The organism is Candidatus Competibacteraceae bacterium (assembly GCA_016713505.1).
GTDB lineage: Bacteria > Pseudomonadota > Gammaproteobacteria > Competibacterales > Competibacteraceae > Competibacter_A.
This window is the reverse complement of sequence record JADJPA010000001.1, coordinates 2566878-2622872: the sequence shown is the minus strand read 5'-3', so window position 1 is coordinate 2622872 and position 55995 is coordinate 2566878. Positions and strand designations below refer to the sequence as shown.

The 55995-nt window shown below is 63.7% G+C and carries 58 protein-coding genes (2 of these 58 running past the window's edge); 26 read left to right on the top strand and 32 right to left on the bottom strand.

Features of this window, described 5'->3' with window-relative positions:
• From thiL to IPK09_11945, 9 genes are all read left to right on the top strand, one after another.
• A protein-coding gene (gene thiL, locus IPK09_11985) for a thiamine-phosphate kinase (protein MBK7984333.1) crosses the window boundary here: on the top strand, positions 1-256 show its 3' end. It extends 719 nt beyond the left edge of the window; 256 of the gene's 975 nt are visible here — the last part of the coding sequence; its start codon lies off the left edge, out of view; the stop codon is at positions 254-256.
• 55 nt (positions 257-311) lie between these two features.
• Positions 312-1586, top strand: coding sequence for a bifunctional O-acetylhomoserine aminocarboxypropyltransferase/cysteine synthase (locus tag IPK09_11980; protein MBK7984332.1), 1275 nt, complete (start codon positions 312-314; stop codon positions 1584-1586).
• 40 nt (positions 1587-1626) lie between these two features.
• Positions 1627-2736, top strand: a complete 1110-nt coding sequence (locus IPK09_11975) for an S-(hydroxymethyl)glutathione dehydrogenase/class III alcohol dehydrogenase (protein ID MBK7984331.1) — start codon at positions 1627-1629, stop codon at positions 2734-2736.
• Between the two features lie 13 nt (positions 2737-2749).
• Positions 2750-3622, top strand: coding sequence for an S-formylglutathione hydrolase (gene fghA, locus IPK09_11970; protein ID MBK7984330.1), 873 nt, complete (start codon positions 2750-2752; stop codon positions 3620-3622).
• Positions 3576-4169 (top strand): thermonuclease family protein, encoded by a 594-nt coding sequence (locus IPK09_11965; protein MBK7984329.1) that lies wholly within the window; start codon positions 3576-3578, stop codon positions 4167-4169. The genes fghA and IPK09_11965 overlap by 47 nt, the downstream gene beginning before the upstream one ends.
• A gap of 24 nt (positions 4170-4193) precedes the next feature.
• A complete protein-coding gene (locus IPK09_11960) occupies positions 4194-5330 on the top strand; it encodes an MlaE family lipid ABC transporter permease subunit (protein MBK7984328.1) in 1137 nt (378 codons plus the stop codon).
• Positions 5327-6118: an ATP-binding cassette domain-containing protein gene (locus IPK09_11955; GenBank protein ID MBK7984327.1), complete on the top strand. Its 792-nt coding sequence runs from the start codon at positions 5327-5329 to the stop codon at positions 6116-6118. The genes IPK09_11960 and IPK09_11955 overlap by 4 nt, the downstream gene beginning before the upstream one ends.
• Complete coding sequence (locus tag IPK09_11950) at positions 6108-7097, top strand: MCE family protein (GenBank protein ID MBK7984326.1); 990 nt, start codon at positions 6108-6110, stop codon at positions 7095-7097. The genes IPK09_11955 and IPK09_11950 overlap by 11 nt, the downstream gene beginning before the upstream one ends.
• A 91-nt stretch (positions 7098-7188) precedes the next feature.
• Positions 7189-7821: a membrane integrity-associated transporter subunit PqiC gene (locus IPK09_11945; protein ID MBK7984325.1), complete on the top strand. Its 633-nt coding sequence runs from the start codon at positions 7189-7191 to the stop codon at positions 7819-7821.
• Between the two features lie 55 nt (positions 7822-7876).
• Here the strand turns inward: IPK09_11945 and IPK09_11940 are convergent, their stop codons facing one another.
• The gene (locus tag IPK09_11940; protein MBK7984324.1) at positions 7877-8023 is read right to left on the bottom strand and encodes a hypothetical protein; all 147 of its coding nucleotides are present in this window, start codon (positions 8021-8023) and stop codon (positions 7877-7879) included.
• Between the two features lie 1122 nt (positions 8024-9145).
• On the opposite strand from IPK09_11940, the gene IPK09_11935 reads away from it, so the two are divergent.
• Positions 9146-10807: a hypothetical protein gene (locus IPK09_11935; protein ID MBK7984323.1), complete on the top strand. Its 1662-nt coding sequence runs from the start codon at positions 9146-9148 to the stop codon at positions 10805-10807.
• Between the two features lie 68 nt (positions 10808-10875).
• On the opposite strand, the gene IPK09_11930 is transcribed toward IPK09_11935, so the two are convergent.
• The 16 genes from IPK09_11930 to IPK09_11855 form a co-directional block, all read right to left on the bottom strand.
• Entirely contained in the window at positions 10876-12120 is a 1245-nt protein-coding gene (locus tag IPK09_11930; protein MBK7984322.1) for a lytic transglycosylase domain-containing protein, read from the bottom strand.
• Between the two features lie 98 nt (positions 12121-12218).
• Positions 12219-12983, bottom strand: coding sequence for a type II secretion system protein N (locus IPK09_11925; GenBank protein ID MBK7984321.1), 765 nt, complete (start codon positions 12981-12983; stop codon positions 12219-12221).
• The gene (locus IPK09_11920; protein ID MBK7984320.1) at positions 12980-13462 is read right to left on the bottom strand and encodes a type II secretion system protein M; all 483 of its coding nucleotides are present in this window, start codon (positions 13460-13462) and stop codon (positions 12980-12982) included. Before IPK09_11920 ends, IPK09_11925 begins: the two co-directional genes overlap by 4 nt.
• Positions 13459-14658, bottom strand: a complete 1200-nt coding sequence (gspL, locus tag IPK09_11915; GenBank protein ID MBK7984319.1) for a type II secretion system protein GspL — start codon at positions 14656-14658, stop codon at positions 13459-13461. The genes IPK09_11920 and gspL overlap by 4 nt, the downstream gene beginning before the upstream one ends.
• Before the next feature lie 6 nt (positions 14659-14664).
• The gene (gspK, locus tag IPK09_11910; GenBank protein ID MBK7984318.1) at positions 14665-15894 is read right to left on the bottom strand and encodes a type II secretion system minor pseudopilin GspK; all 1230 of its coding nucleotides are present in this window, start codon (positions 15892-15894) and stop codon (positions 14665-14667) included.
• Positions 15860-16510, bottom strand: coding sequence for a type II secretion system minor pseudopilin GspJ (gene gspJ, locus IPK09_11905; GenBank protein MBK7984317.1), 651 nt, complete (start codon positions 16508-16510; stop codon positions 15860-15862). The genes gspK and gspJ overlap by 35 nt, the downstream gene beginning before the upstream one ends.
• A gap of 7 nt (positions 16511-16517) precedes the next feature.
• Complete coding sequence (gene gspI, locus IPK09_11900; GenBank protein ID MBK7984316.1) at positions 16518-16988, bottom strand: type II secretion system minor pseudopilin GspI; 471 nt, start codon at positions 16986-16988, stop codon at positions 16518-16520.
• A complete protein-coding gene (gene gspH / locus IPK09_11895; protein ID MBK7984315.1) occupies positions 16985-17500 on the bottom strand; it encodes a type II secretion system minor pseudopilin GspH in 516 nt (171 codons plus the stop codon). The genes gspI and gspH overlap by 4 nt, the downstream gene beginning before the upstream one ends.
• 26 nt (positions 17501-17526) lie before the next feature.
• Positions 17527-17988: a type II secretion system major pseudopilin GspG gene (gspG, locus tag IPK09_11890; GenBank protein ID MBK7984314.1), complete on the bottom strand. Its 462-nt coding sequence runs from the start codon at positions 17986-17988 to the stop codon at positions 17527-17529.
• Between the two features lie 53 nt (positions 17989-18041).
• Entirely contained in the window at positions 18042-18635 is a 594-nt protein-coding gene (gene metW / locus IPK09_11885; protein ID MBK7984313.1) for a methionine biosynthesis protein MetW, read from the bottom strand.
• Positions 18625-19791, bottom strand: coding sequence for a homoserine O-acetyltransferase (locus tag IPK09_11880; GenBank protein ID MBK7984312.1), 1167 nt, complete (start codon positions 19789-19791; stop codon positions 18625-18627). Before IPK09_11880 ends, metW begins: the two co-directional genes overlap by 11 nt.
• 152 nt (positions 19792-19943) lie before the next feature.
• Entirely contained in the window at positions 19944-20243 is a 300-nt protein-coding gene (locus IPK09_11875) for a YggU family protein (protein ID MBK7984311.1), read from the bottom strand.
• 4 nt (positions 20244-20247) lie between these two features.
• Positions 20248-20802: a YggT family protein gene (locus IPK09_11870; protein ID MBK7984310.1), complete on the bottom strand. Its 555-nt coding sequence runs from the start codon at positions 20800-20802 to the stop codon at positions 20248-20250.
• The gene (locus IPK09_11865; protein MBK7984309.1) at positions 20799-21632 is read right to left on the bottom strand and encodes a pyrroline-5-carboxylate reductase; all 834 of its coding nucleotides are present in this window, start codon (positions 21630-21632) and stop codon (positions 20799-20801) included. Before IPK09_11865 ends, IPK09_11870 begins: the two co-directional genes overlap by 4 nt.
• A 72-nt stretch (positions 21633-21704) precedes the next feature.
• Positions 21705-22136, bottom strand: a complete 432-nt coding sequence (locus tag IPK09_11860; GenBank protein MBK7984308.1) for a hypothetical protein — start codon at positions 22134-22136, stop codon at positions 21705-21707.
• Positions 22137-22228: 92 nt separating this feature from the next.
• Complete coding sequence (locus tag IPK09_11855) at positions 22229-22915, bottom strand: YggS family pyridoxal phosphate-dependent enzyme (protein ID MBK7984307.1); 687 nt, start codon at positions 22913-22915, stop codon at positions 22229-22231.
• Between the two features lie 121 nt (positions 22916-23036).
• Between IPK09_11855 and IPK09_11850 the strand changes: the two genes are divergently transcribed.
• Entirely contained in the window at positions 23037-24077 is a 1041-nt protein-coding gene (locus IPK09_11850; GenBank protein ID MBK7984306.1) for a type IV pilus twitching motility protein PilT, read from the top strand.
• Between the two features lie 3 nt (positions 24078-24080).
• On the opposite strand, the gene IPK09_11845 is transcribed toward IPK09_11850, so the two are convergent.
• Entirely contained in the window at positions 24081-24779 is a 699-nt protein-coding gene (locus IPK09_11845; GenBank protein MBK7984305.1) for a hypothetical protein, read from the bottom strand.
• Positions 24780-24852: 73 nt separating this feature from the next.
• Between IPK09_11845 and IPK09_11840 the strand changes: the two genes are divergently transcribed.
• Positions 24853-25041, top strand: coding sequence for a hypothetical protein (locus IPK09_11840; GenBank protein MBK7984304.1), 189 nt, complete (start codon positions 24853-24855; stop codon positions 25039-25041).
• Positions 25042-25190: 149 nt separating this feature from the next.
• Positions 25191-25406, top strand: coding sequence for a Uma2 family endonuclease (locus tag IPK09_11835; protein ID MBK7984303.1), 216 nt, complete (start codon positions 25191-25193; stop codon positions 25404-25406).
• Here IPK09_11835 and IPK09_11830 read toward each other — a convergent pair.
• The 8 genes from IPK09_11830 to gshB all read right to left on the bottom strand — a co-directional run bounded on the left by IPK09_11830 (position 25403) and on the right by gshB (position 31859).
• Positions 25403-26689: a dihydroorotase gene (locus IPK09_11830; GenBank protein MBK7984302.1), complete on the bottom strand. Its 1287-nt coding sequence runs from the start codon at positions 26687-26689 to the stop codon at positions 25403-25405. The genes IPK09_11835 and IPK09_11830 overlap by 4 nt on opposite strands.
• A complete protein-coding gene (locus IPK09_11825) occupies positions 26689-27669 on the bottom strand; it encodes an aspartate carbamoyltransferase catalytic subunit (protein MBK7984301.1) in 981 nt (326 codons plus the stop codon). The genes IPK09_11830 and IPK09_11825 overlap by 1 nt, the downstream gene beginning before the upstream one ends.
• A complete protein-coding gene (pyrR, locus tag IPK09_11820; GenBank protein MBK7984300.1) occupies positions 27666-28163 on the bottom strand; it encodes a bifunctional pyr operon transcriptional regulator/uracil phosphoribosyltransferase PyrR in 498 nt (165 codons plus the stop codon). Before pyrR ends, IPK09_11825 begins: the two co-directional genes overlap by 4 nt.
• Complete coding sequence (gene ruvX, locus IPK09_11815) at positions 28142-28630, bottom strand: Holliday junction resolvase RuvX (GenBank protein MBK7984299.1); 489 nt, start codon at positions 28628-28630, stop codon at positions 28142-28144. Before ruvX ends, pyrR begins: the two co-directional genes overlap by 22 nt.
• Complete coding sequence (locus IPK09_11810) at positions 28614-29177, bottom strand: YqgE/AlgH family protein (GenBank protein MBK7984298.1); 564 nt, start codon at positions 29175-29177, stop codon at positions 28614-28616. Before IPK09_11810 ends, ruvX begins: the two co-directional genes overlap by 17 nt.
• 138 nt (positions 29178-29315) lie before the next feature.
• A complete protein-coding gene (locus IPK09_11805; GenBank protein MBK7984297.1) occupies positions 29316-29690 on the bottom strand; it encodes an HIT family protein in 375 nt (124 codons plus the stop codon).
• A 51-nt stretch (positions 29691-29741) separates the two neighbouring features.
• The gene (locus IPK09_11800) at positions 29742-30893 is read right to left on the bottom strand and encodes a TonB family protein (GenBank protein ID MBK7984296.1); all 1152 of its coding nucleotides are present in this window, start codon (positions 30891-30893) and stop codon (positions 29742-29744) included.
• Positions 30894-30908: 15 nt separating this feature from the next.
• Complete coding sequence (gshB, locus tag IPK09_11795) at positions 30909-31859, bottom strand: glutathione synthase (protein MBK7984295.1); 951 nt, start codon at positions 31857-31859, stop codon at positions 30909-30911.
• Between the two features lie 272 nt (positions 31860-32131).
• On the opposite strand from gshB, the gene IPK09_11790 reads away from it, so the two are divergent.
• The 7 genes from IPK09_11790 (at position 32132) to ligA (ending at position 47280) form a co-directional block, all read left to right on the top strand.
• Complete coding sequence (locus tag IPK09_11790; GenBank protein ID MBK7984294.1) at positions 32132-32704, top strand: chemotaxis protein CheW; 573 nt, start codon at positions 32132-32134, stop codon at positions 32702-32704.
• Between the two features lie 75 nt (positions 32705-32779).
• The gene (locus tag IPK09_11785; protein MBK7984293.1) at positions 32780-34846 is read left to right on the top strand and encodes a type IV pili methyl-accepting chemotaxis transducer N-terminal domain-containing protein; all 2067 of its coding nucleotides are present in this window, start codon (positions 32780-32782) and stop codon (positions 34844-34846) included.
• A gap of 103 nt (positions 34847-34949) precedes the next feature.
• The gene (locus IPK09_11780) at positions 34950-40046 is read left to right on the top strand and encodes an Hpt domain-containing protein (GenBank protein ID MBK7984292.1); all 5097 of its coding nucleotides are present in this window, start codon (positions 34950-34952) and stop codon (positions 40044-40046) included.
• Between the two features lie 58 nt (positions 40047-40104).
• Entirely contained in the window at positions 40105-40578 is a 474-nt protein-coding gene (locus IPK09_11775; protein ID MBK7984291.1) for a chemotaxis protein CheW, read from the top strand.
• 31 nt (positions 40579-40609) lie between these two features.
• Positions 40610-44122 carry a chromosome segregation protein SMC gene (smc, locus tag IPK09_11770; protein MBK7984290.1) on the top strand — a complete coding sequence of 1171 codons (3513 nt, stop codon included), beginning with the start codon at positions 40610-40612 and terminating at the stop codon, positions 44120-44122.
• Positions 44123-44329: 207 nt separating this feature from the next.
• Positions 44330-45208, top strand: coding sequence for a cell division protein ZipA C-terminal FtsZ-binding domain-containing protein (locus tag IPK09_11765; GenBank protein ID MBK7984289.1), 879 nt, complete (start codon positions 44330-44332; stop codon positions 45206-45208).
• 44 nt (positions 45209-45252) lie between these two features.
• Positions 45253-47280, top strand: coding sequence for an NAD-dependent DNA ligase LigA (gene ligA / locus IPK09_11760; protein ID MBK7984288.1), 2028 nt, complete (start codon positions 45253-45255; stop codon positions 47278-47280).
• A gap of 49 nt (positions 47281-47329) precedes the next feature.
• On the opposite strand, the gene IPK09_11755 is transcribed toward ligA, so the two are convergent.
• From IPK09_11755 to IPK09_11740, 4 genes are read right to left on the bottom strand one after another with little or no spacing between them, the layout of a single operon-like run.
• Positions 47330-48307, bottom strand: coding sequence for a peptidylprolyl isomerase (locus tag IPK09_11755; protein MBK7984287.1), 978 nt, complete (start codon positions 48305-48307; stop codon positions 47330-47332).
• A 21-nt stretch (positions 48308-48328) separates the two neighbouring features.
• A complete protein-coding gene (locus IPK09_11750) occupies positions 48329-48619 on the bottom strand; it encodes a BolA family transcriptional regulator (GenBank protein ID MBK7984286.1) in 291 nt (96 codons plus the stop codon).
• Positions 48616-48918 carry a YciI family protein gene (locus IPK09_11745; protein MBK7984285.1) on the bottom strand — a complete coding sequence of 101 codons (303 nt, stop codon included), beginning with the start codon at positions 48916-48918 and terminating at the stop codon, positions 48616-48618. The genes IPK09_11750 and IPK09_11745 overlap by 4 nt, the downstream gene beginning before the upstream one ends.
• A 2-nt stretch (positions 48919-48920) precedes the next feature.
• Complete coding sequence (locus IPK09_11740; protein ID MBK7984284.1) at positions 48921-49469, bottom strand: septation protein A; 549 nt, start codon at positions 49467-49469, stop codon at positions 48921-48923.
• 150 nt (positions 49470-49619) lie between these two features.
• Between IPK09_11740 and IPK09_11735 the strand changes: the two genes are divergently transcribed.
• From IPK09_11735 to IPK09_11710, 6 genes are read left to right on the top strand one after another with little or no spacing between them, the layout of a single operon-like run.
• The gene (locus IPK09_11735) at positions 49620-50240 is read left to right on the top strand and encodes a threonylcarbamoyl-AMP synthase (protein ID MBK7984283.1); all 621 of its coding nucleotides are present in this window, start codon (positions 49620-49622) and stop codon (positions 50238-50240) included.
• A 33-nt stretch (positions 50241-50273) separates the two neighbouring features.
• Positions 50274-50921, top strand: coding sequence for a site-2 protease family protein (locus tag IPK09_11730; protein MBK7984282.1), 648 nt, complete (start codon positions 50274-50276; stop codon positions 50919-50921).
• A 28-nt stretch (positions 50922-50949) separates the two neighbouring features.
• Positions 50950-51969, top strand: a complete 1020-nt coding sequence (locus IPK09_11725; protein MBK7984281.1) for a tryptophan--tRNA ligase — start codon at positions 50950-50952, stop codon at positions 51967-51969.
• Between the two features lie 42 nt (positions 51970-52011).
• Entirely contained in the window at positions 52012-52800 is a 789-nt protein-coding gene (locus IPK09_11720) for a segregation/condensation protein A (GenBank protein MBK7984280.1), read from the top strand.
• 7 nt (positions 52801-52807) lie between these two features.
• Positions 52808-53410 carry an SMC-Scp complex subunit ScpB gene (scpB, locus tag IPK09_11715; GenBank protein ID MBK7984279.1) on the top strand — a complete coding sequence of 201 codons (603 nt, stop codon included), beginning with the start codon at positions 52808-52810 and terminating at the stop codon, positions 53408-53410.
• On the top strand, positions 53403-54512 hold the full coding sequence (locus tag IPK09_11710; GenBank protein ID MBK7984278.1) for a pseudouridine synthase: 1110 nt from the start codon (positions 53403-53405) through the stop codon (positions 54510-54512). The genes scpB and IPK09_11710 overlap by 8 nt, the downstream gene beginning before the upstream one ends.
• Here IPK09_11710 and IPK09_11705 read toward each other — a convergent pair.
• Both IPK09_11705 and IPK09_11700 read right to left on the bottom strand, forming a co-directional pair.
• Positions 54481-55224, bottom strand: a complete 744-nt coding sequence (locus tag IPK09_11705; protein ID MBK7984277.1) for a YciK family oxidoreductase — start codon at positions 55222-55224, stop codon at positions 54481-54483. The two genes, IPK09_11710 and IPK09_11705, sit on opposite strands and share 32 nt — an antisense overlap.
• A 38-nt stretch (positions 55225-55262) precedes the next feature.
• On the bottom strand, positions 55263-55995 hold the 3' portion of the coding sequence (locus IPK09_11700; GenBank protein MBK7984276.1) for a squalene/phytoene synthase family protein. The gene runs 137 nt beyond the window's last position; the window shows 733 of its 870 coding nt (coding positions 138-870); the start codon falls outside the window, past its right edge — the gene reads right to left on this strand; the stop codon is at positions 55263-55265.

Here is a 55995-nt window from a genome sequence, read left to right as displayed (position 1 = left end):
CCTGTCACCGGCGCTGAGCGCCAGCCTCGACCGTGAGGTCGCGTTCGCCACCGCATTATCTGGCGGCGACGATTACGAACTATGCTTCACCGTGCCGGCGGAGCGGGTTTCGCAATTGGAAAGCGCGGTGCTGGCGTGGGATTGTCGTTGCACTCGCATCGGCGCGATCACGGCCGAGGCGGGTTTGCGGCTGGTTGGCGCTGAGGGCTCAGCCTTTCATTTGGAGCGGTTGGGCTATGACCACTTCCTTTCCTGAATTTAGCAGCCAGACTTTTTATGTCCTTCCTTGATCACCGACGGAATCCGCAGCCATGAAAATCGAAACCATCGCCATTCACGGCGGCTATACCCCGGAACCGACCACCAAGGCCGTCGCCGTTCCGATCTATCAAACCACCTCCTACGCCTTCGACGACACCCAGCACGGCGCCGACCTGTTCGATTTGAAAGTGCCGGGCAACATTTATACCCGGATCATGAATCCGACCACCGCCGTGCTGGAGCAGCGGGTGGCGGCGCTGGAGGGCGGCGTCGGAGCGCTGGGTGTGGCCTCCGGCATGGCGGCGATCACCTATGCGATCATGACGATTACCGAAGCCGGCGATAACCTCGTCACCACGTCGAGCCTGTACGGCGGCACCTATAACCTGTTCGCCCACACGCTGCCCCGCTACGGCATCGAAGTCCGTTTCGCCGACTATCGCGACACGGCGGCCATGGGCCGGCTGATCGATGGCAAGACCAAGGCGGTGTTTTGCGAATCCATCGGCAATCCGGCCGCCAACGTGGTGGATTTTGGGGCCTTGGCTGATATCGCGCACGCTCAGGGCGTGCCGCTGATCGTCGATAACACCGTGCCGACGCCTTATTTATGCCGGCCGTTCGAGCACGGCGCGGATATCGTGGTGCACGCCCTGACCAAATACATGGGCGGCCACGGCACCAGCATCGGCGGCGTCATCGTCGATTCCGGCCGCTTTCCGTGGGATCAGCACAAGGTGCGTTTCGCCCGCTTGAACGAACCCGATCCGTCCTATCACGGCGTGGTCTACGTCGAAGCGCTGGGACCGGCGGCGTTCATCGGCCGGGCGCGGGTGGTGCCGCTGCGCAACACCGGCGCGGCGATTTCGCCGTTCAACAGCTTCCTGATCCTGCAAGGCATCGAGACGTTGCCGGTGCGGATGGACCGCCACTGCGAAAACGCGGTCAAAGCGGCCGAGTATCTGCGCGATCACCCGCAAGTGGCCTGGGTCAACTACCCGGCGCTTTCCGACAGCCCGGAAAAGCCCCTGGTGGATAAATACATGGGCGGACGCGGTTCCAGCATCTTGAGCTTCGGCATCAAGAGCGGGCGCGAAGCCGGGGCCAAGTTCATCGACGCGCTGCAACTGGTGACCCGGCTGGTCAACATCGGCGACGCCAAGTCATTGGCCTGCCATCCGGCGACCACCACCCACCGGCAACTGTCGCCGGCGGAGTTGGCCAAAGCCGGCGTCAGCGAAGATCTGGTGCGGCTGTCCATCGGTATCGAGCACATCGACGATATCCTCGCCGATCTGGAACAAGCCCTGGCGGCGGCGAAGTAGCCGCATCCGACAAGCCACAATCATTTGAGGAATCGAAGCCATGAAAGCGCGCGCCGCCGTAGCTTGGGAGCCGAAAAAACCGCTGGCGATCGAACAGGTGGAGGTGGAAGGCCCGAAGGACGGCGAGGTATTGCTGAAGGTGGTGGCGACCGGCGTCTGCCACACCGACGCTTTCACCTTGTCCGGCGACGATCCCGAGGGGGCGTTTCCGTGTGTTCTGGGCCATGAAGGCGGCTGCGAGGTGGTGGAATGCGGCCCCGGCGTCAAGGGTTTGAAGCCCGGCGATCACGTCATCCCACTTTATATCCCGGAGTGCGGCGAGTGCGCGTATTGCCGCTCCACCAAATCCAATCTGTGTCAGTCCATCGCCGCCACGGTCTGGACCGGCTACATGCCCGATCACACCCGCCGTTTTTCCTGCAAGGGCCAGCCGCTGTTTCACTACATGGGCTGCTCGACCTTCGCCGAATATACCGTGGTGCCGGAAATCGCGCTGGCCAAGATCAATCCGGCCGCGCCGCTGGACAAGGTTTGCTTGCTCGGCTGTGGCGTCACCACCGGCATCGGTGCGGTGTTGAACACCGCCAAGGTCGAGCCGGGCGCGACGGTGGCGGTGTTCGGCCTCGGCGGCATCGGCCTGTCGGTGATTCAGGGCGCGGTGATGGCGAAGGCCGGGCGGATCATCGCCATCGATCTCAATCCCGATAAATTCGCCATGGCGACCGCCTTGGGCGCGACCGACACCCTCAATCCGAAGGATGTCAGCGGCGATCTGGTTGAAGCCATCAAAGAGATGACCGCCGGCGGGGTGGATTATTCCTTCGAGTGCATCGGCAACGTCAACGTGATGCGGCAAGCCTTGGAGTGCTGTCATATGGGCTGGGGCGTCGCCACCATCATCGGCGTGGCCGGAGCCGGCCAGGAAATCCGCACCCGTCCGTTCCAACTGGTCACCGGCCGTACCTGGAAAGGCACCGCCTTCGGCGGAGTCAAGGGCCGCACTCAGTTGCCCGGTTACGTGGAGAGCTATCTCCAGGGCAAGATCGAGCTGGATAGCATGGTGACGCACACGATGCCGCTGGAGGACATCAACACCGCCTTCGACCTGATGCACGAGGGCAAGAGCATCCGTTCCGTCATCATTTTCTAGGGGGGTCGCGCCGGTGGAGCACATTGAGTCGATCAAGGAATTCGGCGGCCGGCTGAACCGTTACCGCCACCGCTCGCACGCTTGCGATTGCGACATGACTTTTTCGGTCTATTTGCCGCCCATCGCCGAAAAGGAAAAAGTCCCGGCGGTCTATTGGTTGTCCGGCCTGACCTGCACCGACGACAATTTCCGGGTCAAGGCCGGAGCGCAACGTTATGCGGCGGAATTCGGGCTGGCGTTGATCATCCCCGACACCAGCCCGCGCGGCGCGGACGTGCCGGACGTGCCGGAACGCTACGATCTCGGTCAGGGCGCGGGGTTTTACGTCGACGCCACCCAAGCGCCGTGGTCGAACCATTACCACATGTACGATTATGTCACCCGCGAGTTGCCGGCGCTGGTTGAGGCGAAACTGCCGCTGACCGGCGCGCGCGCCGTCACCGGTCATTCGATGGGCGGCCACGGCGCGCTGATTTGTGCGTTGAAGGAGCCGGGTTTTTATCGGTCGGTGTCCGCCTTCGCGCCGATCTGTCACCCGATGGCCTGCGGTTGGGGGCAAGGTTGCTTCAAAGCCTATTTGGGCAATGACCGTGAGACCTGGGCCGCTTACGACGCCACTCGCTTGATCGAGGACGGCGCGGCGGCCTTGCCGTTGCTGGTCGATCAGGGAACGGACGATGAATTTCTCGCCCAGCAGTTACATCCGAACTCGCTGGAGCGGATCTGCGCGGCCCGCAAGTTTCCGCTGACCTTGCGCTGGCAGGAGGGTTACGATCACAGCTACCACTTCATCGCCACCTTCATCGGCGAACATCTCGCCTACCATGCCGACAAGCTCCGTGAATCAGGAACTGTTGAAGCTGCTGCAAAAAACCCTGCGCGGTGAACTGAACCGCACCCGTCGCCGCAAAACCAGTTCCCCCTGGATAGTGGGAGGGTTGACGGCGGCTGTCGTGGGCATCAGCTACGTCCTGCACGAGCCTAAGGCGCTACCGTCGGCCACGGTCCAGGGAGCGGAGTTGGTCTGTGCCGTCAAAGCGATCTACGATGGTGATACGTTTGTTGCGAGCTGTCCCGTGGGCGAGGTCAAGGTCAGGGTATTTGGCATCGACGCGCCGGAAATGAAGCAAGAGCCGTGGGGCGACCGGTCGCGCGAGGCGTTGCGCGGCTTGTTGCCGCGCTCCGGATCGATCAGCTTGCGGGTGATGGATCATGACCGTTACGCTCGGACCGTCGCGCAAGTGGTCGCCAACGAGCGCGATCTGGGTCTGGAAATGGTCCGGTTGGGGCAGGCGGTGGTCTACCAACAGTACAATCATTCGCCGGATTACCAGCAGGCTCAGGCCGAAGCCAAACAGGCCCGGCGCGGCATCTGGGCAAAAGCAGGCGGCCAGCAAGACCCGGCGACCTGGCGGCGGTTGAACCCACGATAAACCCACTCAGACGACAGCTTTCGCATGGTGGCCGTTCCTTCATCGCCCTCGATCGATTCCGCCGTCGTGCGCTGCGCGGTGGAGCGGTGTCAGTGCGCGGGCGGCTGGACGCTCGATGGAATTCAGGGTCTCGACCGCCGCCTGCAAAGCGTGCGCTGGCCGTCTGGCGCGCTGGATCTGGATTGTTCCGCCGTCCGTGCCATCGATACCACCGGCGCGCTGCGCCTGCTCAACCTCGTCGTCGAACTGGAACAGACCGGTCGGCCGGTCCGGTTGGTTGGATTGCGCGCGGAACATCAGGCGTTGCTGGAGTTGGTTCGGGAACGCCGCGCCAGTGCCGGGGTTGCAGCGGCCCCGCCGGTGCGGCTGGGTGCGTTGGAGCGGCTGGGGAGGTTGGTTGCATTTCACCTGAGCGCGAGTACGGTCTTTCTGAGCTTCGTCGGCGAGGCGGCGGTGGCGCTGGGCCGCTTGCTGCTGCGGCCCGGCCGATTTCGTTGGCGGGCGCTGTTTGGCAATATCGAGGATGCCGGCGTCAACGCGCTGCCGATCATCGCGTTGCTGTCGTTTATGATGGGCGTGGTCATCGCCTACCAGGGCGGCCAGCAGCTCAAGGCCTACGGCGCCAACATCTTCATCGTCGAGCTGATCTCGCTGACCATGTTGCGCGAGCTGGCGCCGCTGATCACCGCCATCATCGTCGCCGGCCGCACCGGCTCGGCCTATACCGCCCAGATCGGCACCATGCAGATCACCGAGGAGGTGGACGCGCTGCGCACCATCGGCATTTCGCCCATGGACTTGCTGGTGATACCCAAATTGCTGGCGCTGGTGGTCGCGCTGCCGTTGCTGACGGTGTTCGCCGACGCGCTCAGCGTGTTCGGTGGCATGGTCATGGCCCAGACGCTGCTGGCTGTCAATTTCAGCGATTTTCTGGATCGGGTGCCGCAGGTGGTGACCTTAACCTCGTTCTTGTTGGGAGTCGGCAAAGCGCCGGTGTTCGCCGCCATCATCGCGCTGGTCGGCTGCTATCAGGGCTTCCACGTGCGCGGCGGCGCCGATAGCGTCGGCCGGCAGACCACGGTCAGCGTGGTGCAGTCGATTTTCCTGGTGATCGCCGCCGATGCGCTATTCTCGGTGGTGCTGGGCGGCGTGGGCCTATGAAAAAACAGCCCGCCGAACCAGAATCGTCGGTGATCGTCATTCGCAATCTGCGCACCGGCTTTGGTTCGACGATCATTCACGACAAGCTGAATCTCGACATCCGCCAGGGCGAAATCGTGGCCTTGGTCGGTGGCTCCGGCTCCGGCAAGACTACGCTACTGCGCTCGATCATCATGCTGCTCCAGCCGATCAGCGGCTCGATCGAGCTGTTCGGCCAGGAAATCGTCGGGATCGGCGCGCGCGCGGCCTTTCAGTTGCGGCGGCGGTTCGGGATGCTGTTCCAGCAGGGGGCGTTGTTCAGTTCGCTGACGGTACGGGAAAATGTGGGCGTGCCGCTGCGGGAGCATACCGCGCTGGCGGCCAAGGAAATCGCCGAAATCGCCGATTTGAAGATCGCCTTGGCGGGATTGCCGGCGGACGCTGGCGGCAAGCTGCCGCGCGAGTTGAGCGGCGGGATGCTGAAACGGGCGGCGCTGGCCCGCGCTCTGGCGCTGGACCCGGCTTTGCTGTTCCTGGACGAGCCGACCGCCGGCCTCGATCCGGTCAGCGCCGGCGCGTTCGACGAACTGGTGGTGCAGCTTAAGGAGTCGCTGGGGTTGACCGTGGTGATGGTGACCCACGACCTGGATACGCTGTGGCAGGCGACCGACCGGGTGGCGTTTCTGGGCGAGAAGCGGGTGATCGCTTACGCCCCGATGCAAGAATTGACGCAAGCCGAGCACCCGTTGATCCGGGCTTACTTCGAGGGGCCGCGCGGCCGCGCGGCGGGGAACAGGCGTGCTGAGTAAAGTCAATTACATGCTGGTTGGGCTGTTCGTGCTGCTGCTGGGCGCGGCGCTGCTGGGTGTGGTGTTCTGGCTGACGGTGGGTGGTGAGGTCAAAGTCTACGACCGGTATCGGGTGTATTTTCAGGAATCGGTCGCCGGTCTGAACCCCAAGGCGACGGTTCGCTATCGCGGCGTGCAAGTAGGGCAGGTGGAATCCATCCAACTGGACGCCAACAATCCCGATCAGGTGGACGTGGTGCTGGATATCGAGCGCGGCACCCCGATCCGCCGCGACACCATCGCCACGTTGTCCACTCGGGGCTTGACCGGCGTGGCGTCGGTGGAATTGAGCAGCGGTCGGGCCCAATCGCCGCCGCTGGAAAAAAGACCGGGCCAAGATCTGCCGGTCATCCAGGCCGGGCCGTCGCTGGTGGCGCGGCTGGATGATGCCTTCAACAATATCCTGACCAACGTCAACAATCTGTCGGGGCGGCTGGAGCGGTTGCTAGGCGACGAAAATCAGCTCGCGCTGAGCGAGATTCTGCGCAACGTGCGCACCATCACCGGGGCGGCGGCCGACCGGCCTGAAACCATCCAGCGGACGTTGACCAATCTGGAAACATTTACCAGCGAGCTGGTCAAGCTCGCGCAACGGCTGAGCAAATCGCTGGAACAGCTGGCGTCGACCTTGGAAAAATCCGGTGATTTGAGCGCGCAAGTGCAAACGACGCTGGCTGATTTCCGCGCCAGCGCCCAGGCGGTGCGCAAGACGGCGGAGACGTTCAATCAAACCAGTTTGGCCTTGAGCGGCGCGGCTGAAACCGGACAGCAGGAACTGCGGCGGTTGGGGCAGAGCACTCTGCCCGAATTAAACGGGCTACTGGTACAAGTCAACGATCTGGTGGGAACTTTGCAACGCTTGGCCGAGCTGCTGGAACAAAATCCCCGCGCCTTATTGCTGGGCAAGCCTAGCGGCCGGCCAGGGCCGGGTGAAAAATGAGAGTGCGGACAAAAATTTTCGCTTTGTGGGTGGAGCCCACATGGGGCGCGGACGGCGCGATGGCGCTAAATTCGAAACGGGGAGAACGAGCATGATGGTCGCGAGGGTTCGGTCGAGGGCAAAGGCGCGTCGCCGGATTTGGGTGCTGTTGGGGTCGTTGGTTTTGGCGGGCTGCTCGCTGCTGCAAGACCCATCCTCACCGCCGCAAGCGTTTCTTTTGGACGTCGGTACTTACGCGCCGCCGCTGGCGCGGCGCTCCAGCGACAAGACCTTGTTGGTGACCGTGCCGAAGGCAGCGCCGGGCTTCGATTCCAATCGCATTGCTTATACCAGGGAGCCGCTCAAGCTGGATTATTATAAAGATAACGTCTGGAGCGACACCCCCTCGAAGATGCTGCTGCCCATTCTGGTGCGGGCGTTCGAGCGCACGGGCGCTTTCAAGGCCGTAGTGTCACCCCCCGCGTCAGCATTGACCGATCTGCGGGTCGATGTGGAAGTGATTCGCTTGCAGCAGGAGTTCTCGGTCCGACCTAGCCAAGTCAGGCTGACCGCCCGGATCAAGGTGATCGGTATGAAAAACGGTTATGTGCTGGGAACGCAGGTGTTCGAGGCGGTGGAGCCAGCGCCTAGCGAGGATGCTTACGGCGCGGCGCGGGCGGCTAACGCCGCCGTCCAAAAACTGTTGACGGACATGCTGCCCTTCGCGTTGCGGTATTCGGGCTGACCGGGGATATCCGAACCCCGGCTGAGAAAGGCGGCATCGCTGCCGCGTTTTCAGGTCAGGCCGGCAAAGAACAAGCCAGCACCGCCGAGATTCGGCGCAGCCGTTTGCGCAGCTCCGACCCGGAACCGTCCGGTAGGCCGACATCAAGCACGATCAGAGCGTAGGCGTCGCGTTGTAATTCGGCTTCGGCACCCCCGGCCAACGTGCGTCACGTCATCTGGAAACCTTCGCTCGCCAAGGCGAACTCGACAAGTTCGGCGATGGACGGTTCATCTTCGACCAGCAGGATGCGAATAGTCAGCGCTGTATCGGCCGGATGGCAAGATTTAGCGTATGCAAGTCTATAAAATTGTAATGTCGATGGTGCCGCGCGCGAGGAAAGGATGTATTGAATGTAAAAATGGCGCTATCATCAGAGCGTGACGAGCGCGGGTGAAATTCTCCGACGCCTTGCGCGGAAAGCTCGCCGCCCCGCGAGCCCACCCGAAGCCACCCGTCGGCTGTTTGCGAAAGCGCCGGTTGCTGCTCGCGCTGAAAAACTCCTCGTTGGGGAGTATCTTTAAGGGGAAGCTTCAAGCCCTTGGGCGCTGCCGCCGGCTTGAAGTGGGACAGCCGCCGACCCGAGTGGGCCGGCGGCGGCATCCAAGCCAATCCCGCCAGGTCTTGGGCCGTTCGGCGGTGGAATGGAGACAGGTTCATGCCGACCAGGACATTATTCCGACTAACCCTCTTGGCCGGGCTGGCGGCGCCGTTGTGCGCTTTCGCCCTGGGCGTCGGTCCGCTCGCCGTGCGTTCGGCGCTCAATCAGAACTTTCAGGCCGATATTCCGCTGATCGTCAGCAATCCTGGCGAACTCAACGGTCTGACCGTTCGGATTCCTCGCCAGCAGGATTTCGATCAGGCTGGAGTCGAGCGCTTGGCTTTGCTTTCAAAGCTGCGCTTTGCGGTCGAAACGCCGCCCGGAGGCCCGAATCTCATCAGGATCAGCTCCGTCGAGCCGATTCGGGAACCGAATTTCAATATGCTGTTGGAAGTGGTCTGGTCGCGCGGCCGGTTGATCCGGGAGTTCACGGTCCAAGTCGATCCGGAATTGTATGCCGACCGCCAGCCGCCGCCGCCGCCGCTACCGCCGCCGGTGATGCCGCCGCCGGTCAAGGCTCCGGTCGCCGCGACTCCCGCGCCACCGCGCCCGGCGTTGGAGCTTCCGCCCGCGCCGCCGGTGAGTTTCGAAGGCGCTTCGCTGTACGGCCCGGTTCGGCCGGGTGAAACGTTGCTGGGAATCGCCAATCGGGTTCGCCCTGCGTCCGATGTCAACCTGCGGCAGATGATGTCGATTTTGTTGGCTGGCAATCCAGGAGCGTTCGCGGGCGGCAACCCGAATGCCCTGCGCCGTGGGGCGGTGCTCAAGGTGCCGGCCGCTCAGGCGTTGGGGGTGCAAGGCGCTCCTCCACCGCCGACTAGCGCCGCAACGACGCCTGTCCCGTCTCTCACCGAACCTTCGGCGGCGCCGCCGCCGCCCAGTCTGGCGAGCGTCTCGCCGGACGTTAAGCCGCCGCTGGCGGTTCCAACGTTGGCCGCGCCGCCGCTGGCTGCTTCCAGCGTGACGGGAACGCCGCCGAGCGCGCCGCCTTCGATACTGTCGCCGACCGAGCAACCCAAGGAAATCGTCCCTCAAGCCACCATTCCGCAGCCGGAGTCGGCGCCCGGCAGCACCGCGCCCGCAGCCAGCTCCGCGCCCAAGCCGCCGGTCGCGGCCGAAGCACCAACGCCCGCGCCCGCTCCGTCTCCAACCGTCAAGCCGCCGGTGCAACCTGTGGTGGAGCCGGAGGGCAGTTGGCTGGACAATCCGCTGGTCTGGCTGGCGCTGGCGTTGATCGGACTGGCGATCGGTGCGGTCGTATTGCTACCTCTGCTGCGTCGGTCCGCTCGCACGGAGTCGCTCGCGTCGCCGATTGACTCGCCCACCAGGCCAATTTCGGAACCGGCCAGCGCGCCGGCGACCGTCGCGACTAAGGGGCCTGCGGAGCCGCTGACCCAGCCGCAGCTGCGCGAAGCCAATTTGACGCGACCTTTACCGCTCAATGTCGAGGGGTCCGCCACGCCGGTAGAGGCGGCCAAGGCGAGCGCCGCCGCGGTTGCCGCCATGGCGGCGGCACCTCGACCAGCGGCGCCACACCCGCAGTCGGTGACTGAATTACTCAAGGAAATCGATTTTGGCATCGACGAACCCATGCCGGCCTTTGGCGGCAATAAGCCGCTGCCTACGCCCACGCTGAATCTTAATGAGGCGCGGCTGCCAGACGCCGAACCCGTCACCGCGTCCGCCACCCGCAAACCGACCGGACGCGTGACCGAACAGCCGCCGGCGCAACTGGAGCCAAACAGACCGCCTGCGACGGAACTGCCGTCCGAGTTGCGGCTGGATGGTTTCGATTTCGATTTCGGCGACTTGGGAATGCAGCAGACCGGATCGCAGTCGGTCGAGTTGCCCCCGCTGGAAATGAAGCCGGGCGCGCCCGGAAGAGGGCCGCTCAGCCCACCATCGGCGATCGACATGCCCGAGCCCGCGACCGAGCCCGCTTCCAGAAGGTCTTTCGCGTCTATCATGGCTACGCCTTCCGTGGTGGATAAACAGACGATTCCCACGGTTCCAACGGGTCCGGGACCTTCCCTCGACAAGGGTTTCGACTTCTCCGATGTCACTCAAGAGCTTGGAAAACCGGGAAGCGAGATCTCACTGCGACTGGATGAGAAGAGCTTGCCCGATTTTGGCAACCAACCCATCGAACTGGGCAAAACGGCGGCCGCGCCGCCGCGCGATGCGATGGATACGACCGATTATGTCGAGACCAAACTGGATTTAGCGACGGCCTATCTTGATATGGGCGATCAGGTGGGCGCGCGCGGTTTGCTGGAAGAAGTGCTGTCGGAGGGTGGCGCTTCTCAAAAACAGCGGGCCACGGACTTGCTTAAAAAAATCGGTTGAGCCGTCGTTGAAGGATAAGGCCAAGACCCCTCCAAACGGAGGGGTCTTGGCCTAAGATCGACTGATGGTTAGCGCAAGCGGGCGGTGGTGAGGGTGTCGGCCAAGACTAGCGCCTGTTCGGTGGTGCCCTTTTGGGCGAGCCGGGTGATCGAACCGGCGGGCAGCCACACCATGGTGCCGGCGGGCAGAGAAATGCGCCCTTGTTGGGCCGCTGAATTCCACGCTTGATTCAGGCTGCCCAGCTCCCAGGCATTGACATCGTAATAGCTGGCCAGAGTTGAAATATCCACGGTTTGGCGCAGCCGTACTCGATCCAGATTCAACGGCGGCTCAAAACGGACGCCTTCCGGAAAGTAACGCTGCGGGTTTCGAGCGATCTCGCGCGCCGCCAGGAATTCAGCGTAAAAATTACGCGACGCAAAACCGAAACCGGGTCCGTCATAACCCCTCACGATCGCTGCGAAATCGTTGCCGATCGCATCCTGAGCGCGCCGCATACCGCCCACGCCGTGGTTGTAGGAGGTCAACGCCAGCGGCCAACTGCCCAGACTGTCGTGAGCATCTCGTAAGTAGCGAGCCGCGCCGTGCGCGGCGGCCACCGGATCGCGCCGCTCGTCCACGGCGGCGTTGAGCATCCCGAAGCGCCGCGCGGTGCCGGGCATGAATTGCCACATACCGACCGCGCCCGCCGAAGAGGCCGCGTGATTTTGGAAGGACGATTCGACATGCGGCAGGTAAGCCAAATCCTCGGGCAGTCCGGCTTCGTAAAAGATCTTGCGGAAAGTGGCGTCGTAGCGACCGCTGATTTCCAGCCCGCGCTTGAAACGTTCGCGTAGCCCGCGCTGGGTGCGCAGACGGTCGCTGGCGCCGAACAGAGCGCCAGCGCCGCCGCCGCTGTTCTTGATGGTGTTGGCAAGCGCCTGTTCGGACGGAGTCAGGGCAAGGTTGGTGGCGGTTTTGGTCTCAACCTGACGCAACAGGTCCTTGAGGGTTTCATAGTGGCCTTTAATGAACGCTTTCTGATCGGCGGTCTGACTTTCATCGCCGCTCGCGCCGGGTAGCGTGAGGACCCCGTAGATGATATCTAGATACCGGTCATCGTGTAACACGACCTGGTTTTGTTTCCAAGTCGTGTATACGTTACGCCAGAAAGTAACCTGTGGCTGGAGTTCCGAGTGAGCCGGGAACGCGGAATCGGCCGATAAAGCCAGCGAAGGCAAAAGTTTGACGGTCGGCGACGAGGGTTCGGTGGCGCAAGCGGCCAGCACCAGCATCGTCAGAAAGGTCAGCAATCCGCGTGTTCTTGAGCGCATCGACGGTTACTCCCTGGTAGTCTCGTCGCAATAAACAGAAATCATGATCGGTTGAAGTGAGTCCGGTCGGGTGAGGCAGTGGCGGGTGAGACGCCTTGTTACGGAGCCAGCGCCCCCGAGAAATTCAAAGCCCAGCGGCCATCGCCACCGGATGGCCCTAACAGATTGAGCGCCTGGCGCAAGGCCGCGTTGCCGGCGTCGCGCAAGGCGATCTGGCCGTTGAGCCGGTAGCGACCGCCCGCCAGCACGCTCAGCGTCCCATCCAATGCCAGTGGCGCATCGCTGTCCTTGAGCTTGCCTTGAACGCCTTCGGCGCCGCCGGCGGAATCGAGCTGGATCATATAATTGCCGAGGTTCAGAGGCTGGCCCAACAGGGCGCGTAGGTTCAGAAGCTGCGCGGTGCCGCGCGCCGCCAGCGGCTGGCCGGCCTCGTTCAGTTCTAAATACTGCACATTGAATTCCCCGATCCCATCCAGCGGTAGTTTGGCCGCTCCAGCACCATTGATGAACCACGCCAAAGGCAGCCGGCCGGCCAAGTCGCGAAAGCTGAATTGCTGGTTGAGGCCAAAGGCTGCGTTTCCCGTCAGCTTGAGCGCGGGATCGTCGGCTTTCAGGTTGAATTCCAAGCGGCCGCCGAATAAAGCTAGCGGCCGCCAGCGCCAAAACAAGCGTTCGATGCGAATGCCGTGCCAGCGCACGCCAGACATCATCCCTTTAGTCGCCGTACCCTCGACCGTTTGGACGCTGAAACCCGCCAAGCGCCGGCCGAGTGGGTCGGTCAACAGGGTGGCGGGTGCCAAGAGCACGAGAAATAACAGAAAAGCCGCCAATCCCAACAGTCCGTAGCCTACGATGCCTTTCACGGGCGGCCACCGAGTACGAGGCGGGCGTTGACCTGTCCGGGGATATCCGTGCGGTCGACGCTGAAGCTGTTAATGGTAATGCGGTAATCATGTTCCAACACGCCGAGCCAGGGGATGAGCTTGTCGAACTCGACGGCGTCCAGTTGGGCGCTGAGTTTGTCATCGCCTTGCGGCGCGATCCGTTTCAAGGCGTTACCCAAGCCCGCGGCTCGCGCCGTCTGATCCACTAGCGTGAGCAGGGAACGACCGTCCGTGGGCTGCGCGCCGGCGATGCCGTGCAGGCGCTTGACCTCTTGGGCCGCCTGCCGCATCCAGGCCAAATCGGCGCGCTGTTCGGCGACGCTTTGCCGGAGGCGGCGGTTGCTGGTTTGAAAGGGTTCCCACACCAGCAGGTAGAAAAACAATAGCAGGGTCAACGCCACCCCGCCCGCCAGCAAACCGCGTTCGCGGGTGCTGAGAGTGTCCCACCACGCCTTCATGACGCCGCCTTTTTCAAGATGACCTTACTCTCGATTTGCCCTTCTCGCTGGGTGGTGCGCATTTCGGCTTGCAGTCCGGGCTGCTGGTTGAGCTGTTGCCGCAGCTGGTCCAGCGCCGCTGGGTTACCCCCCTGCAAGGATAAATCCAACTGGCCATCGCGATAGCTGAAGCCGCGCAGGATGACATCCTGGAAATTGGCGACCGGCTGCGCGCCGCGATTCAGCAATTCCAGAAAAGTGCCGGCGGTGGCGGTGTTCGGACGCAACTCTCGCAGGTGAGCTTCCATCTGGACTTTGGGGTTCACGATGCGGGTCGATTCAGGGATGGCGTCCTTGTACACGCGCTCCATCTCGGCGCCGAGCGCCACTGATTCCTGTCGCAGCCGCCAATGCTGGTAGACGGTGGTGACGCCCTGCACCAGCAGACATAATCCCGCCAAGGCGGCGGCGGCCCGCCAGGGGCGAAGCCAGCGCCCCCAGTGGTTCTGCCTGCCATACGGGCCTTGCAGCAGGTTGAGCGCGGCGCCCGACTGCAAAGCCGAGGCAAACAGCGGCAAGGCTTCGACAGGCTCCGTTTCGATGTGGCGTTCGAGATCGGCCAAGGCCGGTTCGGAGAATTGCGCGGCGTTCCGTCCCCAGATGCGCAGGCGCCGCGGCCGGTTGGCGTCCGCTTCGATCAGAGTTCGATCCAGCAGCAGTCCCAGCGTATCCCGCTCCGTGGCGAAACCCTCCCAGCGACCGACCCGCACCACGGCCCGCCGGTCTTCCAGCAGCACGCTCCAGTCGCCCTCCTGCCAGGGAACCAGTAGGATGTCCGGGATGGCGGCGGCCGGAGCGATCCCGTTTAGGTGGCATACATCCAGCCAAGCGCGCAGTGCGCTGTGGTTGACGATCGCCACGGGCAGCCGGTCGCCTTCCGGCGTGTTGCCCAGGACGAAATGTAGCGCCTCGATATCCTCGACCAATTGATCTTCGAGCGCGTAGGGGATGGCCCGAGCCCAGGTCGTCCGTTTGCGACTGGGTACGATTACTGGGTTCAGCATGATCGCCTCGCCTGGCGCGACTAAAATCTGTCGCGCTCCGGCGGCTTCCGCGGCGAGTTCGGAGAGCGCGCCGCGCCGGATGCCGCCATCGGGACGCCGCCATTCGGCCTGTTCGGAGGAAAGCAATCGGAAAAAAAACGATTGAGCGGGCAAAGTTGTTTAGTCCTGGTTGCCAAAGCTGCGCCGCCGGACGCGGACACTGTTTTTAGTGCGATATAAAGTACTGTATAACATCGCGCGCCCGTCGCCCACCCGCGCCTCGGCTTGCAATAAAAAATGTTGGGTGGCGACGCTGAGTTGGCTTTTCAGGGTGGCGTCCACGGTCAGCTCGGCCGCGTTCAGAAACTCGTCCACGTTTTTGTAGCCCTCCGCTGGCCGGTTTTTCAACAGCTGCTCCATTGCCTTGGGGTCTTTACCTTCCGTCAAAGCCGCCAGCACTTGCGCTGGCGCGGTATTGACGTTCAAAGGCGTCTTGGAAGGCAACGCGCAAACCAGCGGCGCCAGTTTATCGTAAGCGTTCTGATCCATGCCTTTAATCAACCGTAGCTCCGTCACGCTCGACAGGGGTCGGTTGGCGGCCAGATAAGCCGGGGTCAGCACGTTGTAATCGCTATCTTCGGCACCGTCGGGAAAGATGGGGTCTTGATCGGGATCGATCCAGTCGACGATAGCCTGCGCCAGCTCGGGTTTGAGTTCGAGCGCGCTGAGCAGGCGCTGAAAAACTTGATATTGCACCTGATTCAAGCGCGCTTTGCCCGACTGGACCTCGGGATCTTGAGCTGGGTCGCTGGCTGATTGCTCTGAAGACGGCTTTTTGGGCGGATTGACGCCTTCCTTGGCGGCGGCCTGCGGGTCTTGGCGCGATTTCGCGGGGTCTTTACCGTCTTTCGACGGATTTTCCGGGTTGGCATCCGGGTTGGCATCCGGGTTGGCATCCGAATTGGGGTCTTCGGAGCCGGTCGCGCTCGCCGAGGAAGCGGACTGCCATAGATTGTTGAGATTGAAACAACCTTGGAGATCGCGGAGCTGGGCCGAGAGCACGCCTTCTGTGACCGGCAGGGCCGACGATGCGTTAGCCCATTCCTCATGGAGGTGGTCGGTCTCGTTCTGCTGGCTGTCGCGGGCTAAAACGAGGACCGCCCACTGTTCGATGGCCAGGGTATACAGTCGGGCTTGCTGCTGGTGTTGGAGAACCGTGCTGCGACGGATGGCGATCTGTTGCAGGGCGGCGAGGCTGGTCGCGGTGACGCTGGCCAGAAAGACGATCAACAAGACCGTAATTAGCGCGACGCCGGTTTGCGAGCGCTCAAAACCGGCCAGCCGCACGGTCGACGGAGGGCGGCCAGACCCGGCGTCAACCGGGTAGGGGCAACAAGCGGCTGATTTCACCCCAATCCTCCAGGGTCAAGCTGATTTCGACCGCGCGGGGCAGCGCGTCGAGATTTTTCCGAGCGGCGTTTTCAGCGCCGATTCCACCGCCATGGCCGCCTCCGCCGCCATCGCTGGCCGTCGACGGCCAGTCGTTTTGCCATTCCTTGCCCTTGAGAAAGCGTACCCGGAATTCCCGGACCCGCTCCAGCAGCAGGGTTTCACGCGGTTCGCCCAAGCCACCGCGATCCAGGACATCCCAATAAAGCCGCCACAAGCGTCCGTCCCGCAGCCGATAAGCAACTCGCTGCAAGCCGGCGCGCGGCTGACCGAGCGGATTGTCCCAGCCGGCGCGCGTCAGAGTCAGCCGGTCGCCGGCCAGTTCGCCGCCGAGCAGCGCGGCCTGCGGTTCGCCGTATTCATCGCGAATGGCGCGCGGCACCGCCTGCTCGATATCCTGCTCCAGCCGGAAAACCGCCAGTTGCACCAGCGCCAGCCGGCGGCTTTGGGTCTCCACGACGCTGCGGGTGACCAGAACGTTGCGCAGGCCGCTGTAGGCGGCGGTGGCCATGATGGCGAATACCGCCAGGGCGACCAGCAGCTCCAGCAACGTGAAACCGCGCGCCGCGAATCTCATGCGAATCTCATGGCGAGGGCGGCTTGGGCTTGGCCGTCGGAACCGACGCAGGCGGCTCTTGCGGCGGGGCAGCGGCTTGTTCTGGGCCAGCGGGGTCTGGGGTTTCGTCCTTGGGCGGGCGGCTTTTGAAGGCCGTCAGCACGCTCAGCACCGACCCGCCCTCGCGGGGGCGCACCACGATTTCCAGAGCGATGAGGTCGGCATCCGAGGTCTTTTGAAAGCGCGTTTCCCAAAACCACGTTCGGTTGGCCAGTTCGCTGTTGCCCTTGCGCCCGCCTCGTTCGGGCCAAGCTTCGGGATCGAGCAACAATTCATTGATCTTATTGAGAGCGACCCAGCCGGCGAAGGTTTGATCGCGCAGATAACCGACCGTATTGGCGCTCTGGGTAGCGACGCTGATGATCGCGCCCATGGCGATGGCCAACACCGCCAGCGCGACCAATACCTCCAGCAGGGTGAATCCCGCCGCGCGTTTCATCGGGTGACCGCGCCCGCCGTCAGCCGGCCCATCGGGTCGCTCGCGACCCGATACAGGGCAGCGTCCGGCCCCCGTCCTTGCTCGTCGGCGAGTCCGAAGACGGCGACGAATTCCGTGGTTTCACCGCTCGCCAGCAGTAACACCTGCGGCCGGTTAGCAGATTCTTTCAGAGGCGCCAACCGGCCTTCGACCCACAGTCCCAGGACGATTTCAGGGGGTAACTGATGCTGGATCAGAGTCCCGGCAGCGGCCGGTGCTTGCCATATTCCTTTTCCGTCCTGACGCAGGATGGCGTAGCCGGTTCGGGCGAATTGGATGCCGCGAGTTTCGCCGCTCAGAGTGGCTTCTTGCTGGTGCAGTTCGACCAGCGCCGCCAGCCGCTGGGCTTCTTCCGCCAAGCGCTCCCGAGGTCCGCCGCCGACCGAGAGCAGGGCGAAGCTGGTGATGATGCCGATCAGCACCATCACGATCAGGATTTCCAGCAGGGTGAAGCCGCGCGCTGGGGCGATCATCGAATGTTTCGGCGGTTCGTTACCGGTCAGTCGTCTAGATTCCAATTGCCGATGTCGGCATCCACGCCCTCGCCGCCCGGTTGGCCGTCGGCGCCCAGGGAATAGATGTCGATCTCGCCGTGCTGGCCGGGATTGAGATATTGATAGGGTTTGCTCCAGGGGTCCTTGGGCAGCTTATCGAGGTAGCCGCCTTCCTGCCAGCGGGTTGCGTCCGCCGGCTTGTGCACCAGCGCCTCCAGGCCCTGTTCGGTGGTCGGATAGCGGAAGTTGTGCAAGCGGTACAAATCCAGTTGGTTCTTGAGCACCCGGATATCCTGCTTGGCTTTGACTACGCGGGCCTTGTCGGGATTATCCATGATGCGCGGCACCACCACCGCCGCCAGAATGCTGAGAATCACCACCACGACCATGACTTCGATCAGGGTGAAGCCGCGCGGGCGAACGAGCGGGTGAGTGCGGCGGCGAAGGGCAAGCAGGGTAGTCAACATCGCGAATCTCCAGAATCCAGCCAAGGGCGGTTGGGATGCGGCATACGGGCCGCTCAGGCGCGACTGAGCCGGTACAGTGCGATTTCACTCAGCAGGTTGGGCCACAGCCGCGACCCGAGCCAAGTCCGGTGGGCGTGATCCAGTACCGTGCGTTCCAGGATATCGATGCGCTTGCGTCGGCATAGCGCTTCAAAATCGCGGAGCGTGAACAGATGAACGTTAGGCGTATCGTACCACTGATAGGGTAAGGTCTTGACCACCGGCATCAAGCCCTGCAAGGCGACCTGAGCCCGACAGCGCCAAAAGCCGAAATTGGGAAAGGTCACGATACCCTGACGGCCCACCCGCAGCATCTCATCCAGCAGCGCTTCGGTATGGCGCACCGCCTGCAAGGTTTGGGTCATGATGACGTAATCGAAGCTAGCGTCGCCGAAGTCCGCCAAACCGTCCTCCAGATCGGCGTGAATCACGCTGACGCCGGCCTGAATGCACTTGACGATGTTGGCGGTATCGATTTCCAGGCCGTAACCGCTGACTTGCCGGCGGGCGCGCAGATGGGACAGCAGCGCGCCATCGCCGCAGCCCAGGTCCAGCACCCGCGCGCCGGGACGGATCCAGTCGCCGATCAGTTCCAGTTCAGGCCGCATGATCGTTGACCTCCCTGGCGACTCTGACCAGATAGGAGCGCAAGGCCTCGTGATAAAGCGGGATCGGCATCAAAAAGGCGTCATGGCCGTATTCGGACGGCACTTCGACGTAGCTGACCTCGCGGCCCGCTCGCACCAGATCGCGCACGATCTCGCGCGAGCGGGCTGGCGCGAACCGCCAGTCGCTGGTGAATGAGACGACCAGGAACCCCGCTTGGGCGCGGTGGAGCGCGGCCGATAAATCCTGGTCGAAGTCGGCCGCCGGGTCGAAGTAATCCAGCGTCTTGGTGATCAGCAAATAGGTGTTGGCGTCGAAGCGGTCCACGAAGGCGCGCCCTTGATGGCGCAGATAACTTTCCACCTGAAATTCGGTGTCGAAATTGAAGTGGAAGTTCGGGGTGCCTTCGCGCAGCTCGCGGCCGAATTTGGCGCGCATCCCTTCATCGGACAAATAGGTGATATGTCCCAACATTCGGGCGATCATCAAGCCGCGGCGCGGAACCACGCCGAATTCGTAATAGTGGCCGTGGTGAAAATCGGGATCGGACAGGATCGCCTGGCGCGCGACTTCGTTGAAGGCGATGTTTTGGGCCGACAGGCGCGGCGCGGCGGCGATCACCAGCGAGTGGCGCACCCGGTCGGGAAAGGTGATGGCCCATTGCATGGCCTGCATTCCGCCGAGGCTGCCGCCGACGATCGCCGCCCAGCGCCGGACGCCGAGGTGATCGGCCAGCCGAGCTTGGCTGCGCACCCAGTCCTTGACGGTGACGATGGGGAAATCCGGCCCGTAGGGTTTGCGGGTGTCGGGGTTGATGGCGGTGGGGCCGGTGGAGCCTTTGCAGCCACCCAGATTGTTGCAGCACACGACGAAGAACTGGTCGGTATCAATCGGTTTGCCGGGTCCGATGCAGTTATCCCACCAACCCGGTTTGCTGGGGTCGCCGTCCCGGTGATAGCCGGCGACGTGATGGTCGCCCGATAAGGCGTGGCAGATCAGCACAGCGTTGCTGGCGGCGGCATTGAGGGCGCCATAGGTTTCGTAAACGATTTCGTATTCGGCCAGCGAACGGCCGCAATCCAGCGCCAGCGGTTCGACGAAGCGCGCGGTCTGGGGGCTGACCACCCCGACCGAATCCGGGGGAAAATTGTTCGGCATCGTACTTCTGAACGGAGTTGTGAGAGGCTTGGGGGATCGTGTAAAAACGGGAGGTCCAGTCTAATGGGCGGCGGGTTTGGCGGCAACGGCCGGACTCAAGATCAATTCATAAGTTTTTCAGTTTTTTGGAAAGAGCGAGTTTGCAAGGGCGCTTAAGGCGCGCTTGAAGGCCCGATTCCCGGCGGCAGCCGGCGCGGTGCGGCGATGCGCATTCGCTTGTCGCGGCCCGTCTCTCCGGCCAACAGGGTCACTTGGTGTTTCGCGACTCCAAACAGGGCGGCCAGAAATTCCCGCAGATGCGCGTTGGCCTTGCCGTCCACCGGCGGCGCGGCAATTCGGACGCAAATCCGGCCGCCGCGCGGTTCCAGCCATTCGTCGCGCCCGGCGCGCGGTTGGGCGCGCACCTGCAAGATCAAATCCGCGCCCTCCCAGCGATACCAGCCCGGCTCCATGCTTTCAACGGGCTCCGAGCCAAAATCCCAGGAAATCCTGAAGCAGCAGGCTGATGAAAATGAGAGCCACGATCACCACCATGGGCGATAGGTCCACGCCGGAAATCGGCGGTAACAAGCGGCGGGCCGGTCGCAGTAACGGTGCGGTCAGCTGGGCCAACACCCGCGCCGCCGGATGATAGGGGTCGGGGCTAAACCAGCTTAGAACGGCCTGAATCACCACGCCCCAGAGATAAATATTGATCAGCAGCTTGAGCAGTTCCATGACGGTCAACAGCATCAAGCCGCCGATGTTGGCATCCCGGCCCAGCAGCAGGGTCACCACCGCGATTTCGACCAGTTGCAAGGTGAAGGCCAGCACGATTGAGGCTAAATCCCAGCCCCGATAACCTGGAACGATCCGGCGCAGCGGCACCAGCAGCGGGTTGGTGATCCGAACCAGAAATTGCACCAGCGGGTTATAGAAATCGGCGCGCACGCATTGCAACAGAAAACGCAGCATCACCGCCAGGATATAAAACCCAAAAAGCGTCTGAATCAGGAAGATAGTGGCGGTCATGGTTGTCTCCCCAATAAATCACCCAACTCGTGGGCGCGCTGGCGGGCGGCCTCCAACGCTTTGGCCAGCAGCGTTTCGACGCCGCCGTCGCGCAGGATCGCCAGGGCGCGTTCGGTCGTACCGCCCGGCGACGTGACCCGAGCGCGTAAGATGGCGGGGCTTTCCACGCTCTCTAACGCCATCTTGGCCGCGCCGAAGGCGGTCTGAAGCGTCAGTAGGCGAGCGGTGTCGGCATCCAAACCCAAATCGAGCGCCGCCTGCTCCAGTGCTTCCATCAGCAAAAAAAAGTAAGCCGGCCCGCTGCCGGACAAGGCGGTCACCGTATCCAGCAGGCTTTCATCATCGACCCAGACCGTCGCGCCGACCGCCCGCAACAGTGATTCCGCCAGTTGCCGGCGCTTTTCCGAGACGAATTCGTTGGCGAACAGCGCGCTGGCGGCGCTGCCGACCAGAGCCGGTGTGTTGGGCATGGTTCGCACCAGAGCCAAGCTGCCGCCGCCCAGCCAGCGGCGCAAATCCGGCTCGCGCACGCCGGCGGCGATGGAGATAACCAGGGGCTGGCAGCGTTGAATTTCAGGCGCGAGCTGCCGGGCGACTTCCTGTAGGATCTGCGGCTTGACCGCCAGAACGATGGCTTGGGCATGTTCGATCACGGCCGGGTTGTCGGCGCTGGTGGGAACTCCGTAGCGGCTGCGCAGGAACTCCCGCTGGCCGGCGTCGGGCTCCGCCACCTGGATCTGATCGGGAATGTGGCCGCCGGCGATCAGGCCGCCGATCAGGCTGCGGGTCATGTTGCCTCCACCGATGAAGGCGATTGAGAGCTCTGTCATCACCACCTCGTGGTGTTTTTGGGTAGCTTCCAAGGGAACCGAGCGCCGTGACGCAGGTGCTCGCAAATGGCTTCAGGGTTTTCCAGACGCCAGTCGGACGATCTGCTCGCTGATGCTAGCGATGCCGCTATCTTTCTGATAATGTTGGTAAACTTGTTGTTGATCGGCATTACCGAGCCGTTGAAAAGAGGCGTAGCGTTCTTTCGGTAATCGGTCTCGCAACGCTTTTTCAAAGGCGGCCCGGTCCAATCCCGACGCCAATCGCTCGGGGGCCGCGTCCGTGCTCGCGCCGGCGACCGGCGGTGCGGGCGGCGCCGGTGGCTCCTGAAATGGCGAGGGCAGGGGTTGGCTGGTGGTCAGGATCGTGGCTTGGTGCTTGGCCTCTTCTTCAATCTCGCGCAAATAGTTGTCGTCTGCTCCGGCGAGGAGTGGCGCGGCCAGCAATGCCAAGCCTGCCAAACGGCGGGCGATGCGAGAGATAACGCTCGAAACGGGTGGCGGCATCGATCAGCTTCCAGTGCGGCAAAACGATTTTGGCGGGTCGGTTCGAACCTGGTCGGGTTGGTTAAACACTTAGCATACTGCAAACCGCTCGTTCAGGCGCGGGGTCCGAAGAGCGCGGTGCCGATCCGCACCAGCGTGCTGCCTTCGGCGATGGCGGCCTCAAGATCGTCGGTCATGCCCATGGACAAGGTGTCGAGCGGCAAATCTTGCGCGATCAGTCGCTCTTGAATCACGCGAAGCCGGGCCAGGGGTTCGCGTTGGGCGTTGAAGTCCGCCGCCGGCGCGGGAACCGCCATCAGCCCGCGCAGCCGTAGTTGCGGCAGCGTGGATACCGCCTTGGCGAGGGCCGGAACCTCCGTCTCGTCCAGGCCGTGTTTGCTGTCTTCCCGGCTGATATTGATCTGAAGGCAGAGGTTCAGGGGCGGTAGCGAGCCGGGCCGTTGCGCGCTCAGGCGTTCGGCGACTTTTAGTCGATCCACGCTGTGAACCCAGGCGAACCGTTCGGCGATGAGACGGGTCTTGTTGGCCTGGATGGGGCCGATAAAATGCCATTCCAAGTCGAGATCCAGCAGCTCGCGCATTTTATCCAGGCTTTCCTGTAGATAGTTTTCACCGAAACAGTGCTGGCCCGCGCCAGCCAAGCGGGCGATGGCGGCTGCGGTTTGCGTTTTGCTGACCGCCAGCAGCCGGACCGAACCCGCCGGGCGCTCGAAGCGGCGCTCGGCGGCACGGATGCGGGCTAAAACCGCTGTCAAGCGTGCGGGCAGATCGCTGTTCATGTTGAGGTCTCTCGGGGATGACCGGGCGGTTTACAAGGGTTTTGCGCTATATACTATTCGAAATCCGCTTTAAGAGCCGTCCGCCGGCGGACGATTCCCGGCATACTTAGGAGCACCGGCTGTGACCCTTGACGAATTATTAGGTTTTTCAGTCAGTAACAATGCATCGGACTTGCATCTTTCGGCCGGATTGCCGCCGATGATCCGGGTCGATGGCGACGTGCGCCGCATCAATGTGCCGCCGCTAGACCATAAAATGGTGCATGGTCTGATCTATGACATCATGAACGACAAGCAGCGCAAGGATTACGACGAGTTTCTGGAGTGCGACTTTTCGTTCGAGATCCCGAAGCTGGCCCGGTTTCGCGTCAACGCCTTCAATCAGGATCGCGGCGCGGCCGGCGTCTTCCGCACCATTCCCACTCAGATCAAGAGCCTGGAGGATCTCGGCTGCCCGCAGGTATTCCGGGATTTGATCGCCGCCCCGCGCGGTCTGGTCCTGGTCACCGGCCCGACCGGTTCGGGCAAGTCCACCACCCTGGCGGCGATGATCGATCACATCAACAAAAATGAGTACGGTCACATCCTGACCATCGAAGACCCCATCGAGTTCGTCCATCAGAGCCAGCGCTGCCTGATCAACCAGCGCGAGGTGCATCGCGACACGCTCGGCTTCAACGAGGCGCTGCGTTCGGCGCTGCGCGAAGACCCCGACATCATCCTGGTCGGCGAAATGCGCGATCAGGAAACCATCCGGCTGGCCCTGACCGCCTCCGAAACCGGTCACTTGGTGTTCGGCACCCTGCACACCAGTTCCGCCCCCAAGACCATCGACCGCATCATCGACGTGTTCCCCGCCGGCGAGAAACCGATGGTGCGCTCGATGCTGTCCGAATCGCTGCGGGCGGTGATTTCGCAAGCGCTGCTCAAGAAAAAGGGCGGCGGCCGCACCGCCGCCTGGGAAATCATGGTCGGCGTGCCAGCGATCCGCAACCTGATCCGCGAAGACAAGGTGGCCCAGATGTATTCCTCCATTCAGACCGGCGCCGCCTACGGGATGCAGACCCTCGACCAGCATTTGCTGGATCTGATCAAGAAGGGGCTAGTCAATCGCGATGAGGCCATTACCTATGCGCAGAACAAAGCCTCTTTCCGACAATAGGGCTTAATGAACTCCCAAGGCGGCGCGCGTTTGGCAGGCCAGCTGGTAACGGCCGGCCAACTCGCGGACGGCATCCAGCAGGGCGTGGCCGCCGCAGGCGAAGGCGGTCACGTCGGCCACGCCTTGCGAGATGTCCAGCCAGCTTTGGGCCAGTTCGGTGGCTTTACCTTCGAAACAGCCGGCCTGATCGCCGGCGGGACAGGCGATCCGATTGGGAATGGCCCAATCCTCCAACAAGGGTAGCGCGGCGATGACCCCGGCCGGCAAGCCGGGCGTGATGATCTTGGAAGGCGGCGGTCGAAACGGCAGCGGCGGTTGCAGGTCGAAGAGCGCGAAAGGCTTGACCCGAGGCTGCCGGGCGCGTAGCGCTCGCGCCAGATAGACGATCTGCGCGAGGCCGTCGTTATCCGCGAATAGCAAGGCGCGCGGGGTGGCGGCGTCAAGGTCGAACGGCTCGCCGAACGGACCGCTGACGGAAAGGGGATGGCCTGTGCCTGGGGGCGCGATAGCGCGTTGCAGGCATTCCACCCACGCTCGCGCGGGCGCGGGCTGCAACACCGGCCAGAACGCGCCGTCGATCCGCAACGCATGGCCCGGCAGGATTTGGGCGGCGAGTTCGGTGGTGACCCGCAGCAGGGTATAGCCGCCGGGATAGTCCTGACGGAGCAGAATGCGGTCGGTCGCCGCTATGATTTCGTTCATGAGTCACTCATTGATCGTTCAGTCTGTTTCGGCCGCTAACGCCGGTCCCGATGCTTGAAGCAGGCGTTCTCGAATGGTCGCGATGCTGGCGCCGGTCCATCGCTGGACCCGGCAACAAGAGGAAGACATGGGGCTACAGGACGTATTTCAACCGGAAGAGCCCGTGGAATTGCTGGATGGAGTCGTCGATATGCCGCCACAAAAAAGCTTTCCTGCGACTGTTAGCTGGCCGATTGAAGAAGTTTTGCGAGGCGCATTTTAGGAAGGCTATGTTCTCCGTACCCAGATGCCGCTGGTGCTTGATGAGAGTTCGGAACCCGAGCCGGGTATTGCCGCGGTTCCGGCGAGGCGCAGGATTACAGGCGCGGTGGTCCGACGAGCGCCGGGCCCGCCGTCGCAGCGGCTGATCGCTTGCTGGCGCTGGGTCGCAAAATCAGGCAGGCCCTCTACGCGCGCAACAGGCTTGGCGAGTATTGGATCGTCAACCTCCGGGACGGCCGCCTCGAAATCCAACGTGATCCTAAAGGTGATGGCTACCGATCCTTGGCGGTGCTGCGACGGGGGGACCGCGTGCGGCCGCACGCTAGCCCGGATCATGGCGTTGCCGCGGCCGACTTGCTGCCTTAGGCCGGCCCACGGTCGGCCTCGTACACCACCTGTCCTGCCAGCAAGGTATGGCTGACCCGGCCCGGCAGCTCCCAACCCAGAAACGGGCTGTTCTGACCGCGGCTGCGCAGGGTGTCAGCCGTCACCCGCCAGTCGGTGTCGGGATCGAAGATGCAAAGGTCGGCCGTTGCGCCCGTCCCCAGATGGCCGCTGTCGATCCCCAAGATCCGCGCCGGCCCGCAGGTCAGCCGTTCCACCATCGTCGGCAACGAGAGCGTTGCATCCCGCGCCAGACGCACGCTCAATCCCAGCAAGGTGTCCAGGCCGGAGATGCCCGGCTCGGTATCGCCGAAAGGCGCCTGCTTGGCGTCGGGTTCGTGCGGCTGATGATCGGAGCACAGGGCATCTAATACCCCCTTGGCCAGGCCGTCTCGCAAGGCGTCCCGGTCGCGTGCGCCGCGCAGCGGTGGCCGGACGTGGCAGTGACTGTCGAAGCCGGCCAAATCCATTTCGGTGAGATAGAGGTGAGGTATGGCGACATCGGCGGTCACCGGCAATCCCTCGGCGCGGGCGCGCGCCACCAGTTCCACGGAACGCGCGCTGGACAACCGGCAAAAATGCACGCGTACGCCGATATCGCGGATCAGTTCGAGATCGCGGGCCAGGGTGCCGGTTTCGGCCGCCGTCGGAATACCGGACAGGCCCATCCGGGTCGAAATCCGTCCTTCATGGGCCATGCCGTGTCCCAGCCAAGCATCGAGTGGGGTCAGGAACACCGTCAGACCGAAAGTCGCGGCGTATTCCAGCGCCCGCCGCAACACCAGCGTATTGGCGATAGGCTGGCCGCCGTCGCTGACGCCGACGCAACCGGCGTCCTTGAGCGCGGCCATTTCCGCCAGCCGTTCCCCGCGCAAGCGATAGGTGAGGGCGCCCAGGGTCAGCACCCGCGCCTGACCGGCGGCCTCGGCGCGGCGGCGGATCAGTTCCACCACCGCCGGTTCGTCGATGACCGGATCGGTGTCGGGCGGACAGACCAGGGTGGTGATGCCGGCGGCGGCGGCGGCCCGCGCCTCGCTGGCGATGGTCGCCTTGTGTTCTTGGCCCGGCTCGCGCAATCGGGCGCAAAGATCGATCAGGCCGGGACAAACGATGCGCTCGCTCGCGTCGATGATCCGGTCGGCCGTGAAGCCGTCCGGGGAGCGGCCGATTCCGGCGATCCGCCCCTCGGCGATGAACAGATCGGTGATCGCATCGAGCTGGTGGGCCGGATCGATCAACCGGCCGCCGCGAATGACGGTGCGCATCAGAGGTTCTCCCCGGCTGGCCGGGCGTGGTTGCCCAAGGTGATCGACATGATCGCCATGCGCACGGCGATACCGTTGGTGACCTGTTCCAGAATGACCGAGCGTGGCCCGTCGGCCACCCGGGAGTCGATTTCCACCCCCCGATTGATCGGACCGGGATGCATGACGATAGCATCCGGCTTGGCCAGCGCCAGCCGCTCCTCGGTCAGCCCATAGCGCTGGAAGAATTCCTGTTCGGTCGGCAGCAACGCGCCTTCCATCCGTTCCCGTTGCAAGCGCAGCATCACCACCGCATCGACATCCCGCAAACCCTCGCGCGGGTCGAGAAACACCCGCACCCCCAGATTCTCTACCTCGGCCGGCAACAGGGTGCGGGGTGCGACCACCCGGATTTCGGCGGCGCCGAGAATGCTGAGGGCATGGATCAGCGAGCGCGCCACCCGCGAATGCAGGATGTCGCCGACGATGGCGATTTGTAGGTTGCCGAAATCCGGTTTGTGGCGGCGGATGGTGAACACGTCCAGCATTCCCTGAGTGGGGTGAGCGTGGCGGCCGTCGCCGGCGTTCAAGACCGCGATGTGCGGTTTGACGTGGCGGGCGATGAATTCCGCCGCGCCGCTTTGCTGGTGGCGCACCACGAACATGTCGCATTGCATCGCCTCGATGTTTTGCAGGGTGTCCAGCAGGGTTTCGCCCTTGACCGCCGACGAGGTGGCGATATTGAGCGTCAACACGTCGGCCGACAGCCGCTTGGCCGCCAGTTCGAAAGTGGTGCGGGTGCGGGTGCTGGCCTCGAAAAACAGGTTGACCACGGTCTTGCCGTGCAGGGTGGGCAGCTTCTTGACCCGCCGCTCGGCCACGCCGTGCAACGATTCAGCGGTATCCAGAATCTCCGTCAGATGGCGGCGGCTCAGCCCTTCCACGGTCAGGAAGTGCAGCAAGCGGCCTTGAGCATCCAGTTGCACGTTGGCGGCGCTCATGGGGCGTTCTGAAGCAGCAGTTGCAAGGGTTCGGGTCCGGTCAGTTGGATATGGCTGTCGGAGGGCAGTTCCAGTCGGGAGCCGGCGACGTGGGCTTCGATCGGCAGTTCCCGACCGCCGCGATCCACCAACACCGCCAGCAGCACCGAAGCCGGCCGACCGTAATCGAACAGTTCGTTGAGCGCGGCGCGGATGGTGCGACCGGTATGCAGCACGTCATCGACCAACACCAGATGACGGTCGTCCACATCGAAAGGCAGTTCCGAAGGGCGAACCTGGGGGTTGACGCCAATCCGGCTGAAGTCGTCGCGATAGAAGGAAATATCGAGCTTGCCCAGCGGCGCGACCACTCCAAGCCGCCGGCGCAGACGGTCGGCGACCCAAACCCCGCCGGTGTGAACGCCGACCAGCGCCGGATCGGTGATGCCGCGCCGGACCAGCAGCTCGCGCAGTTGTACGGCCATGGCCTCGATCAGGAATTCAGCGTCGCGCATGAGGGGGGATTCCGTTGTTGGTTGAACCAGCTTTCCAGAATGACTGCGGCCGCCGCGGCGTCGGACGCGACCGCGCCGCGGCGGCGGCCGGGGTCGGCCTCGGAGCGCCGCCGTTCGGCCTCCCAGGATGACAGCCGCTCGTCGATGGTGGCCACCGGCAGACGAAAGCGCCCGTGTAACTGGCGGCTGAAGCGCAAAGCGGCTTCAGTGATGGCATTGGCGGTGTCGTCGGCATGGCGTGGCACGCCGATCACCAACACATCCGGTCGCCATTCGGCGATGATCCGCTCGATGGCGTTCCAGTCGGGGCGCTGCTGGCGGACCGGCAAGGTGTGCAGGGGGCGGGCGGAGCCGGTCACCGCTTCACCGATGGCGACGCCGATGCGAGCCCGACCGAAGTCGAACCCTAGCGCGATCCGGTAGGCCGGAGTCGCGCCGGCCGCCCCGCGATCAGGCGTGGCCGACATGGGCGGACAGCAAATTCAGGTCGATTCCCAACAAGGCGGCGGCGGCGGCCCAACGCTGGTCGCTGGGCTTGTGAAACAGAATCTCGCGATCGGCCGGGGTCGACAGCCAGGCGTTGTCCGCCATTTCCTGCTCCAACTGGCCCGGTCCCCAGCCGGCGTAGCCGAGGGTGACCAGCAGATATTGAGGTCCTTCGCCGCAGGCGACCGCGTGCAGGATATCTCGGGAAGTGGTGATGCCGATGTGCTCGGTAACCTGTAGGGTCGCACCCCATTGACCGACCGGGCTGTGAATGACGAAGCCTTGCTCCGGTTGGACCGGGCCGCCTTGGTAGACCGGCAGGGTGGCGAGATCGGAGCGGTCCGTGACGATTTCCAGATGTTCCAACAGTTGGCCGAGCGACAAGTCCAGCGGCCGGTTGATGACCAGCCCCAGCGCGCCGCTGGCGTTATGCTCGCTGATATACGTCACCGTCTGAAAAAAGTTCGGATCGGCCAGGGTCGGCATCGCGATCAGGAACTGGTTGGTCAGATAGGTGGTTTCAATCATGGTCATAGTATCGGAATTCACCGGTTGCTTGACAAGCGGGCGCGGGTGGCCGCGTTCGGACCCGTGGCGTGCTGGGGTTTCCCGCCAGGGCGGAGCCTTGCTGCAAAGTATTGAGAAAATCGGCCGCGCAATCGGCTCTCACGGCCCGTGGCGCGCCTTGTCGGGAGAAATCCAGCGGATGCCGTCGCGCGGATCGGCTTGGTCGCCGTGGTAGCGCGGGATCAGATGCAGGTGCAGATGCTTCACCGTCTGAGCCGCCGCGCGCTCCTCGATGCCGATGCTGAAGCCCTCGGGCTGTAATTTCGCCAGCAGCAGCGCGCGGATTTCCGTCAGCAATTGGCCCAGTTCGACCCATTCCACGATGTTCAAGTCAGCCACCGAAACCACATGCCGGCGCGGCAGCAACAGCGTGTGTCCCGGTGAAACCGACCATTCAGCGGAGATCGCCAAAACGCGCGCGGTTTGGCCCACGAGCCGTGCCGGCGGCGGGGAGCAGAAGGGACAAGCAGACATGGTGCTTTCGAACGCTTTCCAGTAAAAAATTGCCGCGGTTTTACCCGTTGCTCAGCGCGCTCGCAACCGACCGGCCGGTTCGAAACGCCACGGGCGGGCAATGGATAAGACATCGAAATGCTGGCGTAATTGCGCTGAAAAAGGGGCATAAGGCGCGCCGAGCTTGACGATGCGTTGCGCCGCCCGATCCAGTTCGGCATTGCCGGAGGAGCGGACCACGCGCACCTCTTGTAAGGAGCCATCCGCCCGAATAGTGACATCCAGCACCGGACCGGTGTTCAAGTCCAACTTGCGGGCGATATCGGGAAAATTCATTTCGCCGATTTGTTCGACCTTGCGCACCCAGGCGGCGATATAAAAACCTTCCAGGGACTGGGTGTCTCGCGGATTGACCCGTTTGCCGCGCGCGGTCGCATTCTCGCGCCGCTGGGCTGCCGTTTCGAGGCTGGCGATTTGGCCCAATAACGCGCTGCTGTCCAAACGGCTACGGCGGCTGGGACCCGCCTCTGAGCCGCTTCGCTGCGGCCTTTCCGGGTGGCGGGCGGGATCGCTCGGTTCGGAGGCGACCACGGGAGCGGGCGATTTGACCGACGGTGGAGGCGGCTGAGTCGATGGTGCAGGCGTCGTTCGCGGTGGGCCAAGCGGCTTGTCGGGCAGGTTTGGCGCCGGTTTTGGCATCGGCCGGAGTTGCGGGCGCGAGGTCGGCGCAGCGTCGTTCGTCCGTGGTTTGGGCACGGTCTTGGCTGCAACGGACGGCCGGTCTGGCACGGCTGCTTTCGGAACCGGTTTTCGCGCCGGTCCAGGAGCCGTCGGCTGGGCGAGCGGCGGTTTCGCGGCCTGGGTTTGGACGGGCGGAGCAAGGGGCGGTGGGGTCGAGGCAGGCGCGGGGGTTGCTAGGGCCACGGCTGGCGTCAGCGCGGAAGGCGGCGCGGTCGCCGGCATCGAAACGCTGGCGCGAGCGGGCGAGTCAGGGGCGGCGGGTACGGGCCGGGTCGATTCGGAACCGAGCACCGACGGCGCTGGAATTGGCCGCGTTACCGGCGGGAGTAGCAGCACATCGAAGCGCGGTGGTTTGGGAAAACGCAGCGACCACCAACCGGCCGGCGGCGCCAAAAGTACTAGCGCGTGCAGGCCTAGCGCCAGCAGCGCCGCCAGCGCCAGCCGACCCGCGCCGTCTCCGCTTCGAGCGATCGCGGCGTCCATCGCGACCCGCGGCTGTCAGCGCCGGAGCCGGCGTTCGATGGCGGCCATCAACTCGCCGCCGATGTCCAGCCCAAACTGGGCGTCCAACTCCCGCGCGCACGTAGGGCTGGTAACATTAATTTCGGTCAAATAGTCGCCGATCACATCCAAACCGACGAACAGCAAACCCATTTCCCGGAGTTTTGGCGCGACCTGCGCGCAGATCCAGCGATCGCGCTCGCTGAGGGACACGCCTTCGCCGCGCCCGCCCGCCGCCAGATTGGCGCGCGTCTCGCCGGCTTGAGGAATGCGGGCGAGCGCGTAAGGAACCGGTTCGCCGTCGATCAGCAGGATGCGCTTGTCGCCGGCCGTCACTTCCGGAATGTAGCGCTGCGCCATGGCCGAACGCCGGTCGTGCGCGGTAAGGGTTTCCAGGATCACGTTCAGGTTGGGATCGTTCTGGCGCAGTCTGAACACCGAGGCGCCGCCCATGCCGTCCAGCGGTTTCACCACGATATCCTCATGCTCGCCCAAGAACGCTTTCAGCCGGGTCGCTGCACGGGCTACCAGGGTCGGCGGGCAGCATTCTGGAAAGTGCAAGGCAAAGACTTTCTCATTGGCGTCGCGCAGGCTGCTGGGCTTATTGACGACTAGCACGCCGGCGGCCTCGGCCAACTCCAACAGGTACGTGGTATAGATGTACTCCATGTCGAACGGCGGGTCTTTGCGCATCAGCATCGCGTCCAGTTCCGCCAGCGGCAGCTCTCGCTCGCCGTGGAAGGCGAACCACCCGTGCTTGTCGTCCTTGACGCTGAGCCGCCGCGCTCGGCCGAAGGCTTTGTTGCCGCGCGCGTACAGATCGGCTTGCTCGAAGTAATGCAGTTGCCAACCGCGCGCCTGGGCAGCCAGCAGCATGGCGAAGGTGGTATCTTTTTTGATGGTGATGGTCGCGATGGGATCCATCACCACACCGAGCTTGATGGTCATGGCAAGCAAGTCCTCAAGGGTGGATGACCGTGCGAAGGCCGCCGGGCCTGACTGTAACGGCATACCGTTTGCATATTTGGTCGAGCGACCTAAGATGTAGAAAGCTCGTTACGGTTTCCGTCATGGCATCATGGCTATTAGTATGCTAAAAACATCCTAAAAAGGGCATTAGGCCGTCAGCGCGGCTCTGCTCCAACCTCAGACTCCAAGAATAACAGCGATTTTTGGCCGGGTTGCGCGACGGTCGTCCGACTTTCATCGAGGACAGTGATGTGGCAGAAGCGGTCATAACTCCCTCCACGGCGTCACCTCCGCCGCACCCCTTCGATATTTTGTTGCAGCTGGACCAGCGCATCCGCGAACGCGCGCCGGCGGCGGCGGCGGGCGCGCAGCTGTCTGAGATCAGAGGGCAACTCGCCGCGCGCCTTGGTTCCTGGAACCTGCTATTCTCCATGGATGACGTCGCCGAAATCATCCCGATCCCGCGCAGCATCACGCGGGTGCCGGGCGTGAAACGCTGGCTGTTGGGCATTGCCAATTTGCGCGGCAAGGTCATTTCAGTCTCCGATTTGCGAGATTTTGTGACCGGCCGGTCCACGATGCAATTGCCGGGTAGCCAACTGGTCATCGTCCGCTCCGGGGAGTGGGATTACGGTCTGCTGGTGGACGAGATCATCGGAATGCGCCATTTTGGAACCCAGCATCGCCTGCCAACGCTAGACGCCGTGGAAGAAAGCCTGCGGCCTTATATTACCGACGCGTTTTGGAGCGACAGCTGCTGTTGGATGGTCTTCAATACCCGAAAATTGTTGGCGGGAGCCGAATTTTTGAATGCGGCCGGTTAGGATTTTTCGGAATTTCTCCGCCGGATGGCCAGCGGGCGGGGCGGTTATCAGGGTCAAGCTTAACGAGAAACAGAAATGCGAGAGTTGCAAGATCGTTCGGCGTTGAAAGGATTATCTTTCACCTATCTGGCGCTGTTGGGCGCGCTGGTGTTCTTCATCGTGCTGATGGGGGTTATCTTTACTCTACTGGAACGCCAGGACCGGCAGAACGAGATTTATTTCAGGCTCGTCGGCGAACAGCGGTTTCTGTCGCGTTCGCTAGTGACGGACTCGCTGGAGTCCGCGCGCGGCAAGGAGGTGGCGTTTGCAAAGCTCAAAGAAGGGCGCGACCGGTTCGAGCAAGCCTTGAACGATCAGAAGAACGGCAACGCCGTGCTGGGGTTATCGCCCGCGCCGGAGGTGGTTCGGTCGCAACTGACCGAACTGGACAACCGCTGGAAGCCGGTCAAGGCCGACCTTGATACGCTGCTGGCCGGACGTGAGTCGGTCATGGCGGTCAGCAATTTCGTGCCGCTGTTGGAAAGTTCGCTGACCCAGATTGTCACGATATCCGACGAAATCGCCAAGAACATGTCCAACAACCGCCTCGATTCGCGGCAGGTTTATCTGGCCACCAATCAGTTGTTGCTGGGGCAGCGGATCGAGAGCGATCTCAAGCGGATGTTGAACGAAGGCGGCGCGGGCGTCGCCGCCGCCGCCGACCGGTTCGGACGCAACGTGAATTTGTTCGGCCGGATTCTGCGGGGGATGCGCGACGGCGATAGCCGGTTGGGGGTCGATCGGGTCAGCTTGCCCGAAAGCACGGGCAAAATCGCCGATCTCGCCGATCGCTTCAAGTCGCTTGAAACCGAAACCGCGCGCATCGTCGAGTATGCCCCGGAACTGATCAAGGCGCAGAGCGCCGCGCAAAATATCTTCGAGAAAGGCGATGGGCTGCTGGAGGCGACCACCAGGCTGTTCGATGCCTATTCCACCGGCAGCCGGGGCTTTCAGTTGTTCGGCATACCGCTCAACTATCAGATCGCCTATTTGCTGGGAGTGCTCGCTCTGATTCTGTTGTTGGCGCTGGTGTACCTGCAAAATCGCGAAAGCCGCCAGCGGCTCCAGGAAAGCGAGCAGCGCAAGCAGGAAACCGAGGAACAGAACCGCCGCAATCAGGATGCGATCCTGCGCCTGCTCGACGAACTCGGCAACCTGGCCGAAGGCGATCTGACCGTGCAGGCCAGCGTCACCGAGGACATCACCGGGGCCATCGCCGATTCCGTCAACTACGCCATCGAAGCGCTGCGCGATCTGGTGTCCACCATCAACAACACCTCCGGCTTGGTCGCTGGCGCGGTGCAGGAAACCAGCGCCATCGCCGACCGGCTGGCCAAATCCAGCGAAATCCAGGCCCGGCAGATCGAAAACGCCAGCGCCACCGTGACCCAGATGGCGCATTCGATGGACGACGTGTCCTCCAAGACCGCCTCGTCAGCCGAAGTGGCCGAAAAGTCGGTGGGCATCGCCCACGAAGGCGGCGACCGGGTGCGCCGGACCATCAACGGCATGAACGCCATCCGCGAGCACATTCAGGACACCTCCAAACGCATCAAGCGGCTGGGCGAGTCTTCGCAGGAAATCGGCGACATCGTGGCCCTGATCAACGACATCGCCGATCAGACCAACATCCTGGCGTTGAACGCCGCGATTCAAGCCTCGGCGGCGGGCGACGCCGGACGCGGCTTCGCGGTGGTGGCGGACGAAGTGCAACGCTTGGCCGAGCGCTCCAGCAACGCCACCAAGCGCATCGAAACCCTGGTCAAGACCATTCAGGCCGACACCAACGAAGCGGTCATTTCCATGGAAAAGAGCACCGCCGAGGTGGTCGGCGGGGCCGGTTTGGCCGAGAAGGCCGGCGAGGCGCTGGAGGAAATCGAAAAAGTCTCCGCCAACTTGGCCGAGTTGATCGACGAAATTTCCAAATCCGCCGGACAGGTCTCGGAAATGGCCTCGCGGGTGTCGACCGCCATGATTTCCATCAACGAAATTACCGGGCAGACCGCCGAAAGCAGTGTGTCCACCGCATCCGCCATCGGCAAGCTCAATCAACTGTCGCGGGAGTTGCGCCAGGCGGTCGCCGATTTCCGGTTGCCGGCTTGAAAGCAAGGGCGAAACCGGGATATCGCGAGCATGAGTGTGGTTCCGATCGACCCGGTTCCCACCGGCAATCGCCGGCTTAGGCTATCCGCACGGAGGTAGCGTGATGAGTTCGCATCGTGTCGCCGATAACCCCCTGGACGCTATCAAGGAAGATTTGTTGCTGGCCCTACAGGGGATTCGACACCATTTGGAGGCCTACGGCGAGGACCCCGCCGAACCTGCCCCGCTGGAGGCGATGGTCGATGCCATCGATCAGATGCGCGGCCCGCTGGTGGCCCTGGAGCATCGAAAAGCGGTCGCCTTGATCGATGAGATACGGGTGTTGGCCCTGGGTTTGATTAAGGGCAAGCTGCGACCCTTCGATCCGGCGGTGTTGCAACAGGCCGCCGCGCAACTGGCCGAGTATTTGGAATCGTCTCTGGCGCCCGGCCAGCGGCGGCCAGAACCCGAACTGTCGAGGATGATCCAGGTCTTGCGCCAGGTGCGCCAGCAAGGCGCGCCCCACGGCGGAGGAGCGCTCCAGGCCGTTGCTTCGGATACCGCGCGCTACGGAATTCTGGATACGTTCAAGCGCTTGCAAAAGACCGTGAGCAGCGATCTGGAGGGAGCCAGCGAAAAGACCGAATCCTGGGAATGGTTGCGCAGCGAGCTGCAAAACCTGCGTCGTATGTTGGCCGGGCAGGATTTGACGCGCCCCGCCTCGGCGTGCGAGCGCCTGGAGCGAATCGCGGGTGCGCTCGCCGCTGGCGCCGAACCTTACCGACCGCTGGCCAGCGGTATGCTCGGAGAGATTTTGGCCGCGCTCGGACATTATCTGGAGCCGCTGGACAGCAGCCGGCCCGCTTCCGCCACGGTGCTGAATACGGTGGAAGAGCAAATCGCCCAATTGGAAACCTTGCTCGGCCTGCCGCCGCTTCCGCCTACCTTGAATCTCGCGCTCGCGCCGGTCCCGCTGGAAGCCGTCGCAACCGACCCGCTCGATGCGACGCTCGAATTGAACTGGGAGCTACCGGTCGCCGATAGCCGTCTCGCCTCGAACGAGCAGAGCCAAAGCACGCCGTTTGCGGCGAGCCTGGAGCCGGAGGCGCCGCGTGCCGAAGTCAGTTCGGACCTGGATGAGGCGCCGTGGCGGGAGGCGCCGGTCGATTTTAGCTTCGAACCGGAGCTGGTGGCCGGGGAGGCTGAGCCGCCAGCCGTGGCGCAGTCCGCGCCGCAACCGGAGCTGGCGTTGGAACCGCCCGAAGCGCTGGAGTCGGACCTTGATGGAGCCGCTGCATCCCTAGCGGATTCCGCGCCGGCGGTCGAACAGCAAGCCGCCGCTTTGATGGAATTGATGGGAATTGCCGGAGCCGATCCCGAATTTGTGGAAGTGTTTTTGGAGGAGGCGCGCGAGGAGCTGGCGGTCGTTCGCGAACGGGTCGAGGATTGGCGGACGAATTTGCAGGACCATGAGGCCCTGACCACCCTCCGACGGGCTTTCCATACCCTCAAGGGCAGCGGCCGCATGGTGGGCGCGACCGTGGTCGGGGATTTCGCTTGGGAATACGAAAATCTGCTGAATCAGGTCTTGAGTGGAACCCTGAACCCGAACCCGGCCATTTGCGACGCGGTCGCGCTGGCGGCGGCGGCGCTGGCGCCGCTGGTGGGCGAAGTCCCGTTGCGGGGCGGCGAACTTGCCGCGCTGCCGCCGTTGGTGACCCGCGCCCAGGTCTTGGCCCAGCCCGATGCCCTGGAACCGATCACGGCACCGCCGTCGTTACGGCTCGAGCCGGTCTCGATCAGGCGGGACGTGGCGCCCGCGCCGGCCGAACCAGTCTCGGTCCGAGTGGTGCCCCAAATCGATCCAGAATTTTTGGACGTCTTCCTGGAAGAGGCGCGCGAAGAGCTGCAAAACATCGTCCAGCAATGTGCGGTCTGGAAACGCAATCTGGATGACCATAAGGCGTTGACTCACGTCCGGCGGGCCTTTCACACGCTCAAGGGCAGCGGCCGCGTGGTCGGCATGACCGAAATCGGCGACTTCGCCTGGGAGTTCGAAAATCTGCTGAACCGCGTTCTGAGCGGTGAGCTGCCGGCTGCGTCGGCGCTAGCCGATCTGGCCATCGAAGCGGCGGCGGCCTTGGAGATGCTGATCGAGCAATCTCCGGTAGGCAGCACCGCCAACCCGGCGTTGGTGAATTTAGTGGCGCGAGCCCGAGCGTTTGCGCACGCTCCGGCCAGCGCCGCGCTCGTGCCCCAACCCGCCCCGATCAAACCCCCCAAAACGGTTCCGCCGCCGGCCCCGCCCGAACGCGCGCCGCCGGTGGCGGCGGTCCCGGTGGCCCTGCCGGAGCCGGCCGGGTTATCCAGCGCGGATTTGGAACTGGCGCAAGTTTTCCAGTACGAAGCGGCCGAAATCCTCGACGCCAGCGATCTGATCCTGCACCGGCTGGCGGCGGAGGAGGATCACGCGGCGCTGTTGAACGACCTACGGCGGAGCATGCACACCCTCAAGGGAGGGTCTCGCATGTCCGGCTTCATGGCCATCGGCGATTTGGCGCACGCCGCGGAATCGGTACTGGACGCGCTCGGTAAGGGCGGCGGCCATGCCTCGCCGATCGTGCTCGATACCCTCCAGCACACCCTGGACTACCTGAATCGGATGCTGGTGGAAGCCGCCGCCAGCGGCGCCGATCCGGCCGCTGCGACCCATTTGATTCACGATCTGCACCGCCTGGCCGACGCCATCGCCACCGGCAAGCCCATCACGGAGCTGCCGGCGGCCGTAACGGCCGCCGAGCCGCTGACGGAGAGATCGACCGGCAAACGGCCGGCGGTCGCGCTACCGGAACCGGCCGCCTTCCAGACCATGACCGAACTGGATCAAGAGCTGATTCAGGTCTTTCAGGCCGAGGCCACCGAGATTCTCGACTCCAGCGACGCCATCGTGCAGCGCCTGCGCCAAGAGCCCAACAGCGTCGATTTATTGAACGACCTGCGCCGCGAGATGCACACGCTCAAAGGCAGTTCGCGCATGGCCGGCTTCATGACCGTCGGCGAACTGGCGCACGCGGCCGAATCGATTCTGGATGCGTTGAGCAAGGGTATGCTCCAGGGATCGGCGCGGACCATGGATCTGATCCAGCGCGCCCTGGATCGCCTGCATCAAATGCTGGCGGGCGTTTTGGGCGGCGAGCAACCGCCGGCGCAACGCGAGCTGATCGACGAGCTGCAAGACGTGCTCGGCGTCAAGATTGCCGAGCCGCGGTCCAGACCGCTGCTGCCGGCGGTGACCGCCACCTTGACCGCCGCGGCCGCGGCCGCGTCCGCGGTGGTGGCGCGGCCCGTGGAAAGACTCGCGGCCTCGTCGGCCGACAGCATCCGCGTCAGCGCCGCCTTGCTGACGTCCCTGGTCAACCAAATGGGCGAAAGCAGCATTTTCCGCTCTCGGATCGACCAGGGCGTCGGCGCCATGGCCTTCAACCTCAACGAGCTGGATCAGACCATCGCCCGGCTGCGCCGCCAGGTCTCCAATCTCGCCACCCAGGCCGAAGCTCGCATTCAGTCCCGTCAGGATCAAGGGCCTAAAGCGCACCAACAGGAATTCGACCCCTTGGAGCTGGATCGCTTCACCGAATTGCAGCAGGTCAGCCGCTCCTTGATGGAAATTGCCGACGATCTGGGCAATATCGGCAACACCATGGGCGAGCACGCGCGGGAAGTCGCCGCGCTGCTCGACCAACAGGGCAAGGTCAACAAGGAAATCCAGCAAGGCCTGATGCGCACCGGCATGGTCCGGTTCGGCAGCATCGTACCCCGCCTGCGGCGGGTGGTGCGCCAGTCGGCTCAGGAACTGGGCAAGCGCGCGGAACTGCTGGTCGGCGGCGAGGAGGCGGAGGTCGACCGCAACGTGCTCGAAAATATGGTCGCGCCGCTGGAGCACATGCTGCGCAATTCGCTGGCGCACGGCATTGAAACGCCGGAGCGGCGCCGCGAGGACGGCAAGCCCGAAATTGGCACCATCACCCTGACCCTGCGTCGGGAAGGCGCGGAGCTGGTTCTGGAACTGGGCGATGACGGGGCCGGCCTCAATTTCGCGGCGATCCGCACCAAGGGCGAGGAAAAAGGTCTGCTGAAGCCCGACGATCCCGCCACCGAGGAAGAACTGATCGCCTTGCTGCTGCGGCCTGGGTTTTCCACCGCGACCTCGGTCACCCAGATTTCCGGACGCGGAGTCGGCATGGATGTGGTCAACGAGGCCATCCGGTCGATGCGCGGCGCTTTACTGATTCAGACCGAGCCCGGTCAGGGGACGCGCTTCATCATCCGGCTGCCGTTCTCGCTGGCGGTCACCCAGGCGCTGCTGGTCAAGGCCGGTGAATCCACCTTCGCCATTCCGCTGCTGAGCATCGAACTGGTGACCCGCCTTCAGGAGAACGAATTCAAGTCCTATCTGTCCGGCGAGCTCATCCAGCACCGTTACAGCGGGCGCAATTATCCGATTCACAATCTGGGGTTGTTGATCGGCGGCGTGCAGATTCAGGCCTTCGATGAAGTCGCGGACCGCCGGCCGCCGACCTTGTTGTTCCGCAGCGCCGAGGCGAGCGCGGCCTTGCAGGTCGAAGCGGTGCTGGGCAACCGGGAGGTCATCGTCAAACCGGTCGGCCCGCAATTCAGCAGCGTGCCCGGCATGTCCGGCGCGACCGTGTTGGGCGACGGTCGGGTGGTGGTGGTGTTGGAACTGGCCGCGCTGGTGCGCAACATCGGCTCGCACGGCCAGCGCCAAGCCGAAACCCAAGCGCTGCGCCTGGCGCGTCAGGAAACCCGGCAGGACAAGATCAGCGTCATGGTCATCGACGATTCGATCACCATGCGCAAGGTGACCGCGCGGATTCTGGAACGCCACAACATCCAAGTGATCACCGCCAAGGACGGCTTGGACGCGGTGGCGATGCTCCAGAGCCAGGTGCCCGACCTGGCGATCCTCGACATCGAAATGCCGCGCATGGACGGATTTGAAGTCGTGGCCCACGTCCGCAACCAGCCGAGCCTGCGCGCCATGCCGATCATCATGGTCACCTCGCGCTCCGGCGACAAGCATCGCGAGCGGGCCATGAAGCTGGGCGCCAATGACTATCTGACCAAACCTTATCAAGAAGAGCAATTGATGCAAGCGATCCGTCGGATTCTCGGCGAGCGCGCTCTGGAGTTGATCACTTGACGCGCCGGCTCCCGTTTCGACCCTTGGCTCGATTCCCGCGCCTATCATGGATACTGTTATGGATGCTTCCGCAAGTCTTCGCTGTTTGTTGATTTCGGTGCAGGGCGGCCAAGCCATCCTGCCAAACAGCGTCATCGTCGAAGTGCTGCCCTTCGCGACCCCGCTCAAGATCGAATCGGCGCCGCACTGGGTGGTCGGTGCCATGCTGTGGCGCAACTTGACCACGCCGTTAATCAGTCTGGGCCGGCTGATCTTTCGAGTGGCGGCCGAGGCCGATCTCAATTCCCGGATCATCATCGTCAATAGCCTGGGCGCCGACGCCCGGCTGCCGCATTTCGGAATTCTGGGAACGTCCGCGCCGCGGCCGATCAACTTGCAGCGCGAGGAACTCAAGTCGAATCAGGAGATCGATGATGGCGATCTGGGTTTGCCGGGCATTCTGAGCTGGGCGCGCTACCAGGAGCAACCGGTCATTATTCCGGACCTAGAAGCCATCGAGGCCGTGCTGCAACCCTTGGTCCGCCGGACGTGAGTCGGACAGCTGGCCGACGACCGATGTCCGCATGCGGCTGAGCAAGATCAAGTTGGTGGGGTTCAAGTCTTTCGTGGACCCCACAGTGCTGCATTTGCCGGGCAATTTGGTCGGCATCGTCGGCCCCAACGGTTGCGGCAAATCCAACATCATCGACGCCGTGCGCTGGGTGATGGGCGAAAGCTCGGCCCGCAGCCTGCGCGGCGAAACCATGACCGACGTGATCTTCAACGGCGCGGCCACCCGCAAGCCGGTCGGACTGGCGTCCATCGAACTGGTGTTCGACAACCAGCAGGGTCGACTGGGCGGTCCCTGGGCCAGTTACGCCGAGATCGCCGTCAAGCGCTCGGTCGGTCGCGACGGCCAATCCAGCTACTTTCTTAACGGCGCGCGCTGCCGCCGCCGCGATATCGCCGACATCTTCCTGGGCACCGGACTGGGGCCACGCAGTTACGCCATCATCGAGCAGGGCATGATTTCGCGGGTGATCGAAGCCAAGCCCGAGGAATTGCGGATCTTTCTGGAAGAAGCGGCCGGGGTTTCCAAATACAAGGAGCGCCGCCGCGAGACTGAAACCCGCGTCCGCCACACCCGCGAAAACCTCGAACGGCTGAACGACGTGCGCGAGGAGTTGGGCCGCCAGCTCCAGCATTTGCAGCGGCAGGCGCGGGCCGCCGGTCAGTATCGCGAATGCCGCGCCGAGGAACGCCGCCTCAAGGCTGAACTGTTGAGCCTGCGCTGGCGGGCGCTGCGCGCCGAGTTGGATTCGCACCAACGCGACCTGCGCCAGGAGGAAACCGGGTTGGAGGCGATCCTGGCCGAACAGCGCCAGCTGGAAACCCGACTCGAAACCGGGCGGCTGCGGCGGACCGAACTGAATGATGCCTATAACGAAGCGCAGGGTCGTTACTATCAAACCGGCGCGGAGATCAGCCGGCTCGAACAATACGTGCGGCATCAGGATGAATTACGGCGCCGCCGCGAGGACGATAGACGCCAAACCGCAACCGCATTGGCGCGGATCGAGGCGCAGCTGGCGCAAGATCGACTCCAGCAAACGGAATGGACCCAGGCCCTGGCCACCGTCGAACCCAACCTGGTCGAGGCACGGAGCGTTGAGGAGGAAGCGGACGCGGGGTTGAGCGCCGCCGTGAACGCTTTGCAGGCCGGGCAGGCGGCTTGGGATCGCTTCAGTCATTACAGCGGCGAAATCGAGCAGCGGGCGCAGGTCGAGCAAACGCGAATCAGCCATCTCGAACGCCAATTGGAACAGGGCGAACGGCGGCTGGAGCGCTTGCGGCACGAGCAGGATCAGCTGGCATCCGCCGAACTCGACCGCCAGCGCGGCGACTTGGAGGGGCTGGAACCGGCGCTTGCCGAAGACGTACAGGACGCCCAGCAGCGGCTGACCGACATTGAGGCGGAGTTGGGCGCCACCCGAGAGGCGTTACGGCAGGCCGATCTGGATATCCGCTTGTCCCGCGAGCGGATTCAGGCCGGACGCGGCCGGCTAACGTCGCTGCATACCTTGCAGGAAGCGGCGCTGGGTCGGGATGCGGCTGAGGTGAACGAGTGGTTGCAAGCGCGGGAACTGGCGCAAGCGCCCCGCTTGGCCGAACGGCTTGAAGTGGAACCCGGCTGGGAGACCGCCGTCGAAACGGTGCTGTCCGACTGGCTGGAGGCGATCTGCGTGCCGGATCTGGGCGCGCTGGCGCCAGCGATCGAGGAGCGGCTGCGCGGCCGGTTGACCCTGTTCGAACCGGCGGTCGCCCAGCGCAACGGTCGAGCGGCTGCCGGGCTGGCGGTCAAGGTCCAGGCCCCGTGGCCGCTGCTCGGCCTGCTCGATGGCGTGGATACGGCGACCAGCTTGGCCGAGGCGCTGGCCCGTCGCGCCAGGTTGGCGGATGACGAGGTGCTGGTGACGCCGGACGGTCTATTGTGCGGGCGGCGCTGGCTGCGGTTGGCTCGCGACGAAGACGATGGAGGCGTGCTGCGGCGCGAGCGCGAAATCCGCCGTCTGGAGTCAGAGTTACAAGAGGCCGAGAACCGTTTGCAAGAACGCTCGGCCCGCGCCGAGCAACTCCAACTCCGGCTGCACGATGAGCTGGAGCGGCAACGGCGGGAGGTGCAGCAGACCATCAACGACCGCCAGCGCGACCACGCTCGGATTCAAGGCCAGTTGCAAGCGTTGCGGACCCAGTGGCGACAGGCGCGCGATCGGTGCGCCCATCTCGCGGAGGAACGGACAGAGCTGGAAGCGCAAGGCCGCCACGACCGAGAGCAGCTGCAACTGGCGCGGCTGCGGCTGGATGAGGCAGCGGCGGCGCGGCAGGATGGACAGGCGGAGCGCGCCAACCTGCTCGACGCTCGCGAGCGGGCGAGTGAGGCGATGCGGCAGGCGCAGGCCCACGCCGACGCCGCCCGCCGGGAGGTGGCGCGTCAGGCGGCGGCCGGCGAAACCTTGCGGGCGCAACTGGCCGCCGTCCGCCAAGCGCTGGAACGGTTGGACGCACAGCGCCAACAGTTGCAGCTCCAGCACGAACGTCAGGAGCAGGCGGACGATATCGCTGGCGCTGCGGCGCTGGCGACCGCCGAGGATGATCTGGCGCGTTGCCTTGAAACGCAACTCACGGTCGAAGCGGAGCTGCGGGAAGCGCGCCAAGCGCTGGATGCTCAGGAAGCGGCATTGGCGGAAGCGGAACAAAGCCGCGGTCGCTGCGAACAGCGGGCTGAGGCGCGACGCCGGACGATCGAGGAACGGCGGCTGGCTTGGAGCGAAACCCGCATCCGCCAGGATACTCTGAGCGAGCAACTGCGCGAACTCGGGGCAGAGCCGGAACCGACGCTCTTAAAGCTGGAGCCCGGCGCGGTCGAAGCGGACTGGCTGGAGCGGCTGGCGCAAGTCGAGCGCCGGATTCAGCGGCTGGGCCCGATCAATCTGGCGGCGGTCGAGGAATGCGCGCAACTGACCGAGCGCAAACAGTTTCTGGACGCGCAAAACGCTGATTTGCTGGATGCCTTGACCGCCTTGGAGAGCGCTGTTCGCAAGATCGATGGCGAGACCCGCACCCGGTTTCAGGACACCTTCGAACGGGTCAGCACCGGCTTGGGCGCCTTGTTTCCGCGCTTGTTCGGCGGGGGGCAGGCCCATTTGACGCTGGTCGGTGACGATGTGTTGGATGCCGGCGTGGCGATCATGGCCAAACCGCCCGGCAAGCGGATCGGTGCGATCAGCTTGCTGTCCGGCGGTGAGAAGGCCTTGACCGCCATCGCTCTGGTGTTCGCCATTTTCCAGCTCAATCCCGCTCCCTTCTGTCTGCTGGATGAAGTGGACGCACCGTTGGATGAAACCAACATCGGCCGGTTTGGCGCATTGGTTCAGGAACTGTCGGCGCGGGTGCAATTCGTCTTTGTCACCCACAACAAAGCGACCATGGAAATCGCCCGGCATCTGGCGGGGGTGACCATGCAGGAACCGGGCGTCTCTCGGCTGGTCGCGGTCGACGTCGAGGCAGCGGTGCGATTGGCCGAGGCCGGCTATTGAAAGCGCTCGCTCGGCGCGACTCCGCGTTGGGTTGGTGCTGACGGATAATGCGGCGGCCGGCGGCATTTGTTAAAGTAATTCCTTTATAGATGGAACGGTGGGGTCTTCTCCCCAACCCCTGACGCGGCTGGGTCAGGAAAAACCGCTCCAATAAAATAACCGTGGCGAAAACTGGTTGCGGCTGGCGCAATCTAGGGCCTTGTATTTATGGAAGAGAAAACGCAATTACAGTGGCTGCTGGCCGGTATCGGGATTGTCGTGGTCGCCCTGATCTATCTTTGGGGCATCCGCGCGCGCCTGAAAGAAGAAATCCGCAAACGGCGGCGCCGGTCTTCAGCAAGCGAACCGATGTTGGGCGATACCTCTCCCGATTTGGCGGAAGAAGCGCTTGAGGGCCATGAAATCGGCGGGGTGGGCCGGGTGACCCCCGATCATCATTTGGCCGACAAGATACTGGTGGACGTGGAAATTCGGCCGATCCCGCGCGACGCCGACGCCGAACAGACGCCTCCGCTTGTCAAGCCGCCGCTGACGCTGGCCAAGCGCATGAACGGTTTGAAGGATTTTAAGAAGAAGCTGCCGGGCAGAACGCCCGGCGCGGCGCCGCCCGCGCCGCTGAGGCCCGCTGTCGAGCCTCCGCCGCTGGCCGAAGCCTCCGCTCCGCCCAAGACCACCATCGCCTTGACCATCCTCGCGCCGCGCCATCAATTGTTCAAGGGTGTTGATATCCAAGCGGCGGCCGAAGAGGGGGGGTTCTTATTGAGCGAGGCGGGTTTGTTCGAGCGCCATCCGGAAGGCGCGACCTCCATGTATACCCCGGTCTTCAGTCTGGCGCACCTGCGCAAGCCGGGTTCGTTTCAGCCGGAGACGCTGGACGAGTTGGCGACGCCGGGCTTGTTGGTCTTTATGACCTTGCCCGGCCCGCTAGACGGCATGAAAGCCTTGGACCTGCTAGTGCTCGCCGTCGATCATGTCGCCCGCAAGCTGGGCGGCGTGATTTGCGACGAACACCGCCACAAGCTGACCAATCAGGGCCTGCTGAACCTGCGCGATAGGGTCGCCAAGTTAGAACGGGCGGCGCGCTAGGCGCTGGCCCGCACCGAAGTTTCCGAGCCGAAACGACACCTGCCATGACGGCTCCCGCCGCCGCCCAGCGAGCCTTGGAGCTACGCGCTCAGCTCGACCAGCACAACTACCGCTACTACGTGCTGGATGAACCGGCCGTTCCCGACGCCGAATACGATCGGCTGTTTCGGGAATTGCAGGCGCTGGAAGTAGACTATCCCGAACTTTACGACCCTACCTCCCCCACCCAGCGCGTCGGCGGCAAGGCGCTCGATCGCTTCGAGCCGGTCCGGCATCGCGTTGCCATGCTTTCGATCCGGACCGAAACCGATATCGGTCCGGGCGGAGCCAAGGCGTTCGATGCTCAGGTACGGCGCGAACTAGGTTTGGGGGCGGCGGCCGAACCTGTGGAGTACGCCTGCGAATTGAAATTCGACGGCTTGGCGATCAGCTTGCGCTACGAAAAGGGCCGGCTGGTGCAGGCCGCCACCCGCGGCGATGGCGAAACCGGCGAGGAGGTCACGCAGAACGTGCGCACCATCAAGGCGGTGCCGCTGCGGCTGCGCGGCGTCGCGCCGGACGTGCTGGAAGTGCGCGGCGAAGTGTACATGAGCCGCCCGGATTTCGAGCGCTATAACGCCCGGCAGCGGGCGGCGAGCTTGCCCGCGCTAGTCAATCCCCGCAACGGCGCGGCCGGCAGCATCCGCCAGCTCGATCCGACCATCGCGGCGAAACGTCCCCTGTCTTTTTTCGCCTACGGCTTGGGCGAGACGCAGGGTTGGGAAGCGCCCGCGACCCACGGTGAGGTGCTCGACGCACTGGCGAACTGGGGTTTGCCGGTGAGCGACGAGCGTGCGGTGGCGCGAGGGGCGGAGGGTTTGAGCGCTTTTCATCGAGCCGTCGCCGCGAAGCGCGAGACCTTGCCGTTCGATATCGATGGCGTGGTGTACAAGGTCAATCGCCTTGACTGGCAGCGGCAATTGGGTTTTCGTACCCGCGAGCCACGCTGGGCGGTGGCCCACAAATTCCCCGCTCAGGAAGAACTGACCGTGGTCGAGGCCATCGAGGTGCAGGTCGGCCGCACCGGGGCGATCACGCCGGTGGCGCGGCTCAAGCCGGTGTTCGTGGGCGGGGTCACCGTCACCAATGCGACCCTGCACAATGCCGATGAAGTCGCCCGCAAGGATGTGCGGGTCGGCGATACCGTGCAAGTGCGCCGGGCCGGCGATGTGATTCCCGAGGTCAGCGGGGTGGTGTTGGAGCGTCGCCCGCCCGAGGCGCGACCGTATGCCATGCCGGAAACCTGCCCGGTGTGCGGATCGCGCATCGAGCGCGCCGCGGGCGAAGCCGTGGCGCGCTGCGTGGGTGGTTTATATTGTCGGGCGCAACGCAAGGAGACGATCCGCCATTTTGCCTCGCGCCGGGCTTTGAATATCGATGGGTTGGGCGACAAACTAGTCGAGCAACTGATCGAGCGGGAACTGGTGCGCGATCCCGCCGATCTATTTTCGCTCGATGCGGGCGCATTGGCGGAGCTGGAGCGGATGGGTTCGAGATCCGCCGCCAAGCTGGTCGAGGCGTTGGAACGAGCTAAAACCACCACGCTGGCGCGCTTCCTGTACGCGCTCGGCATTCGTGAAGTTGGCGAGTCGACGGCTTTGGCGCTGGCGGAGCATTTCGGTGCGTTGGATGCATTGCTAGCGGTGGATGAAGAACGGCTGCGGCACGTGCCCGATGTCGGATCGGTGGTGGCGGCGGCGATCCGGGCCTTTTTTCAGGAGCCGCACAATCTGGAGATTATCGCGCGGTTGCGGGCCGCTGGCGTGCGCTGGCCTGAAACAGCGCCACCCGCCAGCGGTGATCGCACGCTCGCCGGCAAGACGGTGGTGTTGACTGGAACCCTGGAGTCGCTGAGCCGCGATCAGGCGACCGCCCGGCTGCGGACCCTGGGTGCCAAGGTGGCGGGCAGCGTGTCCAAGAAGACCGATTATGTCGTGGCGGGCCGCGATGCGGGCTCCAAGCTGGATAAAGCGCGGGAGCTCGGGGTGACGGTGTTGGACGAGCTGGGGTTGCTGGCGTTGCTGGGAGGATAAACGCCCTCTCCCGCTCGGGAGAGGGCGGACGCGCTAGCAAGGTTCGCGGTTATTTCTTTTCTTCCTTCTTTTCTTCCTTGACGGTCTTGGCCGGTTCCGCCGCTGGCTTGGCGGCTTCGCTGACCTGGATTTCCTTGACGTCGACCTTGGCGTCGGCTTTCAGTTTTTCCAGATAATCGTTCACCATCCGGCTTTGCAGCATCTGGGTGATTTGCGGTTTCAACTCGTCCAGCGAGGGCGGTGTCGCATCGCGAATGTCTTCCAACTGAATGACGTGCCAGCCAAACGAGGTTTGCACCGGCTGTTCGCTGTATTTGCCTTTTTCCATCTTGGCGACCGCTTGCGCGAACGGCGGCACCATCATGCTCGGCGTGAACCAGCCCAGATCGCCGCCGTTGTCCTTGGAGCTGTCGCTGGATTTGGCCTTGGCCAATTCGGCGAAATTACCGCCTTTCTTGAGTTCGGCGATGATTTCCTTGGCCTTATCCTCGGAATCCACCAAGATATGGCTGGCCTTATACTCTTTACCCTTCATCGCCGCCGTGGCGGTTTCATATTCTTTCTTGATGGCGTCTTCGCCGGGCGCGTTGTCGTTCAACATCCGGCGGATCACGCTGCTGGCCAGCAGGCTGCGCTGGACCATGGCCAACTGCTGCTTGATCTCCGGGGTCTCGGCCAGCTTCTGCTTGTCGGCTTGCTGGACCAGCAGTTCTTCCAAGACGAGTTGATCGATCAATGACTTACTGGCCTCCGGCGAGTCGACCTTGGTGCGGCCGCGCAACTGTTGGACGTATTGCTCGAACGCCGCCTTGGGAATCGGCTTGCCGTTGACCACCGCGACCGGGTCGGGAATGGTGAATTCGACCGGTTTGGCGGGCGGCGCTGGAGCGGTCAGCGCGGTTGGCGCGGTTGGCGCGGTTGGCGCGGCCGCTTCGGCTTTCTTGTCATCGGCGGCCAGCGCCGCGCCGGATAGCAGCAGCGCGGAAGACAAGGCCAGCAGTGGGAAGGTCAGTTTGTTGATTTTCATCAGAGTGGTTTCCATCGTAGGCTAGGTTCCAGGGATTGAGGAACGGGCTTCGTCCGGGGTTTGGGCCTTATTGATGCTCAAGGCGTGAATCTCCCGGCGCATGAGGTCGGCCACCGCCGCATGAATCATACGGTGGCGCTGAATGAGGGGCTTGCCGGTAAAAGCGGCCGAGACGATACGCAGGGTAAAATGGCCGCCTTCGCGCGCACCGGCGTGACCGGCGTGAGCGGCGCTGTCATCCACGATCTCCAGCTGCTCGGGCGCCAGCGCGGCGCGCAAGCGTTGCTCGATCAGGGCGATGCGGTCGCTCACGCCGGCAGCACTTTGCGGAAGGGATACACGTCGACTGCCGCGAATACGCCGGCGGCGACATAAGGATCGGCCTTGGCCCACGCTCGGGCCTCTTCCAGCGAGGAGAATTCGACGACCATCAGACTGCCCTGGAAACCAGCCGAACCGGGATCGGGACCGTCGATGGCGGGCAGCGGTCCGGCCAGGATCAGACGACCCTCGGCCAACAGATCTTGCAAGCGCTCCAGATGGGCAGGGCGCGCCGCCAGGCGCTGCTCCAGGCTGTCGGGCGCGTCGCGGCCCAAAATCGCATATAGCATGATCAAGATTCCTTGGACGGATCGTCGGTATTGAGATGGCGGCTCATGTAGGCGGCTTGCGCCAGAATGAACAACAGCGTCAGGCCCAGTATTCCGAACAGCTTGAAATTGACCCAGGTGTTTTCATCGAATGTGAACGCGACATAGAGATTGACCGCGCCCATCACCAAAAAGAAGACCGCCCAAGCAAATGTCAGCTTGACCCAGACCGCGGCGGGAAGTTCCAATTGAGCGCCCATCATCCGCTCCAGCAGCGTTTTCTGGCCGATGAAGCGGCTGCCTATGAAAGCCAAGCCAAACAACCAGTTTACGACGGTCGGTTTCCATTTGACGAAGATCGGATCGTGCAGGGCCAAGGTCGCGCCACCCAACACCAGCACCAGTCCGGCGGTGATCAGCGGCATTTTCTCGATCCGGCGCTGGCGGAACCAAGTCCAGCCGACCTGGGCCAGGGTCGCGACGATCAACACCCCGGTGGCGACATAAATGTCCGCCAGTTTGTAGGCGACGAAGAACAAGACGATGGGCAGGAAGTCAAACAGCAATTTCATGCCGGTAGCGAGATTCCGTTTGTAAGATGCAGGGAGGCGGGCGGATGAAAGAAAGGAGGCCCCGCAGTGGCCGTCTCGAACGAACAAGACCCCGAACTGCAAGCTTGCCAGTTCGATCATTATTGACACGCGCAGAGAATAGTACAGGTTATGAGCCGTTTTTTACAAATCCATCCGCTCAACCCGCAACCGCGCCTGATCGCTCAGGCGGTGGAACGCCTGGGCGCGGGCGGGGTCATCGCGTATCCGACCGACTCCAGTTACGCGCTGGGGTGTCGGCTGGGCGACAAGGCGGCGGCGGAGCGCATCCGCCACATCCGCCAGACCGACCGCCATCACAACTTTACCCTGGTATGCCGCGATCTGTCGGAGATCGCCACCTACGCCAAGGTGGACAACCAGCGCTACCGCTTGCTCAAGGCGGCCACGCCGGGTCCGTTCACCTTCATCTTGCAAGCGACTCACGAAGTCCCGCGCCGCTTGCAGCATCCCCGCCGCAAGACCATCGGCATCCGGGTGCCGGATAACGTCATCGCCCGCGCGTTGCTGGCGGAATTGGGCGAGCCGATCATGAGTTGCACGCTCAGCCTGCCGGGCGACGATTGGCCGTTGACCGATCCGCAAGACATCGCGGAACGCTTGAGCAAGGAGGTGGATTTGCTCATCGACGGCGGTCCCGGCCGGCGCGAGCCCACCACGGTGCTGGACCTGACCGGCGACGCCCCGGAGCTGATCCGCCAGGGGCTGGGGGACGCCGGCCCTTTTCTCTAGGCCGTATCGAGCAGCGCTGCGTATAATCGCGTCATGCAAGACTTGAATGCGATTCAACTGATCGTCTTAATGGCGCCGCCGCTGTTGTTTGCCATCACCTTGCACGAGGTGGCGCACGGCTGGGCGGCCTTGCGCTTCGGCGACACCACCGCCCAATCGCAAGGCCGGCTCAGCCTCAATCCGTTGCGGCACGTCGATCCGGTCGGCACCGTGTTGGTTCCGGGATTGCTATATGTGCTCGGCGGTTTCATCTTCGGCTGGGCCAAGCCGGTGCCGGTCAACTACCAGCGCTTGCGCCACCCCAAACGCGATATGGCGCTGGTGGCGCTGGCCGGGCCGACGGCGAATTTGCTCATGGCGCTGGGCTGGGGCTTGCTGGCGCTGGTCGGCCACGGTTTGGAGGATACGCTGGCCTGGGCGGGGGAGCCGCTGCTGTTGATGGGTGTCGTCGGTATCGATGTCAACGTCATGTTGGGCGTGCTCAACCTGCTGCCGGTGCCGCCGTTGGATGGTTCGCGGGTGCTGGCGGGCTTCCTGCCGGAGCGCTTCGGGTTGCTGATGGCCCGCTTCGAGCCTTATGGTTTGATGGTTCTGTTGTTTTTATTGGTCAGCGGTGTCCTGGACTTGATGCCTCTGGTCAGCAGCATTCGCAATTTTATTATCACGCTGTTTTTCTCTTAAATCGGAACCCCATCGTTTCACTGTCATCATGGAAATCACCCTGACCGGCATCACCACCACGGGCACCCCGCATCTGGGCAATTACGTCGGTGCGATCCTGCCCGCCATCGAAGCCAGCCGGCGGCGGGACGTGCAATCGTTTTATTTTCTGGCCGACTATCACGCGCTGGTGAAGTGCCAGGACCCCGCGCTGGTGCACCGGTCCCGCCTGGAGGTGGCCGCGACCTGGCTGGCGCTGGGGCTGGATGTCGACAACGTCATTTTTTACGCCCAGACCGACATCCCGGAAATTCTGGAACTGACTTGGATGCTGACCTGCGTCACCGCCAAGGGGCTGATGAACCGCGCCCACGCTTACAAGGCGGCGGTGGCCGACAACGTGGCCGATCCCGACAAGGACCCCGATAAGGGCGTCACCATGGGCCTGTTCTGCTATCCGATCCTGATGGCGGCCGACATTTTGATGTTCAAAGCCAGCAAGATTCCGGTCGGCAAGGATCAAATCCAGCATCTGGAGATGGCCCGCGACATCGCCGCCCGTTTCAATCATCTCTACGGCGAGCATTTCGTGTTGCCCGAAGCCGTGGTGGATGAAAAAACGGCGGTGCTGGTCGGGTTGGACGGCCGCAAGATGAGCAAGAGCTACGGCAACACCATCCCGCTGTTCGAGCCGGAGAAAACGCTGCGCAAGCTGATCATGCGGATCAAGACCAACTCGCTGCCGCCGGAAGCGCCCAAGGACCCCGATAGCTGCACGCTGTTTCAGCTTTACCAAGCCTTCGCCAGCGCCGAAGAAGCAGCGACGATGCGAGCGCGTTACGCCCGAGGCATCGGCTGGGGCGAGATGAAGCAGGCGCTGTTCGAATACCTGAACGCCCGTCTGAGCGAGCCGCGCCAGCGCTATCAGGCGCTGTTGGAACAGCCGGATCACATCGAGCGGATTCTCAAGCGCGGCGCGGCGCGGGCGCGCGAGTACAGCGCGCCGTTCCTCCAGGAGCTGCGGCGCGCGGTCGGCATCCGCCCGTTGCACGGCCAGCGCGCCTCTTGATCGCGCCAGCCGCTCGCGACCGAGCGCGGGGCGCCTGAGCCGATGGACGCCAGCCGCGAACCGGCGCCGCTCGCCAAGGTCGGCGGCGAGCCTTACCTGCAATTGCCGCGGGATCTCTACATTCCGCCGGATGCGTTGGAAGTGTTTCTGGAGGCCTTCGAAGGGCCGCTGGATTTGTTGCTTTATCTGATCAGGCGGCAGAATCTCAACATCCTCGATATTCCCGTTGCTGACATCACCCGTCAATATCTGGACTATCTGGCGTTGATGCGGGAATTGCGGTTGGAGCTGGCGGCGGATTATCTGGTGATGGCGGCTTGGCTGGCGGAAATCAAATCGCGGCTGCTGCTGCCGAAGCCGGCCGCGGCCGAAGCGGAGGAGGAAGACCCGCGCGCCGAGCTGGCGCGGCGGCTTCAGGAATACGAGCGCTTTCAACAGGCCGCTCAAGCGTTGGAGGCCTTGCCGCGCCTGGAGCGCGACATTTTCCTCGCCCGCGCCGAACCGGTCGGATGCCAGGCCGCGCGCGAGCCGCCGCCGGTCAGCCTGGCCGAGCTGCTGGCGGCCTTGCGTGAGGTGATGGCCCGCGCGGAACTGTACGGCCACCATCAGATCCGGCGCGAAACCCTCTCGGTGCGGGAGCGGATGAGTCAGGTGCTGGAGCGTTTGGACGCGCTGCGCTTCATGCCCTTTAGCGCCTTGTTCCGGGCGGAGGAAGGGCGGATGGGGGTGGTGGTGACTTTTCTGGCGATCCTTGAATTGCTGCGGGAAACCCTTTTGGAACTGACGCAGGCCGAGCCGTTCGCGCCGATCCACGTCCGCAAGCGGCTGTGAACCGACGATGCCGGAACTGAAAGCGATTTTGGAGGCGGTGCTGCTGGCTGCCGCTGAACCCCTGCCGCTGGAGCGCTTGCTGGCCGTGTTTCCCGAAGCGGAACGCCCCGAGCGCGAGAAGCTGTGCGCTGCCTTGGCCGAACTGGCGGCCGCTTGCGAGGGGCGGGGCCTGGAGCTGGTGGAAGTGGCCGGCGGCTTCCGCTTGCAAGTCCCGCCAGCCTTCGCGCCTTGGGTCTCGCGCTTGTGGGAGGAGCGGACCGCTCACTATTCTCGCGCCCTGCTGGAAACGCTGGCGCTGATCGCCTACCGCCAGCCGATCACCCGCGGCGAAATCGAGGCCGTGCGCGGAGTCAGTTTGAGCGGCAGCATCATGAAAACCCTGCAAGAGCGAGATTGGATCAAGGTGGTCGGCCATCGCGAAGTGCCGGGCCGGCCGGCGTTGTATGCCACGAGCTACGCTTTTCTCGATTATTTCAACCTCAAAAGCTTGAGCGAGCTGCCGGCGCTGGCGGCGGGCCGCGATCCGGACGCCATCGGTGCCGCCCTGGAGCGTCGCGCCCTGGCGCCGCCCAACGATTCCTTACCGTCGGCGGAACCCTCTGATGTCTGAACGCTTGCAGAAATTTTTAGCCCGCGCCGGCCTCGGTTCCCGCCGGCAGATCGAGGATTGGGTCCGACAGGGGCGAATCACCGTCAACGGAACTCCCGCGCAACTGGGCGTTCAGGTTGGCGGCGCGGACCAGATTCAGATCGACGGCAAAGCGGTTTGGGTGCGCGCGGACCGGCCGCCGCGGCGCGTGCTGGCCTATTACAAACCGGTTGGCGAAATGACCACCCGCCGCGACCCCGAGGGCCGGCCCACGGTGTTCGACCGCTTGCCGTGGTTGCGCGACGGGCGCTGGGTCGCGGTCGGTCGGCTCGATCTCAACACGCAGGGCCTGTTGCTGCTGACCAACGACGGCGAATTGGCGAATCGCCTGATGCACCCTTCATCACAAATCGAGCGCGAGTATGCGGCGCGGGTGTTGGGTGAAGTCGCGCCGGAAACGCTCGGGCGGCTCAGGGAAGGCGTTCCGTTGGAGGATGGCGTGGCCCGCTTCGAGGCGATCCGTGCGGTCGGCGGCGACGGAGCGAACCATTGGTATCACGTCATTCTGCGCGAAGGGCGCAACCGGGAGGTGCGGCGCTTGTGGGAATCGCAAGGGATTACGGTCAGCCGGCTGATCCGGGTCCGCTACGGGCCGGTGGCCTTGCGCCGGGGCTTGCATCCAGGCCGCTGGGACGAGTTGGACGGGACGCAAATCGAGGCGCTGCTGGCGGCGGTGGGCTATCCCCCTGAGCCGGCGGTTACGGCCCCTGCGGGAGTGCCGCGCTCGTTCGGAGCCGGCGGCCAGCAGCGCGGTCGGGTTCGCGGCAAAACTCCGGCGGTCGCGTCAGAAATCCGTCATCCCGCTCCGGCGTCGCCCGTCAAGCCGAACCGTTGGGAAGAAAGCCGAAAGGGCGCCCGCGACCAACGCCAGGAGCCACCGCAAGCGAAGGCGGGCCGATCGGCCAAGCCACAGCGCGCCGACCGAGGGGCGGCCACCGCGCCGCGCGCTGCCGTCGATCCTTGGAATAACCGCTCCGGCGCTTCGCGGGGTGGCGGCGGGCGCACGACAACCGGCGGCCCCCGCCGTCCGCTCAATCCTGGGCGCGCACGATCTGGCCGGTGATGCCTTTGCTGTCCGGTCCCAACAGGTACAAATAAGCCGCTAACACCGCTTCCGGGTCGGTCCATTCGGTGGTGGGGCGGCCTGGATAAGCCCGCAGGGTCAGGCCGGTGCGGACTTGACCGGGGTCGATGCTGTTGACCCGGATCGGCGTGTTGGTTTCCAATTCGCTGGCCAGTATTTTCATCAGCGTTTCGGCGCCGCCCTTGGCCGCCGCATAGGCGCCCCAATACGCTCGACCCTGCGCGCTGGCCCGGTCGGCGGTAAAGACCACCGAGGCGTCAGCGGAGCGGTTCAACAGGCCCAGCACCGCCCGCGTCAGCAAGAAGGGCGCGTTCAGATTGACCTGCAAGATCCGATACCACAGTTCGATATCGTAATTGGCCAGTGGCGTCAGGCCCTCGAACAGCGTGGCGTTGTGCAGCAGGCCGTCCAAGCGACCAAATTCGGTTTCCAATACCTGCGCCAGATCGGCGTAATCCTTGGCGTTCGCTCCTTCCAGATTCATCGGATAAATCGCCGGTTTAGGAGCGCCCGCCTGCTCGATTTCGTCGTAGATTTGCTCCAGTTTGCGGATCGTGCGGCCGAGCAGGATGACGGTCGCACCGTGAAGGGCCAGCCGACGGGCGACGATGCGACCGAGGCCGTCGCCCGCGCCGGTCACCAGAACAACTCGATTTCTGAGCAAATCGAGGGGAGCTTGGTAATCTTTCATGGTGGTACCTTATGTCCCACGGGAATGGATAAAATAGTTTACTCTGTCACCGTCGAGGGGCGATAGGGCTGCTTTTCGCGGCGTCGCAACCGCCAAGCCAACCACAGTTTGCGCACGGGCGTCAGCTGAATGCGCTGTTCCAACAACCGGTAGCCGTCCTCGGCAATCTCGGCCAGCAGCGCCAGCGCCAGTTCGAGCCGGATCAACAGAGGATATTGCGCGTAGCGATCCTCATCCGACAGCTGGCGCAAGGCCCGCTGGTGGACATCGCGAATCCGCTCGGCCTGAGCCGCGAACAGCCGGCGCAGACGCTCCGTGGTCTGCGCGGCCAACAGATCGCTTGGCCGTATATCGTAGCGCTGCATTTCATCTTCAGGCAGATAGACGCGCCCGAGTTGAGCATGGCGGCGAACCTCGTATAGCAATTCGAACAACAGCAACATCAGTCCTGCGTCGTGCGCGAACCGGGGCGTGCCGCGTCGATTCCGATAATTCAGGATTTCCGCCGCCAGCAAGGTCGGTATGCTGCCCCTGCGGTGGGCGTATAAGCTCAATTCGCTGAAGCTGGGATAAGCGCCCACATCCACATCCATCGCAGCCCCGTCCGAAATCTCTCGAAAGTACTCCTCGGGCAGATTGCAGGTGCTGATATAGGGTTGCAAAGCGAGCGTGACAGGATGTTGCGGTTTATCCACAAACAGGCGACCGATTTCGTCACGCCACCAGTCCAATTTGGCTCGTGCAACACTGGAATTCTGGCACTGATCGACA

Bases quoted from the DNA above. Each gene is read 5' to 3' on its own strand.
- IPK09_11980 (MBK7984332.1), top strand. From the start codon at position 312: ATGAAAATCGAAACCATCGCCATTCACGGCGGCTATACCCCGGAACCG.
- IPK09_11975 (MBK7984331.1), top strand. From the start codon at position 1,627: ATGAAAGCGCGCGCCGCCGTAGCTTGGGAGCCGAAAAAACCGCTGGCG.
- IPK09_11960 (MBK7984328.1), top strand. From the start codon at position 4,194: ATGGTGGCCGTTCCTTCATCGCCCTCGATCGATTCCGCCGTCGTGCGC.
- IPK09_11955 (MBK7984327.1), top strand. From the start codon at position 5,327: ATGAAAAAACAGCCCGCCGAACCAGAATCGTCGGTGATCGTCATTCGC.
- IPK09_11945 (MBK7984325.1), top strand. From the start codon at position 7,189: ATGATGGTCGCGAGGGTTCGGTCGAGGGCAAAGGCGCGTCGCCGGATT.
- IPK09_11935 (MBK7984323.1), top strand. From the start codon at position 9,146: ATGATGTCGATTTTGTTGGCTGGCAATCCAGGAGCGTTCGCGGGCGGC.
- IPK09_11930 (MBK7984322.1), bottom strand. From the start codon at position 12,120: ATGCGCTCAAGAACACGCGGATTGCTGACCTTTCTGACGATGCTGGTG.
- IPK09_11920 (MBK7984320.1), bottom strand. From the start codon at position 13,462: ATGAAGGCGTGGTGGGACACTCTCAGCACCCGCGAACGCGGTTTGCTG.
- gspJ (MBK7984317.1), bottom strand. From the start codon at position 16,510: ATGAGATTCGCGGCGCGCGGTTTCACGTTGCTGGAGCTGCTGGTCGCC.
- gspI (MBK7984316.1), bottom strand. From the start codon at position 16,988: ATGAAACGCGCGGCGGGATTCACCCTGCTGGAGGTATTGGTCGCGCTG.
- gspH (MBK7984315.1), bottom strand. From the start codon at position 17,500: ATGATCGCCCCAGCGCGCGGCTTCACCCTGCTGGAAATCCTGATCGTG.
- gspG (MBK7984314.1), bottom strand. From the start codon at position 17,988: ATGTTGACTACCCTGCTTGCCCTTCGCCGCCGCACTCACCCGCTCGTT.
- metW (MBK7984313.1), bottom strand. From the start codon at position 18,635: ATGCGGCCTGAACTGGAACTGATCGGCGACTGGATCCGTCCCGGCGCG.
- IPK09_11880 (MBK7984312.1), bottom strand. From the start codon at position 19,791: ATGCCGAACAATTTTCCCCCGGATTCGGTCGGGGTGGTCAGCCCCCAG.
- IPK09_11875 (MBK7984311.1), bottom strand. From the start codon at position 20,243: ATGGAGCCGGGCTGGTATCGCTGGGAGGGCGCGGATTTGATCTTGCAG.
- IPK09_11870 (MBK7984310.1), bottom strand. From the start codon at position 20,802: ATGACCGCCACTATCTTCCTGATTCAGACGCTTTTTGGGTTTTATATC.
- IPK09_11865 (MBK7984309.1), bottom strand. From the start codon at position 21,632: ATGACAGAGCTCTCAATCGCCTTCATCGGTGGAGGCAACATGACCCGC.
- IPK09_11860 (MBK7984308.1), bottom strand. From the start codon at position 22,136: ATGCCGCCACCCGTTTCGAGCGTTATCTCTCGCATCGCCCGCCGTTTG.
- IPK09_11855 (MBK7984307.1), bottom strand. From the start codon at position 22,915: ATGAACAGCGATCTGCCCGCACGCTTGACAGCGGTTTTAGCCCGCATC.
- IPK09_11845 (MBK7984305.1), bottom strand. From the start codon at position 24,779: ATGAACGAAATCATAGCGGCGACCGACCGCATTCTGCTCCGTCAGGAC.
- IPK09_11840 (MBK7984304.1), top strand. From the start codon at position 24,853: ATGGTCGCGATGCTGGCGCCGGTCCATCGCTGGACCCGGCAACAAGAG.
- IPK09_11830 (MBK7984302.1), bottom strand. From the start codon at position 26,689: ATGCGCACCGTCATTCGCGGCGGCCGGTTGATCGATCCGGCCCACCAG.
- IPK09_11825 (MBK7984301.1), bottom strand. From the start codon at position 27,669: ATGAGCGCCGCCAACGTGCAACTGGATGCTCAAGGCCGCTTGCTGCAC.
- pyrR (MBK7984300.1), bottom strand. From the start codon at position 28,163: ATGCGCGACGCTGAATTCCTGATCGAGGCCATGGCCGTACAACTGCGC.
- ruvX (MBK7984299.1), bottom strand. From the start codon at position 28,630: ATGTCGGCCACGCCTGATCGCGGGGCGGCCGGCGCGACTCCGGCCTAC.
- IPK09_11810 (MBK7984298.1), bottom strand. From the start codon at position 29,177: ATGATTGAAACCACCTATCTGACCAACCAGTTCCTGATCGCGATGCCG.
- IPK09_11805 (MBK7984297.1), bottom strand. From the start codon at position 29,690: ATGTCTGCTTGTCCCTTCTGCTCCCCGCCGCCGGCACGGCTCGTGGGC.
- IPK09_11800 (MBK7984296.1), bottom strand. From the start codon at position 30,893: ATGGACGCCGCGATCGCTCGAAGCGGAGACGGCGCGGGTCGGCTGGCG.
- gshB (MBK7984295.1), bottom strand. From the start codon at position 31,859: ATGACCATCAAGCTCGGTGTGGTGATGGATCCCATCGCGACCATCACC.
- IPK09_11785 (MBK7984293.1), top strand. From the start codon at position 32,780: ATGCGAGAGTTGCAAGATCGTTCGGCGTTGAAAGGATTATCTTTCACC.
- IPK09_11780 (MBK7984292.1), top strand. From the start codon at position 34,950: ATGAGTTCGCATCGTGTCGCCGATAACCCCCTGGACGCTATCAAGGAA.
- IPK09_11775 (MBK7984291.1), top strand. From the start codon at position 40,105: ATGGATGCTTCCGCAAGTCTTCGCTGTTTGTTGATTTCGGTGCAGGGC.
- smc (MBK7984290.1), top strand. From the start codon at position 40,610: ATGCGGCTGAGCAAGATCAAGTTGGTGGGGTTCAAGTCTTTCGTGGAC.
- IPK09_11765 (MBK7984289.1), top strand. From the start codon at position 44,330: ATGGAAGAGAAAACGCAATTACAGTGGCTGCTGGCCGGTATCGGGATT.
- ligA (MBK7984288.1), top strand. From the start codon at position 45,253: ATGACGGCTCCCGCCGCCGCCCAGCGAGCCTTGGAGCTACGCGCTCAG.
- IPK09_11755 (MBK7984287.1), bottom strand. From the start codon at position 48,307: ATGAAAATCAACAAACTGACCTTCCCACTGCTGGCCTTGTCTTCCGCG.
- IPK09_11745 (MBK7984285.1), bottom strand. From the start codon at position 48,918: ATGCTATATGCGATTTTGGGCCGCGACGCGCCCGACAGCCTGGAGCAG.
- IPK09_11740 (MBK7984284.1), bottom strand. From the start codon at position 49,469: ATGAAATTGCTGTTTGACTTCCTGCCCATCGTCTTGTTCTTCGTCGCC.
- IPK09_11735 (MBK7984283.1), top strand. From the start codon at position 49,620: ATGAGCCGTTTTTTACAAATCCATCCGCTCAACCCGCAACCGCGCCTG.
- IPK09_11730 (MBK7984282.1), top strand. From the start codon at position 50,274: ATGCAAGACTTGAATGCGATTCAACTGATCGTCTTAATGGCGCCGCCG.
- IPK09_11725 (MBK7984281.1), top strand. From the start codon at position 50,950: ATGGAAATCACCCTGACCGGCATCACCACCACGGGCACCCCGCATCTG.
- IPK09_11720 (MBK7984280.1), top strand. From the start codon at position 52,012: ATGGACGCCAGCCGCGAACCGGCGCCGCTCGCCAAGGTCGGCGGCGAG.
- scpB (MBK7984279.1), top strand. From the start codon at position 52,808: ATGCCGGAACTGAAAGCGATTTTGGAGGCGGTGCTGCTGGCTGCCGCT.
- IPK09_11710 (MBK7984278.1), top strand. From the start codon at position 53,403: ATGTCTGAACGCTTGCAGAAATTTTTAGCCCGCGCCGGCCTCGGTTCC.
- IPK09_11705 (MBK7984277.1), bottom strand. From the start codon at position 55,224: ATGAAAGATTACCAAGCTCCCCTCGATTTGCTCAGAAATCGAGTTGTT.